The following is a 57671-nucleotide window of genomic DNA, read 5'->3' as shown; positions in this document are numbered from 1 at the left end:
CGCATCCACAAGCAGCCATGCACGGCGATAGGACATGTCCATCGCTCGCCCGGCGGCCGATATCGAGCCGGTCTCGACAATCAGCTCCATCAACTCGATCTTACCGTGGCCGAGACGATCTCCGGGCGGAAAATCGATGCGGAGAACGGGCTTCAGTGGCTGATGTATATTGCTCATCGGCTAGAAACCCCGGCCATGAAGATCGTGATAGGCGTTCTGCGCACCGTGCTGCGGCAGAGCCGTCGCCTCGTAAACACCGCGCGCCACTGCGCGCGCCATAACGATGGTAGCGAGATGGCAGAGTTCCGCGAAATGAGCGCCGCCCTCAAGCGGCTTCTCACCGGTCGCAGCCGAAAACATGGTGTCGCCGTCGCTCGGCAGATGGGCGGGCAGCACGGCGCGCGCCAGCCCGTCATGCGCCATGATGGAAAGGCGGTGCACCTGCGCTTTGGTAAGGACGGCATCGGTGACCACGGCGCCGATGGTCGTCGCGGTGAGGTTGACGCCCTTGAGACGAAGCGCGGTATGATCCGGTTCGAAACGATCAGGAAAACCGCAGTCGCCGAACTCGCCCTGCTCTTCAAAAGGCGCAGACCAGAAATGGCGGCTGGTGCCAACGGTTGCCGAGCCAAGCGCATTGACGGCGACGATGGCCGCCACCTTGTAATCGCCGGAACTGACAGCGCTTGCCGAACCAAGACCGCCCTTGAAGGTGGCGGTGGTCGCCCCCGTTCCCGCGCCGACTGTTCCAAGCCCGAAGGGCTCCGCACGCGCCGCCCTGAAAGCCGCATAGCCCATCTCGCGATAGGGCGAATGCAGCCCCCACTCCTTGTTGCCACCATTCAGCAGATCCATGAGGATCGCCTGCGGCACAATGGGAATACGGGTGGAACCGACTTGCAGGCCACGCCCGATCTCGCGCAGACCGGCCTGAACACCACCCGCCGCATCCAGCCCGAAGGCCGAACCGCCTGAAAGTACGAAGGCATCCACGGTTTCCACCGTCATCGCCGGGTCGAGCAGGCCGGTATCACGACCACCGGGCGCCCCGCCAAGAACCGAACCGGAGGCGATTACGGGTTTTTCGAAAACGATTGCGGTGACGCCGGAGCCGAGTGCAAGATCGGTGACATTGCCGACCAAAATCCCATTGATATCCGTCAGAAGATTATTGCGTGCCGCCATGCCGTTCCCCTTTTCTCCCGGTATCCCGCCGCCACGGGGCACTGTCAACGCAAAAGGTGAATCAGGAAAATACCGCCGTGCCAATCACCGGTGTCGAGGGAATGGCCATATCTCTCGGCTCCAGCGGCCCCGCCACAAAAGCCTGATGCCCTGCCTCAATGGCGCGGGCGAAAGCTTCCGCCATGCCGACCGGGTCACCCGCCCCCGCGACCGCCGTGTTGAGCAGAACGGCATCGTAACCAAGCTCCATCACCGTCACCGCATGTGACGGCCGGCCGATACCGGCATCGACGATCAGTGGCACATCCGGAAAACGCGCCCGCATGGATTTCAGCGCCATCAGATTAAGCGGCCCCATGGCGCTGCCGATCGGCGCGCACCAGGGCATCAGCACCTTGCAACCGGCATCCAGGAGCTTTTCCGCCACGACAAGATCATCAGTCGTATACGGAAAGACTTCGAAACCATCGTCGCAGAGAATTTTCGCCGCTTCGACGAGCGCAAACACATCGGGCTGCAAAGTGTCGTGATGGCCGATGACCTCCAGCTTGATCCAGTTGGTGTGAAAAACCTCACGAGCCATCTTCGCCGTCAGCACCGCTTCCTTCACGGTATGGCAGCCAGCCGTATTGGGCAGAATGTAACGATCCAGCTCGCGGATCAGCTCGAAAAACTGGCCACCCTTCTTGCCGCCTGCCGTTTCCCGACGCAGCGAAATCGTCAGAATATCCGTGTTGCTGGCCCGCACTGCATCGGCAAGCACGGCGGGAGACGGATAACGCGCCGTGCCGAGCAGGAGGCGCGACGAGACCTCACGGCCATAAAGCGTCAGCATGGCCTCAACCTCCCTGCATCGGCGAGAGGATTTCGACACGGTCGAACGCCTTCAATCGATAATTGGCGCGCTCTTCCGAATGCACCAGATCGCCATTGACCGCCGTCGCCAGCCACTCGCCTTCATAGTCGAGGCTGGTGAGTAACCCGGCCAGCGTCTCGGTGGCGAGATCAAGCTCGTCGCCATTCACCAGAAGTTTCATGATCCTGTTCCTTTCCAGAGATATTTTGGCAGACGATTTCAGCCGCCTGCCGCGCCATCGCCGGCGACAGCAGGAAGCCATGCCGGTGGGCGCCGTTGATGAAGACGGTCCGGCCGTCCTGCGTAACTTTCGGCAGATTGTTGGGATAGGCGGGGCGCACGCCCGTTCCGGTCTCGATGATTTCCGCTTCGCCGAAGGCCGGATGTACGGCATAGGCGGCGTTCAGAAACTCCATCATCGAGCGCGCTGAAATGGCTCCGGCATCCTCTGTCTCGATCATCGTCGCCCCCACCATGAAGTGACCCGGCTCACGCGGCACAATGTAAAGCGGAATGCGCGGATGTAAGAGCCGGACGGCGCGCGACAGGGAAACCTCTGACGTGGCTAGATAGAGCATTTCTCCCCGCACGCCGCGAAGATTGGCAATCTCGCCCACCGCCGCAGCGCCGGTGCAATCCACCACCCGATCGAACGGCTGCTCATCCACCGGAATACCCATATGAAACCGCACGCCCAAGCCGCAAAGCCGCGTATGCAGCGATTTGAGCGCAAGGCGCGGATCGAGATGCCCCTCGCCCGGGAAATAAAGCCCGGAGCGGAACCGCCCGGCAAGGTCAGGCTCCAGAGCGGCGATTTCACCCTCATCCACCCACTGGTATCCAGTTGTTCTGGATGCGAAACGCGAAAGCTCGGCTTTGTCGCGGGCGGGCGCGACGACCAGCGTGCCGTGTCTGATGACAAGGCCGGGGGTCGCCTCATCCCACCAGTCGAGAGCCGCCTGGCCGAGCGTCAGTACCGCCTCGTCCGCACTTTCACGCTCGCACCAGGGCGCCAGCATTCCGCCCGCATAAAAGGATGCGCCGCGCGAGGCTTCAGCATTGCGCTCCGAAACCTCCACGGTTGCGCCGCGCCGCGCCAGTTCGAAGGCCGCCGTCAGACCGGCGACCCCCGTTCCCTTAACAAGGACACGCATGCTACTGGCCGTCTGCCGGGGTCGTGAGCGGCATGTAAAGCTCGCCACCTTCCTTGAAGCGCGCGGCCATGGCCTCCAGCCCTTCCTTCTGCGCCTCGGCGCGGATGTCGTGGGAAATCCGCATTGAGCAGAATTTCGGCCCGCACATGGAGCAAAAATGTGCGACCTTGTGCGCCTCCTTCGGCAGGGTCTCGTCATGGAACGAGCGCGCCGTGTCCGGATCCAGCGACAGGTTGAACTGGTCTTCCCAACGGAACTCGAACCTTGCACGCGACAGCGCATCGTCCCGCACCTGTGCCGCCGGATGCCCCTTGGCGAGATCGGCCGCGTGAGCCGCGATCTTGTAGGTGATGACACCGACCTTCACGTCGTTACGATCAGGCAGACCCAGATGTTCCTTCGGCGTGACATAGCAGAGCATCGCCGTGCCAAACCAGCCGATCATCGCTGCCCCGATGCCGGAAGTGATGTGGTCGTAACCGGGGGCGATATCGGTCGTCAGCGGCCCAAGCGTATAAAAGGGCGCCTCACCGCAGGTCTTCAGCTGCTTGTCCATGTTCTCCTTGATCTTGTGCATCGGCACATGGCCGGGGCCCTCGATCATGACCTGGCAATCCTTCGCCCATGCGATCTGTGTCAACTCACCGAGCGTCTCCAGCTCGGCAAATTGCGCGGCGTCGTTGGCGTCGGCAATCGAACCGGGCCGCAACCCGTCACCCAGCGAGAAGGAAACATCATAGGCACGGCAGATGTCGCAGATCTCGTCGAAATGCTCGTAGAGGAAGCTTTCCTTGTGATGATGCAGACACCACTTGGCCATAATCGACCCGCCGCGCGAGACGATACCGGTGACACGGTTGACGGTAAGCGGAATGTAATGCAGCCGAACACCGGCATGGATGGTGAAATAATCCACGCCTTGCTCCGCCTGTTCGATCAACGTGTCGCGGAACACTTCCCAGTTCAGGTCCTCGGCAATGCCGTTGACCTTCTCCAGCGCCTGATAAAGCGGCACCGTGCCGATCGGTACCGGCGAATTGCGGATGATCCATTCGCGGATATTGTGGATGTTGCGCCCGGTCGAAAGGTCCATGACGGTATCGGCACCCCAGCGGATCGCCCAGACCATCTTCTCCACCTCTTCGGCCATGGAGGAGGTGACGGCGGAATTGCCGATATTGGCGTTGATCTTGACCAGAAAATTACGGCCGATGATCATCGGCTCAAGCTCGAGGTGATTGATGTTGGCCGGGATGATGGCGCGACCCGATGCGACTTCCTGACGGACGAACTCTGGCGTCACATAATCGGGTATCTGCGCGCCAAAACTCTCCCCATCACGAGCCAGCTTCTCCTTCGCCGCTTCGCGCCCCAGATTTTCGCGGATGGCGATGAACTCCATTTCCGGCGTGATGATGCCTGCCCGTGCATAGGCAAGCTGCGTTACGGCTTTTCCTTCCGTGGCCCTCAGCGGCTGGTGGCGCACGGCAAATTCAGGCGTCAGCCGCTCGCCGGTGGCAAAGCCGTTATCCTCCGGTTTGACGTGCCGACCGTCGTAAGCCGCGACATCGCCGCGCGCTACAACCCAGTCGTGACGCAGGCGCGGCAGACCCTTTTCGATCAAAACGTTATGCAATGGATCGGTATAGGGGCCCGAGGAATCATAGACCGTGACCGGCGGTTCTCCCGCCGTCGGGTGGACGGCGATTTCGCGCATCGGCACGCGAATATGTGGATGCAAAATTCCGGTTTTGTGGATTTTCGTGGAGGCGGGATGCGGCCCGGTTGTGACGACAAGCGGGATATTCTTGGCAACGATATTCATCATGAGGCTCCAAAGTTTGACAGTGGAGACCCAGTTCGAGCCGGAATGATGGAAAATACCGACGCGCCGGCAGCGCAAGTTACACGCAATCCGACCTTCGGTCTTTGCACCGTCCCTACGCCAGTATGAACTGGATCAGGTTCAACGGGTCACTGCGCATAAAAGCAGAATCTCAGCCCCTTGACGGGACACCCCTGGTGAATGGACACAAGAGAAAACACCGCCCGACATTTGTCAAGGGTGCTGCTGATGGCTGGCAAAGGTGGACGAACAACAAATGCGCCGTTAGTGGTAATTAACCTAACGGTTTAGGCGAATATTATCGTTTTCAAATTAACGATAAGCACAAACCATCCTGATGTTAAATTCATGGGAGATAAGTCGGAATGAATGCGACTATTCGTGAAATACTGGCAAAATTCGGCCAGCTTCCTACCCCCGTCGATACGATTGAAAACGAAGCAGATCTTTATGCGGCAGGTCTTTCTTCCTTTGCATCGGTGCAATTGATGCTGGGTATCGAGGAAGCTTTCGATATCGAATTCCCCGACAACCTCTTGAACCGCAAGTCCTTTGCCAGCATCAAGGCCATTGAAGACACCGTTAAGCTCATTCTGGATGGTAAAGAGGCAGCCTGATGAATGTGACCGTTGCGCCGCAGGATGAAACGCTGTCCGCGCGCGCAAGCCGCGTCGCAGCAATTGCCGCCAAACACGCGGACGAGGTGGACGTCACCGGTCGCTTCCCGGAGGAAGCCATCAAGGCGCTGAGACAAGAGCGCCTTCTCGGCATTCAGGTCCCGTCCTCTCTTGGTGGCGAAGGCGCATCCATACAGCAAATCGCCGATATCTGCGCCCGGCTTGGCCAAGCCTGTTCGGCAACCGCGATGATTTTCGCCATGCACCACATCAAGGCATCGAGCCTTGTGGAACACGGCGAGACAAGCCCATGGCATGCGGGTTTCATGAGCCGCATTGCAAGCGAACAGCTTCTGCTCGCCTCGGCCACGACCGAAGGCGGAATCGGCGGCAATCTGCGCAATTCCATCTGCGCGATTGAGGTCGAAGCAGACATCTGCCGGCTGGAGAAGGACGCCACCGTCATTTCCTACGGCAGCAATGCGGATGCCATCCTCATCACCTCGCGCACCCACAAGGATGCCGCCCCGGCCGATCAGGTGATGACCGTCTTCCTGAAAGATCAGTACAAGCTCGAGAAGACCCATGTCTGGGACACACTCGGCATGCGCGGCACCTGTTCGGACGGTTTCCTGTTCCGCGGCGAGGCGCCGGCGGTGCAGATATTCCCAAAACCCTTTGCGGAAATCGCCGCTCAATCCATGCTTGCAAGCTCGCATCTTCTGTGGAGTGCCGTGTGGTATGGCATCGCGTCGGATGCGGTGCTGCGCGCGCAATCCTTCGTCAGGACGGCAGCACGCAAGTCGCCCGGTGTCACACCGCCAGGCGCTATCCACATTGCCGAAATTTCCACCAAATTGCAGGTGGTCAAATCCAACGTCATTGCGGGCGTAAAGGCTTACGAAGACACCAAGAGCGACCCGGACAAGCTGATGTCCATGGCGTTCGCGGTTGCCATGAACAATGTGAAGATCTGTTCTTCGGAAACCATTCTAGAGATCATCGACCAAGCGATGCTGGTCTGCGGCATCATGGGTTACAAGAACGGTACGCCCTACAGCCTTGGCCGACACCTTCGCGACGCGCATTCCGCGCGCCTGATGATTTCCAACGACCGTATTCTCGGCAATTCCGCCAATCTCCTGCTGGTTCACAAGCAGGACACCAGCCTCTTGGGATAAGACCATGGATATGCAAACATCTTTTCTCGATCGACTGTTCGAAGAAGGCCTGCTGATTGAAACGGGTGTCGATGGTCTTTACGGACGCAGCGGTCAGTTCGAGGATGTCATTGCGGCATTCGAACGCCTGATCGACCGCACCGGCGGCCCGGACAGTGCAGAGGCGATCCGCTTCCCGCCCGGCATCAACCGCGCCTATTTCGAAAAGAGCGGTTACATGAAAAGCTTCCCGCAGCTTGCGGGCACGGTGCATTCCTTCTGCGGTTGCGAACTTGACCATGTCAGCCTTCTCAAATCCATGGATGAGGGCGGCGACTGGACAAAGGACCAGAAAGCCACAGATATCGTGCTGACGCCGGCCGCTTGCTACCCTCTTTATCCGACCATCGCCAAGCGCGGCGCATTGCCTTCCGGCGGCGGTCTCTACGACATCCAGTCCTATTGTTTCCGCCATGAGCCCTCCAAGGACCCGGCACGTCAGCAGCTTTTCCGCATGCGGGAATATGTGCGCATGGGCACGGAGAGTGATGTGACCGAATTCCGCCAGACATGGATGGATCGCGGCGTGGCGATGATGGAAGCCGTGGGCCTTGATGTGACCATCGACGTGGCCAACGATCCCTTCTTCGGCCGCGCCGGCAAAATGCTCGCCAACAACCAGCGCGACCAGAACCTGAAATTCGAACTGTTGATCCCCGTCACATCCGCCACCAACCCGACGGCCTGCATGAGCTTCAATTACCATCAGGACGCCTTTGGCCAGAAATGGGGATTGAACCTCGACAATGGTGATGTGGCTCACACTGCCTGCGTCGGTTTCGGCCTTGAGCGCATTGCGCTGGCACTTTTTGCGCATCACGGACTGGATGTAAAAACATGGCCCGAAAAGGCCTTGAAAACACTCTGGGGCTAACCATTCATGCGGCAGATTTTCCCCGGTCTCGATCCCAAAAACTATGTGCAGCAACCGCTTCATTCTTCGGAAAGAATGTGGCCGGAGACCAATTGCTACATCGATTTGTGGATCGAGGTGCTGGCCTCGAAAGGGTTGCCGCCTGAGGCCATGTTCGGCTTCACACTCACGCAGGATTTCGAAGGCGACCAGTTCACCTTCTTCAAGGTGCCGCTGGAAGATCTGGAAGCACTTTATGGCGTTCGCGCCACCGAACTTGCGATCTTCGACCGGGTGGAAAACCATATCGAAGCGCAGCTGGAGCGCGGTCGCATCTGCCTGATCGAGATGGACAGCTTCTATATGCCCGATACCCACGGGGTGGGCTACCGGAAGGAACATGGCAAGACCACCATCGCCATCAACCGGCTGGACCTTGCAAACCGGGAACTCGATTATTTCCACAATGCCGGCTTTTTCCACCTGTCGGGCGAAGATTTCGACGGCCTGTTCCAGCATCACCTGTCAGAGAGCGAGCCGCCCTTCCTGCCCTACACGGAATTTGCGAAATTCGCAGACAGCAACCCTTCGCCGGCGCATATCCGCAAAACGGCCGAACGGCTGCTGAAGTTTCATTTTTCACGGCGACCATCCGACAATCCGGTCAGGGCTTTTGCAGCCGTGTTTCCGGCTCAGGTCGAGAAGGTGGCAGACCGTCCGTTTGGCTTTTTCCACAAATATGCCTTCAATACGCTGCGCCAGCTCGGCGCCAATTTCGAACTGGCGGCGAGCCACCTCGAATGGCTGGACAAGAGCAAATTTGCTGAAGCGAGAGACCACGCGCTGCGCATATCCGAGGTCGCCAAGACCGTGCAGTTCCAGCTCGCTCGCGCCGTCACACGCCGTAAATTCGACGCGCTCGCCTCGGTGCTCGATCCGGCTGCGGAAGCATGGGATGGTGTGATGGAAGCCCTTGCGGCAAAATTGTCGAACACCAGCGAGGCCGCGTGAGGACTTATCTTCCGCGCGAAAGCGAAAAATTACTAAGCGAAGGCTGGACGCTGACACTGACGTCCGCCAACGCCTGCGAAACGCCCTCGGAAATTCCCGCAACCCTTGAAAGCTTCCACGTATCCGTTCCCGGAACAGTGGCGCAAGCTCTGGAACTGGCCGGGAAATTCGACCGTTTCAATCCGACACCATTGAACGACAGGGATGCCTGGTACCGTCTGACGATGATTTCCGATGTGCGGGAGCGGGCGATCCTGCGCTTCGACGGCCTGTCGACGATTGCAGAAATCTTCCTCAACGGCGAACTGATCGCCGCCAGCCAGAGCATGTTCGAAAGGCTGGAAGTGCCGGTTGAACTGACAGGCGCGGACGAACTATCGATCTGCTTCCGGGCACTTTCGCCGAGGCTCGAAAAAACCGGTCCGCGCGCCCGCTGGCGTCCGCAGATGATGAACACCCAAGGTCTGCGGCTGATCCGCACCACGGCACTCGGATATATGCCAGGCTGGTGCCCGGAAATCCATGCCGCCGGCCCATGGCGACCCATCAGCCTTATAAGACAGGCAGACGTGCTTTGCACAGTCCGGTCTTCGCTCGACGAAACCGGGACGGGAACGGTCAACATCGCCCTGGAGGTGAACCACAACATTCCATCCGCACGGCTCACCTGCGCTGGTTACAGCACCGATCTTTCCAGAGGTGAAAACGGCGAATTCTTGGGCGAACTCCGGATACCCGATGTCGAGACTTGGTGGCCGCATACCCACGGCAGACCGGCGCTTCATGAAGTCGTTCTGGAACTGGATGGTAAGCAACACAGGCTCGGGCGCACCGGCTTCAGGCGCGTTGAGGTGGATTACGGCGAAGACGGCAACGGTTTCGGCATCCAGATAAACGGGCACCCCGTTTTCTGCCGGGGCGCAGTCTGGACGACCGCCGACATCGTGCGGCTGCCGGGAACAAGACCGGACTATGAGCCTTGGCTTCGAAAAGCTGCCGAAGCCGGTATGAACATGATCCGCATCGGCGGCACGATGGCCTATGAAACGCCGGAGTTCTTCGCGCTCTGCGATGAACTCGGCATCATGGTTTGGCAGGACGCCATGCTTGCCAATTTTGATTATCCAGCAAAAGATGAGGCGCTCAGCCAGCACATCGTTACGGAAATCTCGCAGTTCCTCGAGGCGACCGCCCTTTCCCCTTCGCTGATCGTTTTTTGCGGTGGTAGCGAAATGTACCAGCAGGGCGCGATGCTCGGTCTGCCGGAACAGATATGGAAGGGAACCCTCACCGAGACAATTTTGCCCGAAGTCCTGGCCGAAAAACGGCCAGACGCGGCCTATGTGGCGAATTCCCCTTCAGGCGGCGCCTTGCCCTTCTTTCCCAATGCCGGAGTTGGTCATTATTACGGTGTGGGCGCCTATTGCCGTCCGCTGGAAGATGCCCGCCGGGCCAATGTCCGGTTTGCCGCAGAGTGCCTAGCCTTCGCCAATATTCCCGAACAGGAAACGCTGGACAGACATCTTCCCGCTCTGGCGGTGCATGATCCGCGCTGGAAGGCGCGCACGCCGCGCGATCGCGGCGCTTCCTGGGATTTCGAGGATATTCGCGACCATTATCTGAAACTGCTTTACGACGTTGAGCCGGACGTGCTGCGTCGGGAGGATGGCGGCCTCTATCTCGACATGTCTCGTGCCGTCACTACCGAGGTCATGGAAGCAACCTTCGCCGAATGGCGTCGCGACGCGTCCTCTTGCCGGGGCGCCCTGGTCTGGACCTTGCAGGATCTCGTTCCCGGCGCTGGCTGGGGTATCATCGATGCCACCGGCAGACCCAAATCCGTCTGGCATGCGCTGAAAAGAGCGTTTCGTCCCATCCAGGTCAGCCTTTCCGATGAAGGCACCAACGGGCTGGACATTCATGTCATCAACGAAACCGGCGACAACCTTGACGCCATGCTGGAACTGACCTGCCTGCGCGATGGCACGCAACCCGTCGTCCATGCCAAACGGCCGCTCACGCTCTCGCCGCGACAGAGCCAGACCATCGCCGCAACCGATTTGTTCGGCGCCTTTTTCGATACGACCTATGCCTATCGTTTCGGCCCGCCCTCCCATGATGTGACGGTAGCCCGGCTCCGCGATGTCGCGACCGGATCTGTCATCGCAGACGCATTCCATTTTCCTCTCGGTCGGAAAAAAGCACTGCACGCCGCCAACCTTCAGGTGGGGGTGAGCGAGGCGAACGGCATCTGGTCGCTCGAGATCGGCACGGACCGGTTGGCGCAATCCGTCCATATCACGGCGCAAGATTACCGCGCCTCGGAAAGCTGGTTCCATCTCGCACCCGGTGAAACCAGAAAAATCGACCTTATGCCGGAGACAGCAACATCCGAAACGCCCCCTTCCGGCGATGTCGTCTCGCTAGGCTCCAGCCGGCGTTTTTCCTTTTAGAGCCATTAGCTTCACCGCATCGATGTAGGCTTTTCTGGCCTCCGGCGTTGAAAGATTATGGTCGGCGTCAGGAATAATCGTCAGCGACACATTCCGATAGGCCGACAGGCCCCTGCCATCGGCGTTGAAATAATACCGGAAATGCTCAAGCCCGTCGTCATTGTCGCTGTAAAGCAGGCTGATGGACACATCCCTTGTCTTGAGCTTGTCGAAAGCACCGTAGACGGCACGCCCTTCCTCGCTCCCCCGGCGGGAAAGCCTTGCCGTTTTTATCGAAAGCTTCTTGAGCGTCGCCTTGGCGATATTGCGACCAGCGCTCACCACATCGACATCGCCGCTGACGAGACGCTTGAACGTAGCGCCCTGGCGAAAACGCTGGCTGTATTCCCCAAAGGACCGTGGCGGTTTGTGCAGCGCTTCATCGACCGAGCGGCCTTTCCGCCAGTGGAACACAACCGGATTAACCGCAACCACCCCGCTGATCCGGTCATCGGCAAGCGCGCCATTGAAAGCGAGGTAGGCGCCACTGCAGCGCCCAGCAGCAACGACGGGTCCTTTGCCACGCCGACTGAGAAAATCGAGCGCAGCGGCCACGTCGTCATTCTGCGCCGCATCGTAAAGAACCTGATCGGGCGCGTTTTTGACCGGGGGGCTGTCGGCAATATTGGCCGCGTCGAACCGCAGCGAAGCGATACCCTCCCGTGCGAGCAAACGGGCCGTTTGCACGGAAAGCCTGCCCCAACCCGCATGCCGGTCGTAGGCTGCGCCCAGCAGAAGGACCGAGGATACCGCCGGCCGATCGTCAGGCTCGCAAAAAACACCGAAAAGCCGGCCGGCTTCGCCAAATTGCACCGGCTGTTCCAGAAAACCGCGACCGCGCTGCGGAGCGTTGACGATGATATCCTCCTGCGGACCCGCCGCATCCGCGGCATGAGTTTGGGACAGGACCCAATCCCGAAGCCGCTTCACCACATCGCCGGGTATTTTCGAGAGTGTGGGACTGGATACGAGATCGTCATATCCCTCAAATTCCGCCTCCCCCACCTCGGCACCAATCGCGGCGAGTTGTTTGGCAAAATCGCGGTCGCTCGCCCGGCCCGGTCTCGACAGCACCAGAATGCTGCGCGCAGGAGCAGTATCCAGCTTTGCAAGATTGACCTTCTTGATAGCATCAGCAACACCCACCGGCATGGCCATGCCTGCAATTGCCCCCGCCTCCGCCATGCGCTGCCCGGGACGAAGACCAAGGCCATCGTCAATCATGGACGACCACATCGCCAGTTCGCGAAGATAGCTCCGGCCGGAGACGACGGGCGCCAGAAGCGCCATGGAACCGACGGCCGCCGCATCGGCGAGCGCCTGTATGGCGATCAGACAGCCGAGACCCTGAGCGATGACGACCACCCTGGAACAGCCGGAAAGACGTTTTAGATAATCGAGCGCCGCTCGCGTGTCCGAAAGCCAATCCGCCGCACGGCCGACATCCTCCGGATCGAGCGCATCCCCAGCGCCATGATAGTCGAACCGCAGGCTGGCGACGCCGGCCGCCGCCAGCCGTTCAGCCACAACCCGCTGAAACTTGCGAGTGCACAGTTCCTCCATGCCCCAGGGGCTGACGAAAAGAACCGCATGATCCTGTTTGACCTCTTTGCGCGCCGGGTGAAAAACACCCGTGCATCCTTGAAAAGAAACCGGATGTGCGATCGACCCATCGGATGCAATGCCCGAAAGCGACAACATGTCAGGGGACGGTTCACCGCTTGCACGCTCTGAAATATCTATCGCCATCGACCTTGCAATCACTACGCCTTTGTCGGCTCAACCATTTGCGGGATAACTATACCGGAGCGTCCTAACGTCCTGTTCTACAGTAAAACCAATAACATTAGGGAAGTCTAAAAATGTAGTCGTCTCAATATCGAATGTGGAATGCACGTTACAAAAACAAATATCGGGGATCGTGGGCCAGCCTCGGCACGGGCGCTATTTTGCTCGAAACCGCTTGAATATACTGATAAATAGCGAGTCACATACCTATTTGCAGGAGGGGATCCCGCCACCCGGCAGCCTGACCGTCTTGACACCGCGCAAACCAACACGCCGGGCCCTGCCCGACAGGTCATAGAAGTTTTATATGGAACAAAGCCTTACGCGTTATATCTGGTCGCATACGAAGCGGCAGCAGCTTTTCATTCTGCTGATCGTCGCCCTGTCCATGATCCCCTATTTCCTCGCCTTCGATCTGCCCAAACAGATCGTCAACGGGCCCATTCAGGGAGACGGCTTCGAAGGGGCAAACGCGACACAGCTTTTCATGCATCTCACGGTCGATATTCCCTATTGGGGCACCGTGACGCTCTTCCCCGGGCTCGAACTCAACCGCATGTCGATGCTGATGGCGCTCAGCCTCACCTTCCTTGCGCTTGTCGTCATCAACGGGCTTTTCAAATATTATATCAACACCTTCAAGGGCCGCCTCGGCGAGCGGCTTCTCAGGCGTATCCGTTTCGAACTTATCGATCGGATCCTGCGGTTCCCGCCCACGCATTTCAAGCGGGTCAAGGGCGCTGAAATCTCCAGCATGGTGAAGGACGAGGTCGAACCGCTGGGCGGATTTACCGGTGACGCCTTTGTGCAGCCGGCGCTTCTCGGCGGTCAGGCGCTCTCGGCACTCTTCTTCATTCTCGTGCAGAATTTCTGGCTGGGTCTGATTGCGGCTTTCATGGCCGCCATCCAGGTCGGCATCATCCCCAAAATGCGCCGTCGCCTCATCGAACTCGGGCGCCAGCGGCAGCTGAGCGCACGCCAGCTTGCCGGGCGCATCGGCGAAATGGTCGACGGCATCGGCACCATCCACGCCTATGACACCTCCAATTTCGAGCGTGCCGATGCCTCGCACCGGCTCGGCGACATCTTCAGGATCCGCTACGATCTCTACCAGTGGAAGTTTCTGGTCAAATTCATCAATAACTTCCTCGCGCAGCTCACCCCTTTCTTCTTTTATGCACTGGGCGGTTATCTCACGCTCAAGGGCAGCCTCGATGTCGGGCAGCTGGTTGCCGTCATCAACGCTTATAAGGAACTGCCAGGACCGCTGAAGGAGCTGATCGACTGGGATCAGGCGCGTCAGGATGTTCAGGTAAAATACGAGCAGGTCTTCGAGCAGTTCGATGCGTCGAACATGATCGATGACAAGGTGCAAAAACTGTCACCGGGAGCAGTCGCGGCAATTGCCGCACCGATCGTCGTCAGCAATCTGACGCTAGAAGACGATAGCGGCAGCCGGCTTCTGGAACAGGCATCGTTGAAGATCGAGGCAGGCGAGGTGATCGCCATCGTCGGTGGATCGGGAGCAGAGGCGCTCGCGGATGCTATCGGCCGCACGCTCTGGCCGACCTCCGGCAAGGTGAGCATCAACGACGTCGACATATTGGAATTGCCTGAATCGCTGACGGGCCGTCGCATCTCCTATGTGTCCTCGGACAGCTATTTTTTCCACGCCAGCCTGAAGGACAATCTGCTTTACGGTCTCAAGCACGCACCGCTTGTCGAAAAGCAATACGAAGGTGCAGCGCTGGAACACCGCAAATGGGAGATCCGCGAAGCCAAGCTTGCGGGCAATCCGACGATCGACATCAACAGCGAATGGATCGACTACGCTTCAAGCCCGGCCGGTGACGGCAAGCCGGAAAACCTCATCCAGGCCGTTCTGGCTGTGCTCGACAGCGTGGAACTTTCACAGGATATTCTGGAATTCGCGTTGCGCTCGACGATCGACCCTTTGACCGACCTGCATCTTGCGGCCCGCATTGTGGAACTGCGACATGTCCTGCGCGCCGAACTGGAAAAGGAGAACCTGAGCGGCCTCATCGCTCCGTTTGAGCTGGAGAGCTACAACAGTGAGGCCACCGTGGGCGAGAACCTGTTGTTCGGTACCATGCGCGACTCATCACAGTCGATCAGGACCGTCATCGAAAGCGAATATTTCCGTTCGCTGATGCGCGAAACAGGCCTCGTCAAAACCCTGTTCGAAATGGGGTATACGATTGCCGAAAACATCGTGGAAATCTTCGCCGACCTGCCGGGTGACCACCCCTTCTTCCAGCAGCTCACATTCATGACGCCCGACGATGTTCCGGTCTATCAGCAAATGCTGCAGCGTCTTCAGAGCCGGAGTTTCGACGAGGCCAATGAAAGCGAAAGACGCGCGATGCTGCGGCTGAGCTTCTTCTACATTGAGCCCCGGCAGCGTTTCGGCCTGCTGTCACCGGAAATCATGAACCGGATCGTTGAAGTCCGGCACATGTTCCATGAAAACCTGCCGGACAGCCTGAAGAACGTGATCGAAATCTACGATCCGACGAAATACATGAGTGCCACCAGCCTTCTGGACAATATTCTCTTCGGCAAGGTCAGCCATCGTTATACCGACGCATCACGGCGCATCACCCACATCGTGGCCGAGGTCATGCGCAAGCAGGGCGTCTATGAGCGTGTGCTTGCGGTGGGTCTGGATTTCAACCTCGGCGCCGGCGGCAAGCGGCTCGGGCCACTCCAGCGGCAGAAGCTCAATCTCGCAAGGGCGCTGATCCGCAAGTCCGACTATTACGTCTTCAATCGCCCCCTTCCCGGCCTCGATCCGCGGCAACAGGAGGAAATTGTCGAACGGGTCATCACATTCCTGAAACAGAACAATAATAACCCGGCGATCGTGTGGGTTCTGTCGAATGCGACGCTCTCGCGCATGTTCGACCGGGTCATCGTCGTCCATCAGGGCCTTATCAGCGCTGATGGAAGTTACGAGACTCTTGCGCAGGAAAACGGTACATTCAAGGATATGGTCGCAACATAAATCCAAGAAAGTGACCGAGGTGGAACAAGAACAGGGTAAGGCAATGCTTTTCAAAGACGAAATTCAAATGCTGAAACGCGTCCCGTTTTTTTCGGAAATGGAACCGTCGAAGCTCAAACTTCTCGCATTCGCATCCGACCGCGTGTCCTATCACACCGGCGACATGCTGTTCCGGCAGGGAGATGTCGGCGATGCGGCCTACGTCCTTTTGACCGGCAAAGTGGATGTTCTGGTCGATTCTCCGTCGGGCACGTTAAAAGTGGCCGAAATGACCGGCAATGCGATCGTCGGTGAAATCGCCATCCTCTGCGACAGCGTCAGAACCGCAACCGTGCGCGCCTCCACCAACGTGGAAGCCCTGCGTATCGGCAAGGAACAGTTCTTCAAGCTCATGTCGGATTTCCCTGACATTACCATTAAGGTCATGCGCGTTCTTGCCGAACGTCTCACCCAGACGACGACGGAGCTTAGCAAAGCGCGTGCAAACGCGAGAACATGAGCCGCAATTTCTTGCTACCGTGGATGGCGATGTTGGAAAAATAAATGTCGCACCATTGCAATATAAATGAAATGCTGACTGAATAAGGGTAAGGGCGTCCGCCAAAAGAGAGCGGATATAATAATCTGTAGAGACAACGGGCTTCATGGGAGGAAGCGTGCAAGATTCCGTTGTAATCGGGGTGTGTCATGGCGTTCGATTCCGACATCGTAAGTCGGGAAGGTAATAAAGATTTTCGGGTAAAGATCTGGGGTGCGCGGGGAACGCTTCCTGTTTCAGGTGAAAACTTCCGAAAATATGGCGGGAATACCATCTGCATCGAGGTACGATGCGGAGATCATGTTCTTTTGTTCGACGCGGGTTCGGGGTTACACCCTGCTGGTCTGGCGTTGCGGGCGGAAGGTATTACCGACGTCAACCTGTTCTTTTCTCACTGCCATTACGACCACATCGTCGGCTTTCCCTATTTCAAGCCGTTCTACAATAGCTCCAACGATGTCGCCATCTGGTCGGGTCATCTTGCCGGCACCATGACTACGCGGGAAATGCTCAAGGACTTCATGAGCCCGCCATGGTTCCCCGTACCTCTGGAAGTCTGCTGCGCAAAAATGGCAACCCGTGACTTTATGCCGGGCGACGTCCTGGATGTTCATCCGGGCCTCTCGATCCAAACTGGAATGCTCAATCATCCGGGCAACGCCATCGGGTATCGCCTGGACTGGGCGGGAAAGTCATTCGCCATCATCACCGATACCGAACATGAACCGGGCAATATCGACAAGAACGTGCTTGATCTGATCAAGGACGTCGATCTCTTCCTCTACGACGCCATGTTTACCGATGAGGAGATGGGCCTTTATCGCGGTTATGGCCATTCGTCCTGGCAGGAGGCGATCCGCCTTGCCAAACTGGCAGGCGCAAAAAATGTCGGCTTCATCCACCACGCCCCAAGCCGCAGCGACGATGAGCTGGATGACATCGAAAAACAGGCAAAAGCCCAGTTCAGCGGTGCATTCGCGACAATGGACGGCCAGATCATCGACCTCTGATCGCGGTCACCAATCTCGTGTTGCTGGCCTGCGTTTGACGCTTTTTTGAAGCCTGATTTGTATCATGCGGCGAACCGACGTTCGAACACGCACAATTGACCATCGCCGGCCCATTGCTCCACGATATTGCCACGAGATACCCTGCATTAAAGATACCAGAGCACACTTAATAATGATTCTGCGCCAAATGACCGCATGATGGGATTTGCATGATCCGTTTCTTTTCGGAGACCAATTTGAGACGCGCCCGGATCTTGTCCGGCCTCATCATTTTTGCCTTTGTATTTTCCCATCTTTTCAACCATTCGCTCGCTCTCATCTCCATCGATACCGCCGAGCGGGCGCGAAAATGGTTCAGCCTGATCTGGCTCAATCCCGTCAGCAGCCTGCTGTTTTATGGGTCGGTTGTGGTGCACGTCTGTCTTGTCCTGCGCTCGCTTTATCAGCGCCGGACATTGCGCATGCCGCTTCGCGAAGCACTGCAAGCCATACTTGGCCTGTCGATCCCGTTTTTGATCATCAGCCACGCCGTCAATATTCGCGTGTCGCACATGATCTACAACATCGACGTGGGATATTACTCGGTCGTTCGCCGGCTCTGGATCAACAACCCGATGGCCGGCGCGTGGCAAAGCCTCGCATTGATCGTGATCTGGACCCACGGGTGTATCGGCCTGTTTTTCTGGTTACGTTACCGGGACTGGTATCCCAAAATTGCCGGGATATTCATGACTGTGGCGGTGATGCTGCCTTTGTTGGCGCTTCTGGGCTTCAGCGATGCCGGCCGCTGGCTGGAGGAGGTGGACAGAAAATACTCACTTCCTCCCGGGCTTGCAGATACCACCGTTCAAAGAGACGACATACCGTTGCAACGGGAGATGGAGACGCGTATACGTTTCGTTACCGACGCAACGGAAGCGATTTTTGTCGGCGCGGTCATGCTGGTGTTCGTCTTGCGCGGCGTGCGCAGCTGGCAACAGAGATCGACGGCTATCGAAATCCGTTATGAGCATGGCGCGCAAGCGCGCGTCCCTGCCGGGCTCAGCATTCTGGAGGCCAGCAGACTCGCGGGCGTACCGCATTATTCCGTATGCGGCGGCAAAGGACGCTGTTCGACCTGCCGGGTCAGGATTGTCGAAAGCAAAGGCCCGCTTCCGCCTCCCGGAGATATCGAACAAACCACTTTGAGGCGCATCCATGCCGATTCAGATGTGCGGCTCGGCTGCCAGTTGCGGCCCACCCAGGATATTGGAATAGCGCTTCTGGTATCGCCGCCCCAACAGAGCGACCTGCCAGCGGATGCGCAACCGGCACGGCCGGGCAAGGAAGAGGAGATCGCCATCCTCTTTTGTGATATCCGCAATTTCACCGCGCTTTCCGAGGCGAAACTGCCATATGACGTCGTGTTTCTTCTAAACCGCTACTTCACCATCGTCGGGCAGGCCGTAGAACAGGCCGGAGGACATCTCGACAAATTCATCGGTGATGGCGCCATGGCTCTTTTCGGACTGGGTGACGATGCAGAAAATGCCTGCCGCAACGCCATGAAGGCCGCCGCTATCATATTGCGGGAGCTTTCAATCCTGAATGAGGGACTGGAAAAACAATTTGCCGTCCGGCTGGAAGTGGTAGTAGGCATCCACGCTGGCCCGACGATCGTCGGCGTCATGGGCTATGGCGCAGCGAAAACCCTGACCGCCATCGGCGACACCGTGAATGTGGCGAGCAGGCTGGAATCCAAGGCCAAGGAATTCGGCGCCGCCATTGTCGTTTCCGAACCCGCCATCATTCAGGCGGGACAGGAGATTGCCGATTTGCGAAGCGAAAAAATCGCCATTCGCGGTAGAAACTCGCAAATGAAAGTTTTCCTGCTCTCGAAAGAAGAGAGCGAGCGTTACCTATAGGGCAATACCGGCGCTCTCGCTGACGGGCCATCCGGCCTCAAATCTTGCGATACAGAAAATAACGGTCGGTCGGCACGCTTTCCGGCACCGGCAGAGGCTTCAGCATGGGATGATCCAGAGGCAGACCGCTGACCGCAACGCCGCCTTTTGCCAGCATGCCCGCGGCAAGGTTCGGCAACCATGTCAGGGTAATGGCATCCTTTTCGGGGTAGCCCGTGCCGATATCGGCATGCACCATGGCCGCCTCCACACCGATGAAGGCGGGAGCGGTTTCCGATATTTCACCGATGACGAGATCTTCCTGCGCCGGAACAGACGAGGCGTGTGCGCCCATGGCCCTGTCGAAGGCAACGATACGGCGTTGCGGAAACAGTTCGCGCAGATGATTGAACGTGCGCCCGTTTCCGAGGCCTATTTCCATGATCGCACCTTCGTCAGGCAGATCAAGATCGGCCTTGACGTGGTTGAGGATATCGCGCTGCGCGGTCAACCGGCGAATGAAACTGTCCAATCTGCTCATAGTCCGTCCGTTCATGAATGCCGGGCATTTCCAGTAGAAACGTATGGCGATGTTGCCGGAAATGCCCGGGAGAAGGCGATCAGGCCTTGATGATGTGTTTTGCGGCGATATCCCGACGTGCGAAGACGTTTCGCGTATCGATGATCAGCGGCGACCATTCGCAAAGAGCGGCATAGTCCACATTGTCGTGATCGGTCGCGACCAGAACAGCGTCAAAGGCGCTGACGGTCTGCTTGTCCCAAGCCACGGATTTCATGCCCATCAGGTGGCTATATTCCCGGGTTTTCGGGATTTCTGCCACGTGCGGATCATAATAGGCCGCTCCGCCGCCGCGCTCCTGAATAAGTTCTATGAGTTTCAGCGAAGGACTTTCACGAATATCCGGCACATTCTTCTTGTAGGCGAGACCGACCACCAGCACCTTGGAGCGGCTGAGCGCCTTGCCGGAACGGATGTCGAGGGCTTCCGCAACCCGTCCGATGACATGACGCGGCATGCCGGTGTTGATTTCGCCGGCGAGCTCGATGAACCTCGTCGGCAACTCGTACTCTCGCGATTTCCAGGTGAGATAGAAAGGATCGATCGGTATGCAGTGGCCACCAAGACCCGGGCCGGGATAAAACGGCATGAAGCCGAACGGCTTGGTTTTTGCCGCGTCGATCACTTCCCAGATGTCGATGCCCATGGCCTCGTAGACGACCTTGAGTTCATTGACGAGCGCGATATTGACAGCACGGAAGACGTTTTCGGTGATTTTCACCGCCTCGGCCGTGGCGTTTGTCGAGACCGGAACGATCTTCTTGACCACTGAGCCGTAGAATGCAGCCATCAGTTTCCCGGCAGCCTCGCCATCGCCTGCAACGACCTTTGGAATGGTCGAGGTCTCGAAGTCGCGATTGCCGGGATCTTCCCGCTCGGGCGAAAAACCGATGAAGAAGTCGACGCCGGAGACAAGTCCGGTAGCTTCCAGAATGGTCTTCACAACCCCGTCGGTCGTGCCGGGATAGGTGGTCGATTCCAGCACCACAAGCTGCCCCTTGCGCAGATGCGCGGCAATGTCCCGGCAGGTCTTTTCGACATAGGAGAGGTCCGGCTCGCGATATTTCGTCAGGGGCGTCGGCACGCAAATGGCAATCACATCGCATTCAGTCAGTCTGGAAAAATCAGACGTTGCGATGAAGCCATCATCGCGCCTGACGCTTGCCAGCACCTCGTCCGAAACCGCCTCGATATAGCTGCGGCCGGCATCGATCGCGACCATTTTACCGGGATCGATATCGAAACCGACGACCTTGAAACCGGCCTTGGCGATCGTGATGGCTAGAGGCAGGCCGACATAGCCAAGGCCGATCACCGCCGCTTTGGCGCTTTTGTTTTCGATGCTGGAAAGCAGGTTCTGGGAAACGACTGGGGAAGTCAAAGCGTGTCACGCTCCGCGCATGTGCAAAAGATGCCTTTCAGTTGGGCAAGAATGGTCAGGCTGTCAAGGCTCGGCCCTCTCAAATTCCGGTTGACGCCGGAGCCATGGGCGACGCACAACCATCCGGATGAGGATCGCTTTTTATTCACCGCTCAAATCGCCCAACCATCCCGTTCCCTCCGGAGACCGGCTGATGGCCCGCCTGCTGATGAAGGCGATGGCGATGGGCGGCCACGATGTTTCCGTCGCTTCCGAGCTGCGCAGCTTTCTCAAACAGGCTGACGATCCGGCGCGGTCCTTGCTTGCCGATGCGGCGACGCACGAAATCGAGACCATCACGGAACGCTGGCAGCGGGAAGGCGCGCCGGATCTGTGGTTTTGTTATCACCCCTATTACAAGGCCCCGGACTTGCTCGGGCCGGAAATAAGCAGACGTTTCGGTATTGCCTACGTCACCGCCGAGGCCTCCTATTCCCCCAAGCGCAATGGCATGGGCTGGCAGGCGGTTCAGGACGAGTTACTGGCCGCATTGAACGCTGCCGCCATCAATATCTGCTTCACCGCGCGTGATCGCGAAGGGCTTGTCCGCGCCTCTCCCGCACTCCGCTCGGCGATGTTGGCGCCCTTTATCGATGCCAGTAATTTTCTTGAAATTGCTCCGCGCCCCACACCGGGAAAACTCATCACCGTCGCCATGATGCGGGCGGGCGACAAGTTTGACAGCTATCGCGCGCTTCGCGAAGCGCTTGCGCTGTTGCCGCAGGATTTGAACTGGACATTGGATATCATCGGCGACGGGCCGGAACGCGCTGCCGTGCAAGCCATGTTCAGCTCTTTTCCCGATCGCCGTCTTGTCTGGCACGGAGAAAAAAAGGCAAACGAAATCGCAGAACTTCTTTCAAAAGCATCGGTTTACGTCTGGCCGGGGCATGGCGAAGCCTACGGTCTCGCCTATCTCGAGGCACAGGCTGCGGGCCTGCCGGTTATCGCCGAAGCGGTGGCCGGCGTCCCCGAAGTGGTAAAATCCGGAACCAGCGGATTACTGACACCGGAAAATGATACAGCCGCCTATGCTGGAGCAATCGAAACTCTGCTCGGCGATGACAAGCGGCGTGAGGACTTGGCAAGGGCAGCCCGCCAGTTCGTAAAAAATGAACGATCTCTGGAAAACGCCGCAAGAGAACTGAACGATATCCTGTTGCGAGCAAAGGCACGAACATCATGAGTCTGGAAAAACTCGTAGCGGCACTGGATGAATGTGGACGACACGGCATAACGGCCGATCTCTGGCTCAGGGACGACGATGCGGTGGAACCGACACCGGCGCTCGACACGCTGCTCGATCTTTGCAGCAGCTTTTCCGCGCCGGTCACGCTTGCGGTTATCCCCGAGATGACGACGGACAAGCTCGCGCAGCACCTGGATACGACTGACATTGCCCATGTCGCCGTGCATGGCTGGTCCCATACGAACTATGCCACCGAGAAAGAAAAGAAACAGGAACTCGGATCACACCGTGACCTGTCCATCGTTCTCGACGAGTTGCAATCCGGGCTGGAAAAACTGTACGATCTGCATGGCAGGCGTTTCGTGCCTATGCTCGTTCCGCCGTGGAACCGCATAGATGCCAATGTGGTGCAGGGACTGGCAGACCTCGGATATCGAGCGCTTTCGGTTTTCGGCCCGGAGAAAGACGCCGTGCCACCTTGCCTGAACACCCATGTCGACGTGATTGACTGGCACGGCAGCCGCGGTGGGCGCGAAGACGACATCCTTTTCGCCGAGACCGCCGCCCGCATCCTGCAGACTGCGGAGCACGGCGGCACGACCGGCATCCTCACCCATCATCTCGTGCATGATGACAACGTCTGGCGTTTTCTGAAACAGCTGTTCGAAATTACCGGCAAACATCCTGCCGCGCGCTGGCGTTCCTCGGCGGAACTCATCAACCAGATATCACCATGACTTCCAGGCAATCAGCAAACCACCCGTCTTGGTGGCAAGTTCGCGCCTGACAGCTTCGACCTCCTGCAACGCGGCGCGATCGGCAAGAGAAGCGGCAACAAACCCCGCCGGCGCAAGGCTGATGCTCCCAGCCCGAGCGATGACGGTAAAGATCAGCGGACCCGTCGACCACCAGGCTGGCGCACGCGGCATTTCCTCAAGAATCCTCGGAAACGCCTCCAGCATCCTGCGGAAGACCGGATGGCCAGCAGGTGTCGCAATGAAAGAGTTGGCAAGAAGCATGCTGCCCTGCCCGGTATCGCGCGGCGTTTCTTCATCGAACGCCGTCAGCCCTACCAGTGGCAGGAAAGCATCGAAACTCGCATCATCCCGCGCCGGATACCAGTCGCAATCAAGATAGATGCCACCAAAACGCTCCAGCACGACATAGCGGGCCACATCGACAGCGCCGGGATAATCGCCGTCTTCCAGCATCGTCCTGAAGACGTCATTCGAAAACACGCCTTCCCGCTCAAGATCGGCCTCCCGCCAGAGGCGATATTCGTAACCATGCGAGGCGGCATGGGCGGCCCAAGCCTTGACCGATACGGGCGGGGCCTTGTCTCCGATCCAAATCTGGTGGATGCGCCTCGGCACGTCCTCCCTGCTTTTCAGATTGATAGCGCGGTGCTCCTCCGGGGAAAAATGCGCATATTTTGCAAGCACCTGCGGCGGCGGAACCAGCGTGTATTGATAGCCGATCCTCGCGACCACATCGCCTTCAGCCTTGGCAAGACGCAGCCGTGCCGCATGCAGCCTGCGCGGCAGACCGAGCACTGTCCGCTCACCCATCAGGTGCCCGTCTTTTACTGCAACCAGCGATAAGAGAAGCGCATGCGCTTCCGCATATTGTCCTTGGTTTTGCAACTGCCGGGCTCTATCCAGCTGGGCATCGTAATATTTCTTGTCGGACATGGATCCTCACCCGGGAACGTTCGTTAACATATCGCCAAACACAAGCTATCAGGCAAGCCATTGCAATTTGGAAGCCGGCTTTGAATTTGCTAAACAATTCGATGTTTCAGAGGCATAGACAGACAACAAACCCTACGATAACGTGCCTTTAAGCCCTCCTGAGCAAATTGTCACAAGACAACGATAAAGAGAGACGGCAAGGAACCCTTTAGCATGAGCGCAGGCGCAGATTTGCTCCGTATTGAAAATCTGCGGGTCTCGTTTTCTCTTATGGGTGGCACGATTGACGCCGTGAGGGGTGCCAGCCTTCGCATTCTTCCGGGAAAAGTGACCGCGCTCGTCGGAGAATCCGGCTCCGGAAAATCCGTCATCGGCCAGACGATCATGGGCATCCACCCCAAGACGGCGCGCGTGAACGGCCGCGTGCTGTTTACCGATCCCGCAAATGCCGCAGCCGGCCCCGTCGATCTGCTGCAACTGCCGAAGGATGGCCGGGAAATCCGCGCTATACGCGGAAATCGCATCGGGCTGATTTTTCAGGAACCCATGACGTCTTTTTCGCCGCTGCACACGATCGGCAACCAGATTGACGAAGCGCTGAGAATCCACAGCATCCTGTCGCCGGCCGAGCGCGCGGAAAAAATGTATGAGACGCTCGACCTTGTAGGGTTTTCCAACCCGAAGAAGGTCGTGAACATGTATCCCTTCGAATTGTCGGGCGGCATGCGCCAACGCGCCATGATCGCCATGGCACTGATCTGTCGCCCCGCTCTTCTGATCGCCGACGAACCGACGACGGCTCTTGATGTAACCATACAGGCGCAAATCCTCAAACTCCTGCGCGATCTCCAGAGCCGGCTGAACATGAGCATGCTGCTCATCACCCACGATCTCGGCGTGGTGGCAAACATCGCCGACGAGGTTGCCGTGATCTATCAGGGCGAGATCATGGAAGCCGGAACGGTCGACGATATTTTCAAGGCACCGAGCCACCCCTATCTCAAGGGCCTGATGGCCGCTGTGCCGCATTTCGACATGAAGCCGGGTGAGAGGCTGAAGGCGCTTCGTGAGATCACCGTCGACCACGAAAGCCTTGTCGGCAAGAAGACCGCCGCAGTGAACAAGACCCCCGGCCCGCTCTTGACCGTGGAGAATATCAGCAAGACCTTTACGACCCGGAAGTCCAGCTGGTTCAGCCGCCGCGATGCCAATGCCACCAAGGCGGTGAACAGCGTCAGTTTTGAAATCCGCCGGGGAGAATGCCTTGGCCTCGTCGGCGAGAGCGGCAGCGGCAAGACAACCGTCAGCAAAATCCTCATGCGCGCCGTTCGCCCGGATGAAGGCTCCGTGACATTTCACCGACCGCAGGGCGATATCGACGTCCTCAATGCTAGGGACGGCGATCTAAAGGAACTGCGGTCGAAGATACAGATGGTCTTCCAGGACCCGATCTCATCGCTTTCACCGCGCATGACCGTGCGCAATATTTTGAGCGAGCCGCTTGAAATCCATGGACGGGGCGATGCGAAATACCGCGCGGAAAAAGTCCGTAATCTCGTCAAGGCAATCGGCCTTGGAGAAAGCGCGCTGAACCGTTATCCGCACAGTTTCTCAGGCGGCCAGAGGCAGCGTATCGGCATTGCCAGAGCCCTGGCGTTGGGTCCCGAACTGCTGATCTGCGACGAACCCGTTTCTGCCCTAGATGTCTCGGTGCAGGCGCAAATCCTCAACCTGCTCAAGGATTTGCAGAAGGACCTCGGACTTACCTACCTCTTCATCTCGCACAATCTGGCAGTGGTGGATTACATGGCGGACCGCGTGGCGGTGATGTGCGAGGGCCGCATCGTCGAGCTGGCGCCGCGGGAAATCATGATGCGCTCTCCGGTTCACCCCTATACAAAATCGTTGCTGGCGGCCGTGCCTTTTCCCGATCTCGACCGTCCGCTCGATTTCCGCACCATCGGCAAGATCAGCGCGACGGGCAAGTTCGACTGGGGCAAGCAATTCCGCGACGAGGGTGACGGCGAAATGATCTCTGCCGATCTTGGCGATGGCCATTTCGTTCTCGCAAATGGCAATGCCGACATCAGGGAGCTTCGCTCGTGATTACGCGCCGCACCACCCTTGCCTTTATGGCCTCCGTCTTTTTGCCGACCTATGCGCGCGCTGCCTATACCGACCCCGCCTACTTCAAGGAAAAGCGGGAAAAAGGTGAGCTGCCTGATATTACCGAGCGCTTGCCGAAAAACCCGCGCGTCATCGATATGAAGGCGCTTGGCCGGGAGCCCGGAAAACACGGCGGTTCCGTGCGCATGCTGATCGGCGGCCAGCGCGATATCCGGCTTATGCCCATCAGCAACTATGCCCGCCTGGTTGGTTACGACGAAAAATTCGAGCTTCATCCCGACATTCTGGAAAGCTACGACGTTCAGGACGAACGCATCTTCACCTTCAAGCTACGCGAAGGCCACAAATGGTCCGACGGCAGCGATTTAACCTCCGAGGATTTCCGGTATTTCTGGGAGGATGTTGCTCTCAACAAGGAAATTCACAAGGGCGGCCCGCCAATCGAACTGCTGGTCAACAACAATCCTCCCCAGATCGAAGTCATCGACCGGCTGACGGTGCGCTATACCTGGGAAGGCCCTAACCCCGATTTTCTGGCGAAGCTCGCAGCAGCATCGCCTGCGCGGCTTTTCCTGCCCGCCGCCTATATGAAGCAGTTCCACATCAAATATCAGACCGCGGAAAACCTCGCCAAGCTCATCAAGAAGAACAAGGCGGATGACTGGAGCGGGCTGCATATCAAGATGTCGCGGCAGGTCCGTCCGGAAAATCCCGCTCTGCCGACGCTGGACGCCTGGCGCAATACGACTTCGCCACCGGCCGAACAGTTCGTTTTCGAACGCAATCCCTATTATCACCGTGTCGACGAAAACGGCCTGCAACTGCCCTATCTCGACCGGTTCCTGCTGAACGTCACCTCCTCCGACATCATCTCGGCCAAGACGGCGTCCGGTGACAGCGATCTGCAATATTTCGGCCTCGATTTCGCCGACTACACCTTCCTGAAAGATGCCGAAAAACGCTTTCCTCTAAAGGTGAACCTCTACAAACGCTCTCAAGGGTCGCGCATTGCGCTTCTGCCCAATCTGAACTGCGCCGATCCTGTATGGCGGAGCTGTTTCCAGGACGTGCGCGTGCGCCGCGCAATGTCGCTCGCTATAAACCGGCACGAAATCAACATGGTCTGCTTTTACGGGCTGGCCAAGGAAAGCGCCGACACCGTCTTGCCGGAAAGCCCGCTTTACCGACCGGAATTTGCCGAGGCCTGGAGTGCCTTCGACCGGGCGATGGCCAACAGGTTGCTTGACGAAGCAGGTCTCGATAAGCGCGACAGTGCCGGCAACCGGCTTCTGCCGGACGGCCGTCCAGCCTATATCATCGTCGAGACCACAGGCGAAAGCACGCTCGAAACGGACGTGATGGAACTGGTCACGGACCACTGGCGGCATATCGGCATTTCGGTTTCGGTCCGCCCGACCCAGCGCGATGTCTTCCGCAAGCGCGCCATGGGCGGCGAGGTGCTGATGTCGGTGTGGATGGGCATGGACAATGGCGTGCCGACCCCCGACATGTTGCCTTCGGGCCTTGCGCCCACCGGCGACGACCAGTTGCAATGGCCGGTCTGGGGCATCCACTATCTGTCCGGCGGGCGCGAGGGCAAGGAGCCTGACCTGCCGGAAGCAGCGCATCTGCTCGATCTCCTGAAAAAATGGCGCCGAAGCGTCACCGAGGAAGAGCGCGAGGCAATCTGGCTGGAAATGCTTGGTATCTACACGCAGCAGGTATTTTCCATCGGCATCGTCAACGGCGCGCTGCAACCCGTCGTCCATGTCAAACGCATGCGAAACGTGCCGGAAAAGGCGCTTTTCGGCTTTGAACCCACATCGTATCTCGGCATCTACATGCCGGATGCCTTCTGGTATGACGGAGACGCCTGATATGCTGCGGTATATTCTCAAGCGCATCCTCGTCATGATCCCCACGCTGATCCTGATCTCGATGCTGGTCTTCACCATCATCGAATTGCCGCCGGGCGATTATTTCGAAAGCTACGTCGCCGAACTGCGCGCCATGGGCGAGACCGCAAACCTTGCCGAAATCGAGGAGTTGCGCGTCCGCTATGGCTTCGACCAGCCGGCGCCGATCCGTTACTTCCGCTGGGCAACCGGCATGCTGGTTGGCGATTTCGGTTATTCTTTCGAATATCAGCTCCCGGTAAACGAGGTTGTGGGAGACCGTCTGTGGTTGACGGTTCTGGTGTCCTTCGTCACCATCATCGTCACCTGGATTCTTGCCTTCCCGATCGGCATCTACTCCGCCACGCACAAATATAGCTGGGGCGACTACGGCCTGACCTTCCTCGGTCTGCTTGGCATCGCCATCCCCAACTTCATGCTGGCGCTGATCCTGATGTATTTCGCCAATATATGGTTCGGCATCTCCATCGGCCATCTGATGGATCGGGAATATCTGAACCAGGCGATGAGCTGGCCAAAGTTCAAATCGATTCTCGAACATATCTGGATACCCGTCCTCATCATCGGAACGGCGGGCACGGCCGGCATGATCCGCCGCCTGCGCGCCAACCTCTTGGACGAGTTGCAGAAACAATATGTCGTAACCGCCCGCGCCAAGGGGCTTCACCCTTTCAAGGTGCTGATCAAATACCCGCTGCGCATGGCGCTGAATTTCTTCATCTCGGACATCGGCTCGATCCTGCCCGCTATCATATCAGGCGCGGAAATCACCGCCGTCGTGCTGTCGCTCGAAACAACCGGTCCGATGCTCATCCGGGCGCTGCAAAGCCAGGACATGTACCTGGCCGGCTCCTTCCTGATGTTCCTTGCTTTCCTCACGGTGATCGGCGTTCTTGTGTCGGATATCGCCCTTGCCATACTTGACCCGAGAATCCGCTTCGGAGGTGGTAACGTCAAATGACTTCATCCATCCCAACATCCGGCGAAGCACTGCCCCACTACGTTTCGACGGCGCCGTTCGACCCGTCGCTCATCGAACCCAATACGTCCGGAATGGCGGCCTTCAGCAAGGCGTCGCAGCTGCGGCTCATGTGGTGGCAGTTCCGCCAGCACAAGATCGCCGTCTGGTCCGGCGCCTTTCTGGTGGTGCTTTATCTTTCGATCCTGATCAGCGAGTTCCTCGCGCCTTACAATCTTCACACACGCAATATCGAGCATATCTACGCCCCACCCCAGGCCATTCACCTTTTCAATGACGGAAAATTTGTCGGGCCTTTCGTCTATGGTCGGGAAATGACGCTCGACATGGACAATCTGCGGCGTGTCTACCGGGATGTGCCGACGGATATCCAGCCGCTGCGTTTCTTCTGCAAGGGCGATACCTATCATTTCTGGGGCATGATCGAGGCTAGAACCCACCTCGTATGTCCGGCCGAAGGTGGTGAATTGTTCCTGCTCGGCACCGACCGGCTTGGACGAGACGTGCTGTCGCGAATCATCTACGGCGCGCGCATCTCGCTGACGATCGGCCTTCTCGGTGTCGCCATGAGCTTCGTTCTCGGCATTGTGATCGGCGGTCTTGCAGGTTATCGCGGCGGCACTTTCGATCTCATCGTCCAGCGTATCATCGAAGTCCTGCAATCCATTCCAAGCATTCCGCTGTGGCTCGCACTCGCAGCAATCATGCCGGTGACCTGGAGTCCGATCCTCGTCTATCTTGGCATCACCATCATTCTCGGCATGCTGGACTGGACGGGACTGGCGCGCGCCGTGCGCTCCAAATTGCTGGCATTGCGCGAGGAAGACTATGTTTTGGCTGCACAACTGATGGGCGCCGGCACGCCGCGCATCATCGGCAGGCACCTTATCCCCGGCTTCATGTCACATCTGATCGCCTCGGCGACGCTGACGATACCGGGCATGATTCTCGGCGAAACCGCGCTGAGCTTCCTTGGTCTCGGCCTCAGGCCGCCGATCACAAGTTGGGGAATTCTGCTCACGGAGGCGCGCAGCGTCAGCGTCATTGCGCTATATCCGTGGCTTCTCATCCCGACGATTCCGGTTGTTCTCGTCATTCTGGCCTTTAATTTCTTCGGTGACGGACTACGTGATGCTGCGGATCCCTTCAGATAAAATGGAACACGCCTTGATAAACTGCTCTTCCGCCATCGCCTTTTTTGGGAAAGGCAAAAAGAGGTGTGGCCGATGACCTCCCGTCTGAACGACGCACGCATCCTCATGTACAGCCACGATTCCTTCGGTCTCGGACATCTGCGGCGCTGTCGCACGATCGCTCACGCGCTGGTGGAGGATTATCGCGGCCTCAACGTGCTTATCATTTCGGGTGCGACTATCGCCGGCGCCTTCGATTATCGCGCTCGTGTCGATTTCGTGAAAATCCCGAGCGTCATCAAGCTGCGCAACGGCGAATACACCTCCATGGACCGGCATATCGATCTTCAGGAAACACTGAAGATGCGCCGCTCCATCATCTATCACACTGCCGAAAGCTTCCAGCCGGATATCTTCATCGTCGACAAGGAGCCCATGGGTCTTCGTGGCGAGGTGGAGGAAACGCTTGCGTATCTCAAGGGACAGGGAACCAAGCTTGTCATCGGCCTCCGTGACGTCATGGACGCACCGCAGCTGCTTGAAGCGGAGTGGAAGCGCAATGACGTGATGACCAAGATCGGCAAGTTCTATGACCACGTCTGGATTTATGGCCCGCCGGATTTCCACGACCCCTTGACGGGCCTCGACGTTCCCCAGACCGTTCGCGACAAGATGGATTTCGTCGGCTTCCTGCAACGCTCCAAAACGCAGGCGGAAACCGTGGCGCACCGGCCGGAGGGCGACTATCTTCTCATCACCACTGGCGGCGGCGGTGACGGCAGCGAATTGATCGATGACGTCATCAACGCCTACCGTCATGATAGCGAACTGACGCACAAGGCGCTCGTGGTGCTCGGCCCTTACATGCCGGCAGACCAGCGCCAGCGATTCATGAGCAGTGTTGCCGATATTCCGTACATAGAGATCATCGAATTCGACAACCGCATGGAAGACCTCGTCGCCGGCGCTCAGGCCGTCGTGTCGATGGGCGGCTACAACACCGTCTGCGAGATATTGTCGTTCGACAAGCCTGCCCTCGTCGTGCCGCGCACGGTGCCGAGGGAGGAGCAGCTTATCCGTGCAAGCCGCGCGTCGGAGCTCGGCCTTTTCGACATGCTTTTACCTGAGGATGCCGAGAATCCGGCAAAAATGGCGGCAGCTCTTAAAGCGCTGCCGAATCGCGCGCCGCCTTCCGTCAATTCGCAGGACCTGAAGCTCGATGGTCTGGAAAACATTTCGAAACGGATAGCCGAATGGCTGCCGCCCGAGGGCGACAAGGTGCCAATAACGCTGACGGCGTGACCGGCTCCCCGACAACCACCGCTTCAAAAGAGACACGCGCAACGTGACCGACACAAAAAAAATCGTGGTGCTCCTCAAGGGCTATCCGCGCCTGTCCGAGACTTTCATCGCCCAGGAACTTCTGGGGCTTGAAAAGGCTGGCCTTACGCTGGAACTCATGTCCATGCGCCGCCCGACGGATAAAAAACGCCACCCCGTTCACGATGAAATCCGCGCACCCGTGACCTACTGCCGGAATATCTGCATGACGAGCCCATCCGCGTGCTGAAGGCCCTGTGGGCATGCCGCAAGAAGCCAGGCTTCACCAAGGCGCTGCGTCGGTTTTTCAGCGATCTGCCGCATGATCTCAGCCGCAACCGCTTCCGCCGTTTCGGGCAAGCGGCCGTGCTGGCGCACGAATGGCCTGTAGATGCCGGGTGGCTGCATGTCCACTTCATCCACACACCCGCCTCGGTCGCCGCCTATACACATCTTATCACCGGCACGCCCTGGACGATTTCGGCTCACGCCAAGGATATCTGGACCTCCAGCGACCGGGACCTTGTCGCAAAGCTGGAAAGCGCCCGCTGGGCCGTGACCTGCACCGCAAGCGGCTTTCAGCATCTTCGCACCCTTTCCGGCGTCAAGCAGAATGTGCATTTGAGCTATCACGGTCTCGATCTCACCCGCTTCCCGCATTTCGACACGCCGCGTCCGCAAAGAGATGGATCGGACGCTCATGATCCGGTCAGGATTTTGAGTGTTGGACGGGCCGTCAAGAAAAAGGGCATCGATATTCTGTTGCAGGCTTTGGCCTCGCTTCCACAGGACATCCATTGGCGTTTCACCCATATCGGTGGCGGCGACGAACTTGCCGGGTTGAAAAAACTCGCCGACGAGCTTGGCATCGCCGACAGGATCGTCTGGACCGGCGCCATGGACCAGAAACAGGTGCTGGAGAATTACCGCGAGGCCGACCTCTTCGCCCTTGCCTGCCGCATCACCAGCGATGGTGACCGCGACGGTCTTCCCAATGTGCTGGTCGAGGCCGCCAGCCAGGCACTGACCTGCATTTCCACCAATATATCAGGCATTCCGGAATTCTTCGTGGACGGTGAAAACGGCCTGCTGACGGAGCCCGAAAATCCGGTTGCCTTCGCCGAGGCTCTGCGCACGGCGATTACCGATCCACAATTGCGTGAGCGTCTGGGTAGTGCGGCGGAAAACCGTGTGCGAACCGCCTTCGACAACCGCACCAGCATTGCCGAGTTGAAGACGCTGTTCGAAACCGAGTGGGAAAAAACGCCATGACCGATACGGAAAAGCGCCCTTCCGTTTTCTTCTACGTCCAGCACCTTCTGGGCATCGGCCATATCGCCCGCGCCAGCCGCGTTGCCAATGCCCTTCAGGCTGATGGTTTCGACGTCGTTCTGGTGACAGGTGGCACCCCGGTTCCCGGCTTTCCGGGCGAAGGCATCCGCCATGTCGAATTGCCGCCGATCGCCGTCAGCGACGGCAGCTTTTCCGGCCTTGTCGATAGTTCCGGCAAACCGGTCGATGACGACTTCAAGAAGCTGCGAACGGATATGCTGATCGGCGCTTATCACGGCGCAAAGCCGGACATCGTCATCATAGAGGCCTTCCCCTTCGGCCGCAGGCAGGTGCGTTTCGAATTGCTGCCGCTTCTGCACGAGATCGAGGACAGTGAACCACGCCCGCTCGTCATGACGTCGCTGCGCGATATTCTGCAGGAAAAAACCAAACCCGGCCGTGACGAAGAAACCGTGTCGCTGGTGAAGAAACATTTCGACGCGGTGCTGGTCCACGGAGATCCGGATTTCGTCCGGCTGGAGGAGACCTTTCCCCTTGCCGGCGAAATCAGCCAGCGCGTTGTCTATACCGGCCTCGTCGCGCCGCTGCCATCGCCGGAACCGGCGGAAAAATTCGATATCGTCGTTTCCGCTGGCGGAGGTGCCGTTGGTGCAGCCCTTATCCGGGCCGCACTTGAGGCATCGCCTCTGCTGGAAGAGATCAAAAGCTGGTGCCTCATAACCGGCCCCAACATGCCGCAGGCAGATTTCGATGCGATCTCGGCGCAGGCGCCCGAAAATGTGTCCATCTTCCGCTTCCGCAAGGATTTCGCAAGCCTGCTTGCCGGCGCGCGGCTTTCGGTTTCGCAGGCCGGTTACAACACCGTCTGCGATATTCTACAGGCAAAATGCCGCTCGCTTCTGATCCCGTTTGCGGCCGATGGCGAAACGGAACAGAGCGCCCGCGCCGAACGGCTGGCGCGGCTGGGGCTGGCGCAGGTGCTGGAAGAGAAGCATATCTCTGCGCAATCCATGGCCGATGCCATCAGGGCGGCATTGGCCCTGCCGGGACCGGACGTGATCCACCTCGATCTCGATGGCGCCGCAGGAACGGCTAGAGCTTTGCGCCGCCTTTTTGATGAGCGGTGAGGATCGCCTTTAACTCTCGAACGGCCTCCTCATCCGTGCCCTTGCGCCCCGCGCCGGTGAAACCGAGTTTCGCCACCCGGCTTTCCGGATCGTAAAACGGAATGGCGGAACAGGATGCGTGGATCTCCGTAATGGGAAAGCGGTCCAGCAATGTCTGCACGACTGGTGGACGCACCCCGGCCCCCGGCATGATGACAATCCGCCCGGCGGCAAGCTCGGATAATCGCGCCAAGGTCTCGATGCCCTCAAGCGCCGAACGCGCGCCCCCGGAGGTCAGAATTCTCGGGAAACCCAGCGCGATAGCGGCCTCCAATGCTTCATCCATGTCGGGAACAACGTCGATCGCCCGGTGCAGCGTCATATCGAGCCCGTCGGCGTGGCGGCGCAGTTCTTCGAGCAGGGGAATATCAAGCGAGCCATCGCCAAGCGAGGCACCGAGCACCACGCCGGAAAGCCCCGCCGCGCGCGCCGCATCGATATCGCGTTTCATGACATCGGCTTCGTCGCGCGTGAACACGAAATCCCCGGCGCGCGGCCTGATCATCACGCTCACCGGCAGGGTGTAGGCCGCCGCCCGGTGCATGAAACCTGCAGACGGCGTCACACCGCCACCGGACAATGCCGCGCAAAGTTCTATTCGGTCGGCCCCACCCCTGACCGCCGCTTCCAGACCGGCCACGTCGTCCACGCAAATCTCGAGAATCATCGTAACCTCTTTCTTTTGAATATGCCGTGTTTTCGCGCCAGCTTATCCGAAAACCGCCCACACTTTTCGGTCCGACGCTCTACCTGCGGCGGCCCTTCCCATCAAGCGCGTAGAGCATGTAAACGCCGCCGAGACCCACAACCGCTCCCAGGATTGAAGTGCCTGAATAGCTCGTGACGAGCGTGCCGACGGCAAAAATCAGCGCACCCAAACCCGCGCCGAGGAAGATGTTGACGGCAATCAGCGAGCTTCCAAGCCCCGGCCGATCCGCAATCAGTTCCTGCAGATAGGTGATCGGGATACTGATGATGGCGGCTGCGCCGAGCGCGCTGATCAAGGTCTGCGCGTAGATATGCCAAGGTGCCGTCGCGAGCCCCTGCAGGATGAGGTAGATGGCATAAAGCCCCGCTCCCGCCGCAAGGGTCAGCGTTTGCGGCACCTTCTTTTCGATCCAGCCCCACAGCAGAATGAAGACGATTTCCAGCGCGGCAACGATGCCCGCGACGATACCGATATCCGCAACCGTTCCCTTTGCCTGACCCGTTATGATGAGCGAGCGGATGGAATCATTGAGATGCAGCATCGAGCAGATGAGCGCGATGGCGATGATCCGCAGCAGCACCCGTCGCTCCCCGATTTCCGCAAGTGAAGCGCGGACACCGAAGCGTGCCTGCGTGTTCACCGATGCCGGCGTGGCCGCGCGCGGCAGGCAAAAGGCCACAAGCAGAAAGCAGATAAGCGCGCAGATGCCTGAGAACAGGAAAGCCAGCAGCATATTGCCGGAATTCACCAGAAAAATACCGACGATACCAGGCACCAGCACCCAGGACAGCGAGATGGTGGCCCGCATGATCGAATTCACGGCAATCATGTCGCCCGTCGAAAGATTGCGGGCATCGGCGCGCACATGCGCGAAAATCAGAGAGTTCATCGCCCCGAAAATCGGCAGGAGCAGCAGCTTCGCGGTCACGAAGGCGGTGGCATTACCAACGAGATAAACCAGCAGATAGCCGCTGACGCCGAAAAGCGCGATCAGCAGCATGGGTTTGCGATATTCGCCGAGCCGGTCTGCAACGATGCCCATCAGCACGCTGGCGCTGACATTGATGATGGCGGCAAACAGCATCAGCAGGGAATAGACGGTGTTGCTGAGCCCGATTTCGCGAATGCCGATCACCGCCTGATAGGGGGCGGTGGCGGCATTCGAAAATCCGAAGAACAGGATGGCGAGCGCCCCGATGCGGATCGACGGATTGTTGAAAACGATGGAAAGAGCCGACGGCATGAAGGTTCGCCTGAGATGATCCGGCACGGCCGGATCGCTGAATGAAATGCTATCGAACCGCTGTCATCGCCAGCGGGCCGAAAGGATGGGTTTCGGGATATAGTTGAAATGCGGTTTCCATGGGTAAAAATCGCCATCCCGGCGGCGATTGGGGAGGTTTTCGATATCCTGATTGATAACCCCCTCCGTCAACGCCATGAGATTGGGATTGGCGATGGGCGCAAGCTCCGGCGAAAGATAACCTGACTTGACGACCAGCAGCCTTACCGCCTTCGGATCGAAGCCCAGACGGGTGAAATCCGCGATCATGTGATAGGGCCTGCGCCGTGCGGCCAGAATGACGGTAATGCCATCGATGACGACGACCGCCTGACGCTGATCGGAAGCACCTGGATCGTCCAGTTTCAGGACCTTGGCTTCGACAGTGATGGAAGGGCTTTCGGGATCGAGACTGCCGCCGATCTTCAGGGAAAGCGCCGCGCCCTCGCCCGCCGTAAAACAGGCCTCGACCGCCGGCCTGTCGGTGACGCCGCCGATCAACGCGCCCTGCCAATTGCGCGCAATCAACGCCGCCAGAACATCGGCGCGATCGCCCACCCCGCCGCCGGTCGGATTGTCGCCGGAATCCGCCAGAATGATCGGCCCGGTTGTTGTTTTTTCCGCAATATCCATGATGACCTCGAGCGGTTCGGTCACGGGACCGAAACGGAAATCCTGTCGGGCATTCCAGTAGGATTGTGCAATCTCCGAGGCGACGGCCTGCGCGGCCTCTCTGTCCGTCCCGGTCACGACAGCGCAGGCCGTCGCCCTTGGTTCATCGGCCCAGACGTAGCCGATCATGAAATTCGCATCCCAAATGCCGGGCCGGGCATCGTGTTCCGGCAAGACGGCATAGAGGCTTTTGGCCGGTTCATCTTCCGTGGAGGTTTTTTCACCCGGCAGTAGAACGGGGATTTTCGCCCATGCCACACCGGGCTTCTCGCCCGTTTTCAGAGCCTTGATGAGCATCGTCCACGCCCGCACCATCGTCTCGCGCACATCGATATGCGGCGCAGTTCGGTAGCCGGCGAAAATATCCAATTGGTCGATGATCGACTGGCTGACATTGCCGTGCAGGTCGTAGCTGGCGGAAATGATCACATCCGGTCCGACTACGGCGCGGGCGCTGGAAATCCAGTCCCCTTCCGCATCGTCCATTCCCTCGACATTCATCGCGCCATGCATGGCGAGATAAAGTCCGTCGAGCGGCAGGCAAGCCTTGAGACGCTCCAAGAATTCCTGCTTAAACGCATCATAGGCCGCGCGCGACACCGGGCCACCCGGCACCGCCCGCGCATGCAGAAGCGGCAACACTTCCACCCCGCCTTCGCCGAGGAAATTGAAATATTCGGCTTCCAGCAACTCCGCGCCGCGAAAGACGCGAAAATCTTCCTGACGCATCAGCACCGGCGAATAGGTGCTGCATTCGGTATGAATTCCACCAACGGCAATACGCATCTCGCCTTCCTCTCAATAGACCGGGCTCAAGCGGACGATGGCGGAGAAACGCAGCCAGTCCTTCTGCGCTTTCGGCGTCCACGCCGCCTCGGCAATGGCGGGCAGTCTCGGGAAAACCAGATGGTTGAAATAGGCGCGATTGAGGAAATGCTCGGACCAGATGCAGGCCTGAACGCCTTTCATTCGCTCCTTCAATTCCTCGGGGAACTCACCGACTGCCTCGTAAGCATATGTATGCGACGGCGGAACGGTGCCGGCCCAGCTAGCGCCCGGCTCCTGCCAGGCTTCATCCTGCACCATGTCGAGATAATAGGCCTGTCCCGGCGTCATCACGACGTCGTAGCCCTGCTTTGCAAGCTCCAGGCCAACTTCCGGCTTCTGCCAGGCCATCAGCAATGTTCCCGAGGGATCGACGCCGCCGCCGTGCGAAACTTCGTCCCAGCCGGCAAGCTGGCGACCGCGCTCATGCAGCATCCCCTGAATACGTTTCATGAAATAGGACTGGATACCGAAGGTGCCGTCGAGGCCTTCCTTTTCCATCAACGACTTGGCAAGCGGCGAGGCAAGCCAGGAGCCATCTGCTACCTCGTCGCCGCCGATATGGATCAGCCGCGAGGGGAAAAGCTCCACCATCTCGTCGAATATCTTGCCAAGGAATTCATAGGTCGGCTCGATGGCGGGATTGAGCGCATTGTTGGGATAGCCCTGTACGGAGCGATAGCTGTCCGGCGCTTCCTGCCCATCCGTCAGCTCCGGATAGGCAACGAGAGCCGCCGTGCTGTGGCCGGGAATATCGACCTCCGGCACGATTTCGATGTTGAGTGCCGCCGCATGCGCGACGACCGTGCGAACATCATCCTGCGTGTAATAACCGGAAACCGGCTCAGCCCCATTGCCGAGCTGCGGCAGAAGCGGCGCATCCGGGCCGCGCGTCGCGCCGACTGTCGTCAGCAGCGGGTAGGCCTTGATTTCGAGACGCCAGGCCTCGTCATCCGTCAGGTGCCAATGGAACCGGTTCATGCGCAGCCATGCAAGAATGTCGATCAGCCGCACGACATCACCGGTCGGATAGAATTGTCGCGAGACATCCAGATGGCAACCGCGCCAGCTGTAACGCGGCGCATCGGCGATGGTGCCTGAAACCGGGAAACGGAATTTGGTATCGGTGCGCGCGCCGTGCAGCAATTGCGCGAGCACGGTCAGGCCGTATTGCAGACCTGCAGCGGCCGAATATTCCACGACGACGGCGTCATCAGAGAAAGACAGGCGATAACCTTCCGCTTCCAGACCGCTATGTTGCTTGAAACGAAGCGGTTTGCCCTCATGAACAGGCGCGAGGCTGAAAGGCACGTGACCAACGGCAAAAAGCCTGCGGAACAGCGACGAAACAGTTTCCACCGCAAGCACTTCTTCCTTGCCTGCCTCCTCCGTCGGGAAGAGTGCGACGGGGAAATCTTCGCCCGGCGCGGCATCGATTTCTGCAGGCCAGGGCTGGATGGCGAAGGGCAGATCGAGCTTTCCTTCGGGAAGCAGGGCTGGCGCCGGCTCGCTATGGCGCCCGTCAAGCATCAGGTCAGCGACATCAACCGCGCGATGTGTGCCATCGGCAAGGCTGATATAGGCGGATTTCGCACCGTCTGTGCGATGGCGGGCAGGCCTGAGCAGGCCGTCAACGGTGAAACGCCACGATTTCCCGGCTTCCAGCACGAAACCCCGTGGCGGCGCAAATTCATGGAAATTGGCATTGCGTCGCAGATAGACGGCATTGCCGCAAACGGGCTTGTCGATGGTCCGCGTCAGCGACGTATAGACGATCCGGAAATCCTTCACCGGCTCGTTGGAAAGATTGAACAGGGTGAAGGTGAAGCCACCCAATGCGGAATCTTCGAGCGGATGCCATGAGTTTTCGAGACGAAATTGTGCGAGCGCCATGATGCTCCCCTTTATTGTGCTTCAAGCCCGAGAGGACTTCGGTCAGTAGTGTTCGGATTGTGAGAAAGTGCGGGCGAGCGGCGCCTGCCCTGCCGTCAGGCCGCAATCCACCGGCAGGCACACGCCGCTGATGGCCGCTGCCTGTGGCCCGGCTAGAAAAGCGACGGCGTTGGCGACATCCTCAGGCCTCACGATGCGCTGCAACGGATACCAGTGCTTCGCTTCCTCGAAGACCTTAGGATTGACTGCCGCCCGCGCTTCCCAAGCCTGCGTGCGCACGGTTCCTGGAGCAACAGCATTGGAACGGATGCCGAATTTTCCGTATTCGACAGCGATCAGCTTCGTCAGATGGATCAAGCCTGCCTTTGCCGCGCTATAGGCGGGATGGCCGAACACAGCCATGCCGTTGACGGAGGTGATATTGATGACAGACCCTTGCGTGCGCTTAAGCGCGTCCTCGAAAGCCCTGAAGCAGAGAAACGGTGCTTCCAAGTTAAGGGCATTGTCCTTGCGCCATATCTCTGCGGTCGTGTCGTGCAGGCTGACGGCCCTTGCAGCACCGGCATTGTTGACGAGGGTCGCGACATCACCCAGCTCCGCAACCTCCACGGCCAGCCTTGCAAGATCCTGCGGATCGGTGACGTCGCAGGTTTTCGAAACGAAGGCGGAACCGGAAAGCAGGGAAAGCGCATTGGAAAGGGCGTCGGGATCGATATCCACCAACACCACCTTCGCGTGGCTTTCAGAAAGCGCCGCGGCAATTGCCCGGCCGATGTCGCCCGCCGCGCCCGTTACGACGGCGACCTGATCTTTCCTGTCCTGCATGTCATGCTACTCCTTCGAGGCTTTCCAGAGCGGGTTTTGAGGTCAAGCCGCTCTACATCTTTGTTTTTACGCATTTTCCGGGCGTGAAACCGCTACGCGGGCTTACTGGGAATGCTCTAGTCACCCAGCAATTGCCGGTCGTCCGGATCACGATGCTCCACAAGCTGCTGCTTGATGTGCCGCAGAGTCACCATCGACCGCTGCCGGTGGTGATAGGCAGCTAGCGTCGCCAGAACATCAACCGCCGCCAGATAGGCATAACGCGATGATGTTGGGCGGAAGATATTGTTTCCCTCCGGCACGTTGACGGCCACCACCATATCGGCGGCCAAGGCGACGGGCGTATCGCTCTGGGTCAGCGCGATGGTGGTAACCCCCATTTCCCGCGCCAGCCTGAAGCACTTCACCAATTCCATGTTGCGGCCGGAAAAGGAGGATCCGATGATGACGTCTTCCTTCCGCGCAGCGGCAGTCATCATCAATTGCATGCTGTGATCGGCGCTGGTCGAAACGCGCAGGCCAAGGCGAAACAGCCGGTTCTGAATTTCCGAGGCGATCATCGAGGAATTACCACCGGCTCCAAACGCGTAGATCATGCCGCTATTGGCAATCCGGACGGCCGCTTCGTCGGCGAGGGCGGGATCGAGCGTCTTGTGCAGCAGGAAAAGCGCCTCCTGCGCCTTGGCAAGCACTTCCTCGGCGACGTCCGACGGGCCCGTGCTTGTCGGTTCCGAGGTGAGGTAGCGGATGCCGACATAAGCGGTCTTGGCAAGGCTGACCTTGAAATCCGAAAAGCTCTGGCAACCCAGACGGCGGCAGAACCGCGTCACAGTTGGCGGGGAAACCTCGGCGCGGGCGGCAAGCTCGATGATCGATGCATTGACCGCAAACTCGAAGTCCGAAACCAGGATATCAGCGATCCGCCGCTCCGATTGCGAGAACTGTCCCCTGTCGTCTTGAATCTTTGCGAAAATATCCATGCTCACCGGTCTCCGTTCCGCCAAAACTTAAGGCTTGGCCCCGTTTCCGATGCACCCTAATCCGAGACGCCCGTCAACCGTACACACCCCTGAATCGACCATGTTTCGCCCCGTTGACGACACGCCGGACACCTTTGATTTGAAAATTATTTTCTCTGTTGATTGCGAGATGAGCATATGCCAACAATCTTCGCCAGAGAAATATCCAAATCTTGAAAATAATTTCAACAACGGACCTGAATCATGCGCGACCCATTCAAAAACCCTTTTCCCGAAACAGACGTCGCCCGCCACTCCATCTGGGACATGCTGGTAACACGGGATATCGACGCCTTCCTCACTGCCGACTGGTCGAAAGTCGCGGATGATTTCGTAAAGGACGGCTTTCTCGGCATCAACGCCAACCGGGATGCAAACCCGGACAACTGGCGCCTGTCCTTCCCCTCGCTTGACGCCTATCGCGACGAATGGCTGCGACAGGCGCAGGATTTCCAGACCCAGCAATTCGCTGAAGACCCGCGCAATGCGATCTTCACCACCACCACGCTGGAAGAAATCGAAGTGGAAGGTGAGACCGCGCTGGTTCGCAAGAAGTTCGACGGCGGGCTTCGCAAGGCCGACGGCAGCTTCGACGTCATGAAATGGCAGACGCATTATTATTGCCGACTGCATGAGGGCCGCTGGAAAATCAGCGGTTTCACCGGATACATGCCCAATCCCATGCCGTGATCCAGCGGACCTGCCAGACCGTTTTGAACGCCGGGCCGAAAGCCCGGCGTTGCTTTTTCGTCTGGAAGACGAAGACCGCTGAAAACCGATAGCGTCGCAGAAAACCGGGCATGGCGAGACAGATTTCATGGCCCGGTTCCCCGCCCTTTATTGTATCAGTTTGAGGACAGAAAGATCGACACGCCGTTCGAGCGATGTGCCGCTTTCATCAAACAGATGGCAATCCGACGCCTTGATACCGGTGACGATGGTTTCATCGACGACAACAGGCGCAGAACCGGAAAGAAGCGCGCAATAATTTTCACCCGTGGGCGCGACGCCATAAGCGATCGTATTCACACCCAGCCGCTCGATAACGCTGGGCGCGACCTTGATATTCAGGTCGGCCGTTTCGAGACCGGTGTGTTCCGGGCGAATGCCGAGCGTCAGTTGCGTGCCTTCAAGACCGGCGCGCGGCTCCACCGGCACGGTGATTGTCTGGCCCTCATACTCCACGGTCACACCATCGGCGCTGACGGATTTGCAGGTGACCTTCAGGAAATTCATTTTCGGATTGCCGATGAAACCGGCGACGAACAGGTTTGCGGGCTTGTGGTAAAGTTCCAGCGGCGCGCCGACCTGGGAGATTTCGCCCGCATTCAGCACCACGATGCGGTCGGCCATGGTCATGGCTTCCACCTGGTCATGCGTCACGTAGATCATCGTCGCCTTCAGCGTCCGATGCAGATTGGTGAGCTCGATACGCATGTCGGCGCGAAGTGCGGCGTCAAGGTTGGAAAGCGGCTCGTCGAACAGGAATATCTTCGGCTCGCGAACGATGGCGCGGCCGATCGCTACACGCTGGCGCTGGCCGCCGGACAACATGCCGGGACGCTGCTGCAGGCGCTGGTCGAGTTGCAGGATCTTGGCGACAGCCTCGACCTTTTCCTTGATCTTGCCCTCTTCCATCTTTTCGACGCGGAGGGGAAAAGCGATGTTTTCAAAAACTGTCATATGCGGATAGAGCGCATAGGACTGGAACACCATGGCGATGCCGCGTCTAACCGGCGGCAAGTCATTGACCTTCACATCGTTGATGACGATGTCGCCGGCGGAAATATCCTCAAGGCCGGCGATCATGCGCAGCAATGTGGATTTACCGCATCCCGAGGGGCCGACAAAAACGACGAACTCGCCATCCCTGATGTCGAGCTGAACGCCCTTGATGACTTCGAAATGTCCATAGTTCTTGCGGACGTTGTTGAGATAAAGCTGACCCAAAACTTGCCTCTCCCGTCACCAGCCGACATCAGGCTGCGTTCAGAGACGTTCCGCGACACGGAAAAATCGCGCCTTATCGGAACCGTTAAAACACACGAGAAGCTCCTGCCGTCATAGCGGCAGGTATTCTCGCAACGAATTATGAGGTTGCGGGCGACCTGCGCCCGCAACCGTATAAAAGTGGATTACTTGTACTGCTCGAGAGCGGCAGAGGCCTTCTTTGCGGCATCTTCCGGTGTCGCCTTGCCGGTAACGACAGACTGCACCATCTCAATCATCGTGTCCTGGAAGCCCTTGTAGTCAGTGAAGAGCGGCTCGGGACCGCCATAGGCGATACCGTCGATCAGCGGCTTCCAGAAGGGGTCCTTGGCGATGAACTCATCAACCTTCGGCGACGGACGAAGCGGGGTCAGGCCAGCGCCGCCCTGCAGTTCGTATTCGCCCTGCGGGCCGGGAGAGGTGATGAACTTGGCGAATTCGGTCGCCTTTTCTTCGACACCGGTTCCCTTGAAGATCGCGAGGCTGTCGGTGATGAGCAGCGTGCCGGGACCCTTGGCTTCAGGGCCGAGCGGCAGGGTTGCGATACCCCAGTTGATCTTGGTTTCCTGCAGGCGGGTTGCAGCACCCGATCCCGCCTGGATCATGCCAACCTTGCCATCGAGGAAGATGGCGCGGATTTCGTTCTGCTCGTAGGCCGTCGGACCCTCGACGGAGTAAGGCGTGATGTCCTTGTAGGCCTTCAGAGCTGCAAGAACCTGCGGGCTGTCGACGGTGATCTTGTCGCCGTCGATGACCTTGCCGTTATTGGTGTAAACCCAGTGCATGAACTGGTGCATGGTGTTGTCGAAGGTCTTGGCGGGCAGACCATAACCGGCGACGCCGGTCTTTTCCTTGATCTGCTTGGCAAAGGCGATCTCTTCAGCCCAGGTCTTCGGCGGCACTTCCGGATCGAGACCGGCCTGCTTGAAGAGGTCCTTGTTCCAATAGAGCGCCTTGGTCGAGAAGGCGACGGGCACGCCCCACTGCGTATCCTCGAAGGTAACCGTGTCGACGATGTTAGGATAATAGGTCTTCTTTTCGTCTTCGGTCATCGGCACCGGAACGATGAGGTCGTTCTGTGCGAACTGCTTCAGCGTGCGCGAACCGACATAGGCCATGGCGACCGGAGTGCCGGCGGCTGCGAGCGTGGTTGCCTTGTCCTGGCACTGCGCCCAGCCGACGACTTCCGGAACGACCTTCCAGCCGGCATTCTTGCCTTCCCATTCCTTGATGTATTTTTCATGGATGGGGTCCATCTTGTCGCCGCAATAGATCCAGCTGATCTCCTTGTCGGCGGCGTGTGCCGCCACCGTGCCAAGGGCAGTGGAACCGGCAAATGCGAAGGCGCAAAGCGCCAATCCGTAATGTTTCAGTGCCATAGATAGTCTCCCGTTTTCTGGTGGTCGTTCCTATTGTTGATTATTTCACCGCGCCTGCGGTAAGCCCGCTGACGAGATAGCGTTGCATGAAGAAGATGACGACCATGGCCGGCGCAATGCCGACGAAGCTGGCCGCCATCAACTCATTCCAGACGACTTCCTGACGACCGAAATAGGCAAACAGGCCGATGGGCAGCGGCATATATTCGGTCTTGGAATTGAAGGTGAGCGCGAAGATGAACTGCTGCGCATAAGCACCGATGAAGGTGGTGATGGACACGACGGCGATGCCAGGCATCGCAAGCGGCAGGATCACCCGGCGGAAGGTATAGAAATAGCTCGCACCGTCCACATAGGCCGCCTCCTCCAGTTCGCGCGGAATACGCAGCATGTAGGTCCGCAAAAGCCAGATGGCAGTGGGGATCAAAAAGGCGGCGCCGGGAATGATCATCGCCAGATAGGTGTTCAGCACGCCCATATTGCGCATCAGCCGGTAAAGCGGGATCAGAAGCACCGCACCGGAGAACATGTTGATCGCCAGAAACGCGCCGAGCAATTGCCCGCGACCGCGAAACTGGAACCGCGCGAAAGCATACGACGCCGGCACCACCAGAAGCAGAACGATGATCGTCGATATCGTCGAGATGAAGAAGGAGTTGAAGACGTAGCGGGCAAAGCCGGGAACGCTGACCCACATGGTCCGGTAAGCTTCGAAGGAGCCGTTTTCCGGCCAAAACTTATACGGTGACGAAAAAAGCAGGCTGAGCGGTTTCAGCGAAACCAGAAACCCTTCGACAAAAGGCGCCAGCACGAAGGTCAGGAATACGGCGATGCCGCAATAAATCCCGACGATCTCATACCACCTGTAACGGTTGATCATCGCATTTTTGTCGGTCATCGGCTGGTCTCCTGCGAGATACGGCTGGTGATGCGGAAGTAGAAGTAGGTGAATATGGACAGGAAGATGCAGATCAGCACTGCACGCGCTGCGCCCTCACCGTATTTGTAGGAACCGATCGCCGTCTTGTAGGTGTCGATGATCATGGTCGTCGTCTGGCCCGTCGGTCCGCCCTGTGTCAGGATCCAGATGATGTCGAAGGAATTGAAGGTCGAAATCAGCGAGATCATCGACATGGTAATCATGGCCGGCAGCATCAGCGGCAAAGTGATGCGGCGGAAGCGGTAGGTGCGGCTGGCGCCGTCGGTCCAGGCTGCCTCGTAAAGATCCTGCGGAATGGCCTGAATTGCCGCCAGCAGATAAAGCGTCACCATCGGCACGCCGATCCATACGTCGGTGATGATAGTCGCCCAGAACGCCGTGCTGCCATAGGCGAGGAAGGCGACTGGACCGTCCACCAGGCCAAGATTCTGGAGAACACCGGAAATCATGCCGAACTGGCCGTTATACATCCAGCCCCACATGAAGATGCCGATAGCCATCGGCACGATCCATGGCGGCATCGTCAGGATGCGAAACAGGGCCCGACCGGGAACGGCCGAATTCAGCAACACCGCACCGAAGGTGCCGATGATCATCTTTATCGAGACGGAAAAGAACGTCCAGATAAAGGTCCGCGTGATGACCCCGGCGAAAGTCTCGTTGAAGATCTTCTCGTAATTGATGAAACCCACCCAGTTCGTCGTCTTTTTCAACGACGCGTCCGTGAAAGACAGGATGAAGGTATCGACGAGCGGATAAGCAACAATAACAGTGATGTATAAAAGCGCCGGCAAAAGAAGAAGCCAGGCAAAGATGACCGCGCTGCGTTTCGCATCCATCGCAGCGCCCCCTTAAGCCGATTTCACGGCGGGCGACTTCAACTGCCCGTGGAGTGCCAGATCATATTCCTCCCACACCGGCTTGAGATCGACCACCTTGCGGCCATGGCGCGCCTCGTCCATGGCGAGCGCCAGAATACCGGCCTCGATCGCATCGAGCGCGGAAACCGGCAGGGGCGTCCCCTTGACGACATGGTTGATCACGTCCTCGGCCATCTGCTCATCCGCGCCATAATGCTGGGAGAGCACGGTTGCCGCCGAATAGGTCTTGGCAACGGTCTTTTCGTTGGTGCGGGCATTGTGCACGTTCAGGAAGCCGCGCACGAAATCGCCCTCGGCCATGCCCTTGGCGCCGATGACGCAGAAACGGCGGAAATCGTCGGGAACGTTCAGATTGGTATGGAAGGCGAGCGATGCGCCGTTTTCATATTCGACGATCGCGGTCTGGTAGTCGATGATATCACCGTCGCTGTCGAAAACCTTGTCGGAACCCATCCAGCCGCTCGGCTTGCGATGGTAGACTTCCATGTCGTTGATGCCGTCATTTTGCGGAGCATTTGCAGGCGTGAAGCTCTTGCGCCCGCCAAAGCTCGACACGAAACGCGGCCGGGCACCCACCATGCCGTTATAGAGATCGAGGTCGTGGCAGCATTTTTCCAGCATGAAGGAGCCGGAATAGTTCTCGTAACGCCGCCAGTCGCGCATGAAGAACGCACCATGATAGGGCGGGATATGTTCCGAAGCCTCGATGGAGACGACGTCACCCAGCTTGCCTTCGGCCTGCGCGGCGCGCAGATCGCGGTAAAGCGGCGAGTAACGCAGGACCAGACCGACCAGCAGCCGCTCATGTCCATGCTTGTTGAGCAACCGGGCGAGTTCGAGGCTTTCCTCGATGCTGACGACGATGGGTTTTTCCGAGAAAATGGTGCAACCGGCTTCAAGCCCGATGCGGATATGCTCCAGATGCATATGGTTCGGTGAGCCGATCATCAAAAGGTCGAATGTCTCGCCGGCGATCAGCGCCTCGGGGCTGTCATAGGCCTTGCCAGCCGAAATGCCCTTTTCCTCAAGACCCGACAGACCGGCCGGGGCAGGATCGACATAACCGACGATCTCGAAATCCTTGTCGATCTCGTGAAAAACGTAGCCCAGATAACCGAGACGGAATCCGAGTCCGATAATTCCCACCTTCATGAACTTTGTTCCCTGTTCATTCGTAATTCATTTTCGCAGAAGCAACCATTTCTTTGCTGGCTATCCTGATATCTGCGATAATTTTCCGCCACGATGAAATTAATTTTCATAACGGTCAAGTTAAATTCGATCTCGCAAATCCTAGTGAGGACCGGAGACCGATTTCCCCAGCGGAGACAGGCGCAAGATAGAGCGCCGTGAGCCACTGATACAAAAACAATACCAAAAAAATGCCAATCGTCTATAGCAATTCCAATTGCCGGAAATTTTTTTTGGTTAATGCGAAAATTTCAAGCAAGAGGCCTCATTATTTAGCAAATGATCGAAAAAACCACCGATTAATCGTACAAATTCACTAATGGTTCTATTTTGGTATTGCCGATTGTGACGCATATGGTATAGCCGGAATTCGCCACATCGATTGTGACAGAGGTTATGGATGAACGGGGCAGTGCTTAATCTGGACGACCTGCAATCAGGAGGCGGCGGCCCGCTTTACCTGAAACTGCGTCAGACGATTGAAGACGCCATCAATGGCGGCCGCCTCAAACATGGCGATGCCCTGCCGCCCGAGCGCGACATTGCCGAAAGCGCCTGCGTCAGCCGCGTCACGGTGCGCAAGGCTGTGGACGATCTCGTTCGCGACGGACTTCTCGTCCGCAGGCATGGGTCGGGCACCTTTGTCGTCAAACCCATCACCCGTATGCAGCAGCCGTTGACCAAGCTTACCTCGTTTACAGAGGATATGCGCCGCCGGGGAATGGTGGCGAGCACGCGCTGGCTTGAAAGAGGCCTGTTTTACCCGACCGGTGACGAGATGATGGCTCTCGGCCTTTCCCAATCCGCCATGGTTGCCCGGTTGACGCGACTGCGCCTTGCCAACGACCAGCCGATCGCGCTCGAAGTCACGAGCCTGCCGGGCGATATTCTGCCGGACCCACAGCTGGTGGAAAACTCGCTTTATCAGGAGCTTGCGAAAAGCGATATTCGCCCCGTCCGCGCCATCCAGCGCATCTCTGCGCGCAACCTTACGGATGAGGAAACGATGCTGCTTGGAGTTCCCCCCGGGTCTGCTGCACTTTCCGTCCAGCGCATGGCCTATCTCGAAAGCGGCCGCCTCATGGAAATATCGCGCGCCCTTTATCGCAGCGACGCCTACGACCTCGTCGCCGAACTGACGATGACCTCCGACTGAAACACATCGACCAAGGACAGAAAACGATGACAACCCTGATGCGCCAGGAAATCAACGAGATTCCCGATGCCGTCGCCCGTCTGCTGGACAATACCAGTGCCGACTTCCGGCAGGCCGGAGACAAGCTGAAAGCCCGTGACCCGGCCGTTATCGTCACCATTGCCCGCGGATCGTCCGATCACGCCGCGCATTTCCTGAAATATGCGATCGAGTTACAGACAGGGCTTCCAGTCGCCTCGCTCGGCCCTTCGCTCGCCTCGATCTACCAGACGAAACTGCGGCTGGAACGGGCGGCAGCCTTCGCCGTATCGCAATCGGGCAAAAGCCCTGACATCGTCGCTTTGGCGGAAAGTGCCCGCAAGTGCGGAGCGCTTACCTTCTCCCTCGTGAACACCCTGCCCTCCCCCCTTGGAGACGCAGCCAATCACGCCATCGACATCCAGGCGGGACCGGAAAAGGCAGTTGCCGCAACCAAGTCCTTCGTCAACTCCATTGTCGCCGGTCTGGCCATCCTTGCCGAATGGACGGAAGACAGCCTGCTCGCGAAGGCCGTCAGCACCCTGCCGCAGAATTTCGCCAAGGCGATCGCGCTTGACTGGAGCCATATTGGCGAGGCTGTAAAGGGTGAGGATTCACTTTATATGCTGGGCCGCGGCCCCGCCCTTGCGATTGCCGCGGAAGCCGCGCTGAAATGCAAGGAAACCTGCGAGCTGCACGCGGAAGCCTATTCGTCAGCAGAAGTCATGCACGGCCCGGTTTCGCTGGTCGCACCGAAATTTCCGGTAATCGCCTTTGCCGCGCGCGACCGCGCCGAGACCTCCGTTACGGATATTGCCGCAAGCCTTGCCCATAAAGGCGCCAATGTTTTCGTCACATCTGCCAAGGGTAGCCCGGCCAAGCCCTTGCCATTCGTGGAAACCAACCATCCCCTGACCGATGCATTGCTGCTTATCGCACCGTTTTACGGCTTCATCGAGCAATTGTCGCGCGCAAGAGGCTTCAACCCGGATGCTCCCGTGGCATTGAAAAAGGTGACTGAGACCCAATGAGCGGCATAAAGGCATTTGTCGGCGCCCGCATTTTCGATGGCGCCGAATGGCATGATGACAAGGTGCTCCTGATCCGCGAAGGGCGCGTTGCCGCTGTCCTGGACAGCGTGCCTGCCGACGCCGAAGTGATCGATACAGATGGACTATTGATCGCGCCGGGCTTCATCGACCTTCAGGTCAATGGCGGTGGCGGCGTCATGTTCAACAACCAGCCGGATGTGGCTGGCATTGCCCGCATCTGCTCCGCCCACGCCCAGTTCGGCACGACGGCTTTGATGGTGACGCTCATCACCGACCGGTCGGACGTGACTTTCAGGGCGGCGCAGGCGGGGATTGCCGCGGGCAAGGAGCATGTGCCCGGTTTCCTCGGCCTGCATTTCGAGGGGCCGCATCTTTCCGTCGCGCGCAAGGGCACGCATGATCCGGCGTTGATCCGCAAGATGGAGACAGACGACCTCGCAGTCCTAACCGGCTGCAAGGCGGAACTCCCCTTCGTGCTGACAACCATTGCGCCGGAAAATGTTACTGTCGAGCAGGTTGCAGCACTCAGCGACGCCGGCATCGTCGTCAGCCTCGGCCATACCGACACCGGTCTCGATGTTGCGACGGCCTATGCTGATGCAGGCGCATCCATGGTAACGCATCTCTTCAATGCCATGAGCCCGCTTGGCCACCGCGAGCCGGGGCTGGTCGGGGCCGCACTTTCGAACGGCAAGTTGCATTGCGGGCTTATAGCCGACGGATTCCATGTCGATCCGGCCGCAATCGGCATTGCGCTGCGCGCCAAGAATGGCCCGGCCCGCATCTTCCTTGTCACCGACGCCATGTCCACTATCGGCACGGATGATGACGGTTTCGAACTGAACGGCCGGCGCGTCTATCGCAACGGTGGACGGCTAACATTGGCCGACGGCACGCTGGCGGGAGCGGATATAGATATGCTCTCCTGCATCCGCTTCATGCGTGAGAAGATGGAAATGCCGCTGGAAGAAGCTTTGCGAATGGCATCCGCCTATCCGGCGCAGGCAATCGGCGCCTCCGGCAAGGGAAAACTCCTGGCCGGTTTCGATGCTGATTTCGTGATGCTGACACCAGACCTCCAGATGCATTCAACATGGATTGGCGGAGAAAAAATCTACGATGCCACACGTTCCGGAGTCTGAACCATGATCGTTTGTTTCGATATCGGCGGAACGACCATCAAGGGCGCGATTGCCCATGCCCCGGACGATATTCGCCCCGTACCGCGTATACCAACGCCCAAAACCAGCTTCGAAGACTTCGCTGCCGGCTTGAAATCCGTCATCGACAACAGCGGCGGCACACCCGACTGCGTATCACTGTCGATCGCAGGCGTCATCGATCTTGATACGGGAAAGGCGACAGTCGCCAATATTCCCAGCATTCACCGCAGAACGTTAAAAGACGATCTGGAAAAAGCCCTGAACCTTCCCGTTATCGTTTCGAACGATGCGGATTGTTTCATGATCGCCGAATCGGAAATCGGCTCCGGACAAGGACATCGCGTCGTCTTCGGCGTTATCCTTGGAACAGGTGTCGGCGGCGGGCTGGTGATTGACGGCAAGCTCATCAACAGCGACGGCGGCTTCGCTGGCGAGTGGGGACATGGGCCAGTGGCCGCGACATTGGCCGGCAATCCACCGGTATCGCTGCCGCGATTCGAATGCGGTTGCGGCCTTACCGGCTGTGTCGACGCGATCGGCAGCGCGCGCGGCATGGAAAAGCTGCATCTGCATCTTCACGGGCAGGATATGACCAGTGAGGATATTATTGCCGCCTGGCAGGCAGGCGATGCGCAAGCCGCAAGAACCATCGATGTACTCATTGATATTCTCGCCTCGCCGCTGGCGATGGTGATCAATGTCACCGGCGCAACCATCGTGCCCGTCGGCGGCGGGCTTTCGAATTCAAGGGAACTCGTGACAGCTCTGGACGAAGCCGTCAGGGGCCGCATTCTCAGGCGCTTCGACAGGCCGCTCGTCGTGCCTGCCATTTGCCGGATCGAGCCGGGGCTGATTGGTTCCGCCGTTATCGGGCTGAAATATGCGAAGGAAATCGTGAACGCGGTTTAAGCCGCGTCACACCGTCTCGATCTTTTCCCGACGAAAGCCCAACCCCACCAGCCTGCCGGTCAGATGGGCAAAAAGTGGAAACCGCATGATCGCCCGCACGATGGCGGGTGGGCCTTTCGGCTTTTCCGCCGTTTCCGTCTGCTCTTTCTTGCGACCGACACGCATCATCCGCTGCAAGAATTGCGTGGCCTTGGTTGGAAAGGATCGCCGTTTCTCTATGGCGGCGAGGTCATCATCGGCAATGGTCCGGCCGGATGTGAATACCGGCACCAGAACATTGGCCGCAGCAACCGCATCCTGAATGGCAAGATTGATGCCGACACCGCCGACGGGCGACATGGCATGGGCCGCATCGCCGATGCAGATCAGGCCGGGCTTCCACCAGCGCTTCAACCGATCGATACGGACGGTGAGCAGATGCACGTCATCCCAGCTCGTAATTTCGTCGAGCCTCTCGCGCGGGAAAGGGCAGATTTCCGCAACCCGGTTCCTGAAGGCTTCAAGTCCCTCAATCTTCATGTCAGCGAAAAAGCCCTTGCGCACCACGTACCCGCATTGCCAGTAGTCACCGCGGTTGATCATCACGAAACCCTGCCGCGAACCCGCATGGCCCATGGTGTCGGCCGGATCACCCGGCTGTCTCGAAAGGCGCATCCAAAGCACCTCGGTCGGGATGCCGAAGTGCTGTACTTCAAGTCCCGCCGCCTCGCGGACGATGGAGTTGCGGCCATCCGCGCCCACCACCAGATCAGCGGCGATCTCGATTGGGCCTTCCGGCGTATTGACCATGAGGCCACCAACACGCCCGTCGCTCTCGATCAGGCCGGTTACCGGCGCATTCATCAGCAGCCGGAAATTCTCATATTGCCCGGCCTTGCCGACGATAAAATTGAGAAAATCCCATTGCGGCATGAAGGCAATGAAACGATGATGGACCGGCAGCCGCGAAAAATCTGCGATCGTGATACGCTCGCCGCCGATGACTGCGTTCAGCCGTGGCGCACGCGTATGCGGGAGGCTCAGGAACTCCTCGGCGAAACCCAGCTGCTCCATCAGTTCAAGCGTGGAGGGGTGAATGGTGTCGCCGCGAAAATCGCGCAGAAAATCTCCATGTTTCTCGACAACCGTTACGTCTATACCGCTGCGGGCAAGCAAAAGGCCAAGCATCAGGCCGGCCGGCCCGCCACCGGCCACGACAACGGACGTGCGGATGTGCTGAACGGCCCTGCCGTCATTCTTCGGCACGACTTTCGCTTCTTCCATCACCGCCCCCCTGTCCGTTAAACGTCTCTATCGTGCATCCGCCGGCGGCAGGTTTGCATTTTTCGGCTGTGGCCAACCATGTGCATCGAAACGGAAAAGCATTTCGGACCGGGCAAAGATAAAGGCGAAGGCCATGGCCGTCCACATGCCAAGCAACAGCCCGGCGGCCACATCGCTTGGATAATGCGCGCCGACTATGACGCGTGAAACACCAATGACAAGCGCAAGCAGCAGGAACGCCCAGCGGAAGCGCGGCATCAGCATGGCGAAAACACCGAAAAACGCTCCGGCAGCCGTCGAATGGCCTGACGGGAAGCTCTCATAAAGATTGTCACCGGTAAAAGGCGTGAGGCTATAGGCACCCATTTCCAGAAAAAGCTCCGGCCGCGCCCGCCCGATCAGGAATTTCAGCGTGTGGACCAATATGCTCGCCGTTCCGATCGTCAGGAAGAAGTAAGCGAGAAGCCGCCATGCCGTCCTCAGCCGGCCGGAATAGGTCCGCGCCTGCAGGACACGCGCGCCGACATAGGCGAGGATGGCAAGAGCGCCAGTGGAATAAAGCATCCAGCTGAACGTACCGAAATCGGTAATGGAACGATTGAAGGAAACTATCCTTCCCGGCAGGGCTTGAGCATGTTCCGAAAGGCGTGGGTCGAAAGGAATAAAGACCAGAACCAGCACAAGGCTTGCCGCAAAAATCCAACCGCTGGAAACCAGAAAACGTCGCATCAATATTCTCTCATCCTTTTTCTTGCATATGGCTTTGCCATCCGCAAAAACAATAGCCCGGCTGTGTCCTTGTTATGACGGGTTTTCACGAGTAGAGGCTAGTGCATGTCGCCAGAAACTATGCATCGGTTTCGGGCAACCGGAAACGACCGACGGACGGAAGATGACAGATACCAGTGAAATGCCACGCAGGCTGACGATATTGGGTTCGACGGGTTCGATCGGTACGAACACACTGGATGTCGTCCGTCAGCTGGGTGGTCGCAGACAATTCGAGGTTTTGGCGCTCACCGGCGCCGGAAACATCGATCTTCTGGCGCAACAGGCGCGTGAATTCGGCGCACAGCTTGCGGTAACCGCCGAGGATGGCAAATACGAAGCGCTGAAAGCGGCCCTTGCCGGCACCGGCATTGAGGTTGCGGCAGGCAAATCCGGCCTCGAAGAAGCGGCGTCGATGGAGGCCGGCTGGGTAATGGCAGCGATTGCCGGAACACCTGGTCTTGCCCCGACATTGACAGCCGCACGGCGCGGCGCAGACATAGCGCTTGCCAACAAGGAATGCCTCGTTTCCGCAGGCGATGTTTTCCTGCGCACGGTCAAACAGGGCGGCGGCAGGTTGATCCCGGTCGATAGCGAACATAGCGCGATCTTCCAGTGCCTGACGGGCGATCACAAACAGGCCGTGGAGCGCATCGTACTCACCGCATCCGGCGGACCCTTTCGCACCTGGTCGCGTGAGCAGATGGCCAATGTCACGGCAGATATCGCCCGTGCCCATCCCAACTGGTCTATGGGGTTGAAGGTATCGATCGGCAGCGCCTCCATGTTCAATAAGGGCCTGGAAATGATCGAGGCGAAATATCTCTTCGATCTCAGGCCCGAGCAGGTCGAAGTGATCGTCCATCCGCAGTCGATCATACATTCGATGGTGGGTTACACGGATGGCTCCTATATCGCCCAGCTCGGCTCGCCCGATATGCGCACCGCCATCTCTTATGCCCTCACCTATCCTGAGCGCGGCAATCTCAATGTCGAGCGCCTGGATTTTGCAAAGCTGGCGCGGCTCGATTTCGAAGCGCCTGATGAAACCCGGTTTCCAGCACTCCGACTGGCGCGCACGGCGCTGGAGCGCGGAGGCTTGCAGGGCGCGGCCCTGAATGCCGCCGAAGAAACCGCCTTTCACGCCTTCGTCGAAGGCGGCATCGGTTTTCTCGATATGGCCGAAATCGTCGAAACGGTCATGGACCGCATGCATGACGGCCGATCAGCCAACAGCATCGAAGACGTATTTTCGGCGGACGGGGAAGCCCGCACCCACGCGCGGGAACTGATCGCCAGCAAAGAAAAGGCCGCGTAAACGCGGCCCGATTTTCTCTTGTTTGAACTGAGGCCTTAAGCCACCGCCCGCGCCAGCGCACAATGCGACCAGAGCTGGTGCAACGCGCCAACCAACTGTTCGATGTCGGCATCGGTGTGCAGCGGTGTCGGAGTGATGCGCAGACGCTCGGTCTTGCGCGGCACGGTCGGATAGTTGATCGGCTGCACATAGACGCCGTGATTGTCGAGCAGGATATCCGAAATCCATTTGCACTTGGCGGCATCGCCCACCATGACCGGTACGATATGGCTGGGATTGTCCATATGTGGAATGCCGCGTGCATCCAGAAGCCCCCGCAGCTTGCGTACCCGGTCCTGATGGCGGGCGCGCTCAAAGGGGCTTGCCTTCAAATGCTGGATCGAGGCGATTGCGCCGGCAGCGAGCGACGGCGGCAGGGCCGTCGTGAAGATGAAACCGGAGGCGAAAGAACGGATAAAATCACAGACCGCCGTGGACCCGGCAATATAACCGCCCATCACGCCGAAAGCCTTGCCGAGCGTTCCCTCGATGATCGTCAGGCGATCCATCAGGCCTTCGCGCTCGGCAATGCCGCCGCCGCGCGGTCCGTACATGCCAACGGCATGGACTTCGTCGAGATAGGTCATGGCGCCATAACGATCGGCAAGATCGCAGATTTCCTTGATCGGGGCGATATCGCCATCCATCGAATAGACGGATTCAAAGGCGATGAGCTTCGGCGCGCTTGGATCGGCTGCCTTGAGCTTCGCCTCGAGATCTTCGAGATCATTGTGTTTCCAGATCACCCGCTCGCAACGGCCGTAACGGATGCCTTCGATCATCGAGGCATGGTTGAGCGCATCGGAGAAAATGATGAGGCCCGGAATTTTCTGGCCAAGTGTGCCGAGTGTCGCCCAGTTGGAAACGTAACCCGACGTGAAGATCAGCGCCGATTCCTTGCCGTGCAGATCGGCAAGTTCCTGTTCCAGCAGGACGTGATGATGGTTGGTCCCAGAAATGTTGCGGGTGCCTCCCGCACCCGCGCCACAGTGATCGATGGCGGCTTTCATGGCTTCGATGACTTTGGGGTTCTGGCCCATGCCCAGATAATCGTTGGAACACCAGACGGTTACGTCCTTGCGCTCGCCATTGGCGTTGTACCGTGTCGCGCGGGGAAAATTGCCCTGCTGGCGTTCGATATCCGCAAAAACGCGATAGCGTCCCTCAGAATGCAGGCTCTGCAGTTCCGTCGTAAAAAATGCCTCGAAGTCCATGCCATGCTCCAGAATTGACCAGATCGTTTTCTGCCTCGACACCGGGACCGTCAACCCTTGCGAGCTGCTTTAACCACGTCTGCGTCAATTCGCCGTTGTTTTGAACCATTCCAATAAACCGTTTATAGACGCCGATGAAAAGTACAAAATTGATTCACATCAAAAAACCCGGAAATTTGGAACCTTTTTCAAACGGCGCCGTTGTTTGGGACGCAATCGATTTACGCGCGGAAGAACGCCTGAAAGAGGAGGCTTCCCTAAACGGTATCGAATTGTTAGTTATCTGTGGCGGTCGGAGGTAGCAGTCGCCGCAGATAAATATGGGACGCCTACCGAGCCGAAGAGCTCATTGTAACGTTGGAGAGAGTTTCATGAAAAAGGCAATCATATTTGCGCTGGTCGGCCTGTCGCTTGCAAGCTGCACGCAGACTGAAAAGGGTGCTTCGATCGGTGCCGTTTCCGGTGCGGTCCTGGGCGGCGCTATCACGGGCAACGTTCGTGGCGCGGCAGTGGGCGCGGCGATCGGTGGCGTTGGCGGCGCGTTGATCGGCAATGCATCCGAGCCGGGCTATTGCTATTATCGCGACCAGTACGGTCAGCGTTACACGGCGCGTTGCCGTTAATAGTTGCACGAGATACCGTTGCACAGAAGCCCCGGTCATCCGGGGCTTTTTGCGTTAAGGCGGGCAAAACACAGTCCGAAGGGTCCTCAACGCCGTTTATTTATGATTAAACTGCACTGTTAACGGACAGGAAACGGGTCAGAGCCATAATAAATGCTCAACCATAAAGCAGCTTATGCGAAGAACACGGACTAACCCGAAGACAGGTATTGCGTATCGGAAAGCTGGCACCGCTCTTGCGGTTGCCGTTA

The 57671-nt window shown here is 58.4% G+C and carries 49 protein-coding genes, 1 pseudogene and 1 riboswitch (2 of these 51 only partly in view); of the genes and pseudogenes, 26 read left to right on the top strand and 24 right to left on the bottom strand.

Features of this window, described 5'->3' with window-relative positions; translation table 11 throughout:
* From T18_RS15830 to thiC, 6 genes are all read right to left on the bottom strand, one after another.
* Positions 1–177 carry the start of a winged helix-turn-helix domain-containing protein gene (locus tag T18_RS15830; RefSeq protein WP_013636838.1) on the bottom strand. The gene continues 222 nt to the left of window position 1, outside the view, so the window shows 177 of its 399 coding nt (coding positions 1–177); its start codon is at positions 175–177; its stop codon lies off the left edge, out of view.
* A gap of 3 nt (positions 178–180) precedes the next feature.
* Positions 181–1185, bottom strand: coding sequence for a P1 family peptidase (locus T18_RS15825; protein ID WP_038492246.1), 1005 nt, complete (start codon positions 1183–1185; stop codon positions 181–183).
* 61 nt (positions 1186–1246) lie between these two features.
* Positions 1247–2020: a thiazole synthase gene (locus T18_RS15820; RefSeq protein WP_003516825.1), complete on the bottom strand. Its 774-nt coding sequence runs from the start codon at positions 2018–2020 to the stop codon at positions 1247–1249.
* Between the two features lie 4 nt (positions 2021–2024).
* A complete protein-coding gene (gene thiS / locus T18_RS15815) occupies positions 2025–2222 on the bottom strand; it encodes a sulfur carrier protein ThiS (RefSeq protein ID WP_038492249.1) in 198 nt (65 codons plus the stop codon).
* Positions 2191–3195: a glycine oxidase ThiO gene (gene thiO, locus T18_RS15810; protein WP_038492252.1), complete on the bottom strand. Its 1005-nt coding sequence runs from the start codon at positions 3193–3195 to the stop codon at positions 2191–2193. The genes thiS and thiO overlap by 32 nt, the downstream gene beginning before the upstream one ends.
* 1 nt (position 3196) lies before the next feature.
* The gene (gene thiC / locus T18_RS15805) at positions 3197–5020 is read right to left on the bottom strand and encodes a phosphomethylpyrimidine synthase ThiC (RefSeq protein ID WP_038492947.1); all 1824 of its coding nucleotides are present in this window, start codon (positions 5018–5020) and stop codon (positions 3197–3199) included.
* A 94-nt stretch (positions 5021–5114) separates the two neighbouring features.
* Positions 5115–5226, bottom strand: a riboswitch (TPP riboswitch).
* 180 nt (positions 5227–5406) lie between these two features.
* Here thiC and T18_RS15800 point away from each other — a divergent pair.
* The 5 genes from T18_RS15800 to T18_RS15780 are packed head-to-tail and all read left to right on the top strand — an operon-like array spanning position 5407 to position 11195.
* On the top strand, positions 5407–5658 hold the full coding sequence (locus tag T18_RS15800; protein ID WP_003492279.1) for an acyl carrier protein: 252 nt from the start codon (positions 5407–5409) through the stop codon (positions 5656–5658).
* Positions 5658–6839, top strand: a complete 1182-nt coding sequence (locus T18_RS15795; RefSeq protein ID WP_038492256.1) for an acyl-CoA dehydrogenase family protein — start codon at positions 5658–5660, stop codon at positions 6837–6839. Before T18_RS15800 ends, T18_RS15795 begins: the two co-directional genes overlap by 1 nt.
* Positions 6840–6843: 4 nt before the next feature.
* Positions 6844–7752: an amino acid--[acyl-carrier-protein] ligase gene (locus tag T18_RS15790; RefSeq protein WP_003516814.1), complete on the top strand. Its 909-nt coding sequence runs from the start codon at positions 6844–6846 to the stop codon at positions 7750–7752.
* A 6-nt stretch (positions 7753–7758) separates the two neighbouring features.
* The gene (locus tag T18_RS15785) at positions 7759–8742 is read left to right on the top strand and encodes a DUF1839 family protein (protein ID WP_038492259.1); all 984 of its coding nucleotides are present in this window, start codon (positions 7759–7761) and stop codon (positions 8740–8742) included.
* The gene (locus tag T18_RS15780; protein WP_038492262.1) at positions 8739–11195 is read left to right on the top strand and encodes a glycoside hydrolase family 2 protein; all 2457 of its coding nucleotides are present in this window, start codon (positions 8739–8741) and stop codon (positions 11193–11195) included. The genes T18_RS15785 and T18_RS15780 overlap by 4 nt, the downstream gene beginning before the upstream one ends.
* Here the strand turns inward: T18_RS15780 and T18_RS15775 are convergent.
* Positions 11166–12983 carry a serine aminopeptidase domain-containing protein gene (locus T18_RS15775; protein WP_075807706.1) on the bottom strand — a complete coding sequence of 606 codons (1818 nt, stop codon included), beginning with the start codon at positions 12981–12983 and terminating at the stop codon, positions 11166–11168. The two genes, T18_RS15780 and T18_RS15775, sit on opposite strands and share 30 nt — an antisense overlap.
* Positions 12984–13329: 346 nt before the next feature.
* On the opposite strand from T18_RS15775, the gene T18_RS15770 reads away from it, so the two are divergent.
* The 4 genes from T18_RS15770 to T18_RS15755 all read left to right on the top strand — a co-directional run bounded on the left by T18_RS15770 (position 13330) and on the right by T18_RS15755 (position 19499).
* A complete protein-coding gene (locus T18_RS15770) occupies positions 13330–16047 on the top strand; it encodes an ABC transporter ATP-binding protein (protein WP_003516808.1) in 2718 nt (905 codons plus the stop codon).
* 43 nt (positions 16048–16090) lie between these two features.
* Positions 16091–16546 carry a cyclic nucleotide-binding domain-containing protein gene (locus T18_RS15765; RefSeq protein ID WP_003516807.1) on the top strand — a complete coding sequence of 152 codons (456 nt, stop codon included), beginning with the start codon at positions 16091–16093 and terminating at the stop codon, positions 16544–16546.
* A gap of 188 nt (positions 16547–16734) precedes the next feature.
* Positions 16735–17595, top strand: a complete 861-nt coding sequence (locus tag T18_RS15760; protein ID WP_046205572.1) for an MBL fold metallo-hydrolase — start codon at positions 16735–16737, stop codon at positions 17593–17595.
* Between the two features lie 209 nt (positions 17596–17804).
* Positions 17805–19499 (top strand): adenylate/guanylate cyclase domain-containing protein, encoded by a 1695-nt coding sequence (locus T18_RS15755; RefSeq protein WP_038492267.1) that lies wholly within the window; start codon positions 17805–17807, stop codon positions 19497–19499.
* Positions 19500–19536: 37 nt separating this feature from the next.
* On the opposite strand, the gene T18_RS15750 is transcribed toward T18_RS15755, so the two are convergent.
* Both T18_RS15750 and T18_RS15745 read right to left on the bottom strand, forming a co-directional pair.
* Positions 19537–20019, bottom strand: coding sequence for a class I SAM-dependent methyltransferase (locus tag T18_RS15750; protein ID WP_025594502.1), 483 nt, complete (start codon positions 20017–20019; stop codon positions 19537–19539).
* 79 nt (positions 20020–20098) lie between these two features.
* Positions 20099–21439, bottom strand: coding sequence for a nucleotide sugar dehydrogenase (locus T18_RS15745; protein ID WP_038492270.1), 1341 nt, complete (start codon positions 21437–21439; stop codon positions 20099–20101).
* Between the two features lie 127 nt (positions 21440–21566).
* Between T18_RS15745 and T18_RS15740 the strand changes: the two genes are divergently transcribed.
* Both T18_RS15740 and T18_RS15735 read left to right on the top strand, forming a co-directional pair.
* Positions 21567–22664 carry a glycosyltransferase family 4 protein gene (locus T18_RS15740; RefSeq protein WP_038492273.1) on the top strand — a complete coding sequence of 366 codons (1098 nt, stop codon included), beginning with the start codon at positions 21567–21569 and terminating at the stop codon, positions 22662–22664.
* On the top strand, positions 22661–23404 hold the full coding sequence (locus tag T18_RS15735; protein ID WP_038492277.1) for a polysaccharide deacetylase family protein: 744 nt from the start codon (positions 22661–22663) through the stop codon (positions 23402–23404). The genes T18_RS15740 and T18_RS15735 overlap by 4 nt, the downstream gene beginning before the upstream one ends.
* Here the strand turns inward: T18_RS15735 and T18_RS15730 are convergent.
* Entirely contained in the window at positions 23396–24358 is a 963-nt protein-coding gene (locus T18_RS15730; protein ID WP_019566083.1) for a glycosyltransferase family 32 protein, read from the bottom strand. The genes T18_RS15735 and T18_RS15730 overlap by 9 nt on opposite strands.
* Positions 24359–24571: 213 nt before the next feature.
* Here T18_RS15730 and T18_RS15725 point away from each other — a divergent pair, with 213 nt between their 5' ends.
* The 7 genes and pseudogenes from T18_RS15725 to T18_RS15695 all read left to right on the top strand — a co-directional run bounded on the left by T18_RS15725 (position 24572) and on the right by T18_RS15695 (position 34253).
* A complete protein-coding gene (locus T18_RS15725) occupies positions 24572–26464 on the top strand; it encodes an ABC transporter ATP-binding protein (RefSeq protein WP_025594512.1) in 1893 nt (630 codons plus the stop codon).
* Positions 26461–28362: an ABC transporter substrate-binding protein gene (locus tag T18_RS15720; RefSeq protein ID WP_038492280.1), complete on the top strand. Its 1902-nt coding sequence runs from the start codon at positions 26461–26463 to the stop codon at positions 28360–28362. The genes T18_RS15725 and T18_RS15720 overlap by 4 nt, the downstream gene beginning before the upstream one ends.
* A gap of 1 nt (position 28363) precedes the next feature.
* Positions 28364–29362 carry an ABC transporter permease gene (locus T18_RS15715; protein ID WP_003516797.1) on the top strand — a complete coding sequence of 333 codons (999 nt, stop codon included), beginning with the start codon at positions 28364–28366 and terminating at the stop codon, positions 29360–29362.
* Entirely contained in the window at positions 29359–30534 is a 1176-nt protein-coding gene (locus T18_RS15710) for an ABC transporter permease (protein ID WP_038492283.1), read from the top strand. The genes T18_RS15715 and T18_RS15710 overlap by 4 nt, the downstream gene beginning before the upstream one ends.
* 72 nt (positions 30535–30606) lie before the next feature.
* Positions 30607–31815 carry a glycosyltransferase family protein gene (locus T18_RS15705; RefSeq protein WP_003516795.1) on the top strand — a complete coding sequence of 403 codons (1209 nt, stop codon included), beginning with the start codon at positions 30607–30609 and terminating at the stop codon, positions 31813–31815.
* Between the two features lie 43 nt (positions 31816–31858).
* Positions 31859–33105: pseudogene (locus T18_RS15700) on the top strand (glycosyltransferase family 4 protein).
* Positions 33102–34253 carry a glycosyltransferase family protein gene (locus T18_RS15695; RefSeq protein WP_038492286.1) on the top strand — a complete coding sequence of 384 codons (1152 nt, stop codon included), beginning with the start codon at positions 33102–33104 and terminating at the stop codon, positions 34251–34253. Before T18_RS15700 ends, T18_RS15695 begins: the two are co-directional and overlap by 4 nt.
* Here the strand turns inward: T18_RS15695 and T18_RS15690 are convergent.
* The 6 genes from T18_RS15690 to T18_RS15665 form a co-directional block, all read right to left on the bottom strand.
* Positions 34219–34959 carry a copper homeostasis protein CutC gene (locus tag T18_RS15690; protein WP_038492289.1) on the bottom strand — a complete coding sequence of 247 codons (741 nt, stop codon included), beginning with the start codon at positions 34957–34959 and terminating at the stop codon, positions 34219–34221. The two genes, T18_RS15695 and T18_RS15690, sit on opposite strands and share 35 nt — an antisense overlap.
* A gap of 79 nt (positions 34960–35038) precedes the next feature.
* On the bottom strand, positions 35039–36244 hold the full coding sequence (locus T18_RS15685) for an MFS transporter (protein ID WP_038492292.1): 1206 nt from the start codon (positions 36242–36244) through the stop codon (positions 35039–35041).
* A gap of 63 nt (positions 36245–36307) precedes the next feature.
* Entirely contained in the window at positions 36308–37741 is a 1434-nt protein-coding gene (locus tag T18_RS15680) for a M81 family metallopeptidase (RefSeq protein ID WP_038492295.1), read from the bottom strand.
* 12 nt (positions 37742–37753) lie between these two features.
* Positions 37754–39673 carry a beta-N-acetylhexosaminidase gene (locus T18_RS15675; protein ID WP_038492298.1) on the bottom strand — a complete coding sequence of 640 codons (1920 nt, stop codon included), beginning with the start codon at positions 39671–39673 and terminating at the stop codon, positions 37754–37756.
* A 42-nt stretch (positions 39674–39715) separates the two neighbouring features.
* Entirely contained in the window at positions 39716–40498 is a 783-nt protein-coding gene (locus tag T18_RS15670; RefSeq protein ID WP_038492302.1) for an SDR family oxidoreductase, read from the bottom strand.
* Between the two features lie 116 nt (positions 40499–40614).
* On the bottom strand, positions 40615–41478 hold the full coding sequence (locus tag T18_RS15665; RefSeq protein ID WP_003516783.1) for a MurR/RpiR family transcriptional regulator: 864 nt from the start codon (positions 41476–41478) through the stop codon (positions 40615–40617).
* Positions 41479–41721: 243 nt separating this feature from the next.
* On the opposite strand from T18_RS15665, the gene T18_RS15660 reads away from it, so the two are divergent.
* A complete protein-coding gene (locus tag T18_RS15660) occupies positions 41722–42207 on the top strand; it encodes a hypothetical protein (protein WP_038492305.1) in 486 nt (161 codons plus the stop codon).
* Positions 42208–42354: 147 nt separating this feature from the next.
* Here T18_RS15660 and T18_RS15655 read toward each other — a convergent pair whose 3' ends face one another.
* The 5 genes from T18_RS15655 to T18_RS15635 all read right to left on the bottom strand — a co-directional run bounded on the left by T18_RS15655 (position 42355) and on the right by T18_RS15635 (position 47858).
* On the bottom strand, positions 42355–43467 hold the full coding sequence (locus tag T18_RS15655) for an ABC transporter ATP-binding protein (protein ID WP_038492307.1): 1113 nt from the start codon (positions 43465–43467) through the stop codon (positions 42355–42357).
* A gap of 185 nt (positions 43468–43652) precedes the next feature.
* Positions 43653–44885: an extracellular solute-binding protein gene (locus T18_RS15650; RefSeq protein WP_003516773.1), complete on the bottom strand. Its 1233-nt coding sequence runs from the start codon at positions 44883–44885 to the stop codon at positions 43653–43655.
* A 40-nt stretch (positions 44886–44925) separates the two neighbouring features.
* Positions 44926–45783: a carbohydrate ABC transporter permease gene (locus T18_RS15645; protein WP_003516772.1), complete on the bottom strand. Its 858-nt coding sequence runs from the start codon at positions 45781–45783 to the stop codon at positions 44926–44928.
* Positions 45780–46664 carry a carbohydrate ABC transporter permease gene (locus tag T18_RS15640; protein ID WP_003516771.1) on the bottom strand — a complete coding sequence of 295 codons (885 nt, stop codon included), beginning with the start codon at positions 46662–46664 and terminating at the stop codon, positions 45780–45782. The genes T18_RS15645 and T18_RS15640 overlap by 4 nt, the downstream gene beginning before the upstream one ends.
* A gap of 12 nt (positions 46665–46676) precedes the next feature.
* Complete coding sequence (locus tag T18_RS15635) at positions 46677–47858, bottom strand: Gfo/Idh/MocA family protein (protein WP_038492310.1); 1182 nt, start codon at positions 47856–47858, stop codon at positions 46677–46679.
* A 439-nt stretch (positions 47859–48297) separates the two neighbouring features.
* On the opposite strand from T18_RS15635, the gene T18_RS15630 reads away from it, so the two are divergent.
* From T18_RS15630 to T18_RS15615, 4 genes are read left to right on the top strand one after another with little or no spacing between them, the layout of a single operon-like run.
* Entirely contained in the window at positions 48298–49053 is a 756-nt protein-coding gene (locus T18_RS15630; protein WP_013636867.1) for a GntR family transcriptional regulator, read from the top strand.
* A 26-nt stretch (positions 49054–49079) separates the two neighbouring features.
* Positions 49080–50102: an SIS domain-containing protein gene (locus T18_RS15625; protein ID WP_038492313.1), complete on the top strand. Its 1023-nt coding sequence runs from the start codon at positions 49080–49082 to the stop codon at positions 50100–50102.
* The gene (nagA, locus tag T18_RS15620) at positions 50099–51265 is read left to right on the top strand and encodes an N-acetylglucosamine-6-phosphate deacetylase (protein ID WP_038492316.1); all 1167 of its coding nucleotides are present in this window, start codon (positions 50099–50101) and stop codon (positions 51263–51265) included. Before T18_RS15625 ends, nagA begins: the two co-directional genes overlap by 4 nt.
* A 3-nt stretch (positions 51266–51268) precedes the next feature.
* Positions 51269–52195, top strand: coding sequence for an ROK family protein (locus T18_RS15615; protein ID WP_038492318.1), 927 nt, complete (start codon positions 51269–51271; stop codon positions 52193–52195).
* 6 nt (positions 52196–52201) lie between these two features.
* Here the strand turns inward: T18_RS15615 and T18_RS15610 are convergent, their stop codons facing one another.
* Together T18_RS15610 and T18_RS15605 are read right to left on the bottom strand one after the other, a co-directional pair.
* Positions 52202–53458: an FAD-dependent oxidoreductase gene (locus T18_RS15610; RefSeq protein WP_038492321.1), complete on the bottom strand. Its 1257-nt coding sequence runs from the start codon at positions 53456–53458 to the stop codon at positions 52202–52204.
* Between the two features lie 27 nt (positions 53459–53485).
* Positions 53486–54187 (bottom strand): phosphatase PAP2 family protein, encoded by a 702-nt coding sequence (locus T18_RS15605; protein WP_038492324.1) that lies wholly within the window; start codon positions 54185–54187, stop codon positions 53486–53488.
* A 163-nt stretch (positions 54188–54350) separates the two neighbouring features.
* On the opposite strand from T18_RS15605, the gene dxr reads away from it, so the two are divergent.
* The gene (gene dxr / locus T18_RS15600; protein WP_003516757.1) at positions 54351–55544 is read left to right on the top strand and encodes a 1-deoxy-D-xylulose-5-phosphate reductoisomerase; all 1194 of its coding nucleotides are present in this window, start codon (positions 54351–54353) and stop codon (positions 55542–55544) included.
* A gap of 35 nt (positions 55545–55579) precedes the next feature.
* Here the strand turns inward: dxr and hemA are convergent, their stop codons facing one another.
* Positions 55580–56797, bottom strand: a complete 1218-nt coding sequence (hemA, locus tag T18_RS15595; protein WP_003516756.1) for a 5-aminolevulinate synthase — start codon at positions 56795–56797, stop codon at positions 55580–55582.
* Positions 56798–57168: 371 nt separating this feature from the next.
* Between hemA and T18_RS15590 the strand changes: the two genes are divergently transcribed.
* Positions 57169–57420, top strand: a complete 252-nt coding sequence (locus T18_RS15590) for a YMGG-like glycine zipper-containing protein (RefSeq protein WP_003492347.1) — start codon at positions 57169–57171, stop codon at positions 57418–57420.
* Positions 57421–57595: 175 nt separating this feature from the next.
* Positions 57596–57671: the start of an autotransporter assembly complex protein TamA gene (locus tag T18_RS15585; protein WP_038492328.1), read on the top strand. Its footprint extends 1850 nt past the window's final position; the window shows 76 of its 1926 coding nt (coding positions 1–76); its start codon is at positions 57596–57598; the stop codon falls past the right edge of the window.

Source organism: Rhizobium sp. TBD182 (assembly GCF_001950375.1).
In the GTDB taxonomy this organism is placed as follows: Bacteria; Pseudomonadota; Alphaproteobacteria; order Rhizobiales; family Rhizobiaceae; genus Agrobacterium; species Agrobacterium tumefaciens.
Note: the sequence above shows the minus strand (reverse complement) of the source record. Positions and strands in the feature narration are given on the sequence as shown.

Excerpts from the sequence above, each read along its gene's own strand:
- T18_RS15825 (WP_038492246.1), bottom strand. The coding sequence starts at position 1,185 with ATGGCGGCACGCAATAATCTTCTGACGGATATCAATGGGATTTTGGTC.
- T18_RS15820 (WP_003516825.1), bottom strand. The coding sequence starts at position 2,020 with ATGCTGACGCTTTATGGCCGTGAGGTCTCGTCGCGCCTCCTGCTCGGC.
- thiS (WP_038492249.1), bottom strand. The coding sequence starts at position 2,222 with ATGAAACTTCTGGTGAATGGCGACGAGCTTGATCTCGCCACCGAGACG.
- thiO (WP_038492252.1), bottom strand. The coding sequence starts at position 3,195 with ATGCGTGTCCTTGTTAAGGGAACGGGGGTCGCCGGTCTGACGGCGGCC.
- thiC (WP_038492947.1), bottom strand. The coding sequence starts at position 5,020 with ATGAATATCGTTGCCAAGAATATCCCGCTTGTCGTCACAACCGGGCCG.
- T18_RS15800 (WP_003492279.1), top strand. The coding sequence starts at position 5,407 with ATGAATGCGACTATTCGTGAAATACTGGCAAAATTCGGCCAGCTTCCT.
- T18_RS15795 (WP_038492256.1), top strand. The coding sequence starts at position 5,658 with ATGAATGTGACCGTTGCGCCGCAGGATGAAACGCTGTCCGCGCGCGCA.
- T18_RS15790 (WP_003516814.1), top strand. The coding sequence starts at position 6,844 with ATGGATATGCAAACATCTTTTCTCGATCGACTGTTCGAAGAAGGCCTG.
- T18_RS15785 (WP_038492259.1), top strand. The coding sequence starts at position 7,759 with ATGCGGCAGATTTTCCCCGGTCTCGATCCCAAAAACTATGTGCAGCAA.
- T18_RS15775 (WP_075807706.1), bottom strand. The coding sequence starts at position 12,983 with ATGGCGATAGATATTTCAGAGCGTGCAAGCGGTGAACCGTCCCCTGAC.
- T18_RS15770 (WP_003516808.1), top strand. The coding sequence starts at position 13,330 with ATGGAACAAAGCCTTACGCGTTATATCTGGTCGCATACGAAGCGGCAG.
- T18_RS15765 (WP_003516807.1), top strand. The coding sequence starts at position 16,091 with ATGCTTTTCAAAGACGAAATTCAAATGCTGAAACGCGTCCCGTTTTTT.
- T18_RS15760 (WP_046205572.1), top strand. The coding sequence starts at position 16,735 with ATGGCGTTCGATTCCGACATCGTAAGTCGGGAAGGTAATAAAGATTTT.
- T18_RS15755 (WP_038492267.1), top strand. The coding sequence starts at position 17,805 with ATGATCCGTTTCTTTTCGGAGACCAATTTGAGACGCGCCCGGATCTTG.
- T18_RS15750 (WP_025594502.1), bottom strand. The coding sequence starts at position 20,019 with ATGAGCAGATTGGACAGTTTCATTCGCCGGTTGACCGCGCAGCGCGAT.
- T18_RS15740 (WP_038492273.1), top strand. The coding sequence starts at position 21,567 with ATGAGGATCGCTTTTTATTCACCGCTCAAATCGCCCAACCATCCCGTT.
- T18_RS15735 (WP_038492277.1), top strand. The coding sequence starts at position 22,661 with ATGAGTCTGGAAAAACTCGTAGCGGCACTGGATGAATGTGGACGACAC.
- T18_RS15730 (WP_019566083.1), bottom strand. The coding sequence starts at position 24,358 with ATGTCCGACAAGAAATATTACGATGCCCAGCTGGATAGAGCCCGGCAG.
- T18_RS15725 (WP_025594512.1), top strand. The coding sequence starts at position 24,572 with ATGAGCGCAGGCGCAGATTTGCTCCGTATTGAAAATCTGCGGGTCTCG.
- T18_RS15715 (WP_003516797.1), top strand. The coding sequence starts at position 28,364 with ATGCTGCGGTATATTCTCAAGCGCATCCTCGTCATGATCCCCACGCTG.
- T18_RS15710 (WP_038492283.1), top strand. The coding sequence starts at position 29,359 with ATGACTTCATCCATCCCAACATCCGGCGAAGCACTGCCCCACTACGTT.
- T18_RS15705 (WP_003516795.1), top strand. The coding sequence starts at position 30,607 with ATGACCTCCCGTCTGAACGACGCACGCATCCTCATGTACAGCCACGAT.
- T18_RS15695 (WP_038492286.1), top strand. The coding sequence starts at position 33,102 with ATGACCGATACGGAAAAGCGCCCTTCCGTTTTCTTCTACGTCCAGCAC.
- T18_RS15690 (WP_038492289.1), bottom strand. The coding sequence starts at position 34,959 with ATGATTCTCGAGATTTGCGTGGACGACGTGGCCGGTCTGGAAGCGGCG.
- T18_RS15685 (WP_038492292.1), bottom strand. The coding sequence starts at position 36,244 with ATGCCGTCGGCTCTTTCCATCGTTTTCAACAATCCGTCGATCCGCATC.
- T18_RS15680 (WP_038492295.1), bottom strand. The coding sequence starts at position 37,741 with ATGCGTATTGCCGTTGGTGGAATTCATACCGAATGCAGCACCTATTCG.
- T18_RS15675 (WP_038492298.1), bottom strand. The coding sequence starts at position 39,673 with ATGGCGCTCGCACAATTTCGTCTCGAAAACTCATGGCATCCGCTCGAA.
- T18_RS15670 (WP_038492302.1), bottom strand. The coding sequence starts at position 40,498 with ATGCAGGACAGGAAAGATCAGGTCGCCGTCGTAACGGGCGCGGCGGGC.
- T18_RS15665 (WP_003516783.1), bottom strand. The coding sequence starts at position 41,478 with ATGGATATTTTCGCAAAGATTCAAGACGACAGGGGACAGTTCTCGCAA.
- T18_RS15660 (WP_038492305.1), top strand. The coding sequence starts at position 41,722 with ATGCGCGACCCATTCAAAAACCCTTTTCCCGAAACAGACGTCGCCCGC.
- T18_RS15650 (WP_003516773.1), bottom strand. The coding sequence starts at position 44,885 with ATGGCACTGAAACATTACGGATTGGCGCTTTGCGCCTTCGCATTTGCC.
- T18_RS15645 (WP_003516772.1), bottom strand. The coding sequence starts at position 45,783 with ATGACCGACAAAAATGCGATGATCAACCGTTACAGGTGGTATGAGATC.
- T18_RS15640 (WP_003516771.1), bottom strand. The coding sequence starts at position 46,664 with ATGGATGCGAAACGCAGCGCGGTCATCTTTGCCTGGCTTCTTCTTTTG.
- T18_RS15635 (WP_038492310.1), bottom strand. The coding sequence starts at position 47,858 with ATGAAGGTGGGAATTATCGGACTCGGATTCCGTCTCGGTTATCTGGGC.
- T18_RS15630 (WP_013636867.1), top strand. The coding sequence starts at position 48,298 with ATGAACGGGGCAGTGCTTAATCTGGACGACCTGCAATCAGGAGGCGGC.
- T18_RS15625 (WP_038492313.1), top strand. The coding sequence starts at position 49,080 with ATGACAACCCTGATGCGCCAGGAAATCAACGAGATTCCCGATGCCGTC.
- nagA (WP_038492316.1), top strand. The coding sequence starts at position 50,099 with ATGAGCGGCATAAAGGCATTTGTCGGCGCCCGCATTTTCGATGGCGCC.
- T18_RS15615 (WP_038492318.1), top strand. The coding sequence starts at position 51,269 with ATGATCGTTTGTTTCGATATCGGCGGAACGACCATCAAGGGCGCGATT.
- T18_RS15610 (WP_038492321.1), bottom strand. The coding sequence starts at position 53,458 with ATGGAAGAAGCGAAAGTCGTGCCGAAGAATGACGGCAGGGCCGTTCAG.
- T18_RS15605 (WP_038492324.1), bottom strand. The coding sequence starts at position 54,187 with ATGCGACGTTTTCTGGTTTCCAGCGGTTGGATTTTTGCGGCAAGCCTT.
- dxr (WP_003516757.1), top strand. The coding sequence starts at position 54,351 with ATGACAGATACCAGTGAAATGCCACGCAGGCTGACGATATTGGGTTCG.
- hemA (WP_003516756.1), bottom strand. The coding sequence starts at position 56,797 with ATGGACTTCGAGGCATTTTTTACGACGGAACTGCAGAGCCTGCATTCT.
- T18_RS15590 (WP_003492347.1), top strand. The coding sequence starts at position 57,169 with ATGAAAAAGGCAATCATATTTGCGCTGGTCGGCCTGTCGCTTGCAAGC.